Below are 56,124 nucleotides of genomic sequence, written 5' to 3' on the forward strand. Positions count from 1 at the left end.
TCGGCATGCCGCCGACCCAGCCGTCGCTGGGCACGCTGATCCGCTTCGGCCAGCAATATCTGTTCTCGGGCGAGTGGTGGATCCTGCTGTTCCCCTCGCTCGTACTGGTTCTGCTCGCCTTGTCGATCAACCTGTTCGGCGACTGGCTGCGCGACGCGCTCAACCCGAAGCTGAGATGAGCGCGATGTCGTCTGAAGAAGCCGTCCCCGTCGTCTCCGTCCGCGACCTCACCGTCGAGTTCGTCACCCGGCGTGGCACCTTGCGCGCGCTCGATCGCGTCTCCTTCGATGTCGGGCGCGGCGAGGTTCTGGGCGTCGTCGGCGAGTCGGGCGCCGGAAAATCCGTGACCGGGGCCGCCATCATCGGCCTGATCGACCCGCCCGGCCGCATCGCGGGCGGGCAGGTTCTGCTCTCGGGCGAGCGCATCGACAACCTGCCCCCTGACCAGATCCGCAAGCTGCGGGGCAAGCGCATCGGCATGATCTTCCAGGATCCGCTGACCAGCCTGAACCCGCTCTTCCGGATCAGCGAGCAGCTGATCGAGACGATCCGCGTTCACAGCGATCTCGATGCCGCCCAGGCCCGCGCCCGCGCCATCGCCCTGCTCGACGAGGTCGGCATTCCCGCGCCCGAACGGCGCATCGACAGCTATCCGCATGAATTCTCAGGCGGCATGCGCCAGCGCGTGGTGATCGCGCTCGCGCTCTGCGCGGAACCGGACTTCATCATCGCCGACGAGCCGACCACGGCGCTCGACGTCTCCGTCCAGGCGCAGATCATCGCGCTGATCAAGACGCTCTGCCGCGAGCGGGGCACCTCCTTCATGCTCGTTACCCATGACATGGGCGTCATCGCCGAGACGGTCGACCGCGTCGCGGTGATGTATGCCGGCCGCGTTGCCGAAATCGGCCCGGTGCGCGACGTCGTGAAGCAGCCGCTCCACCCCTATGCCCAGGGGCTGATGGGCGCGATTCCCTCGCTGGAGGGGCAGGCCCAGCGGCTGGTGCAGATTCCCGGGTCGATGCCGCGGCTCTCCGCCATCCCGCCGGGCTGCGCCTTCAACCCGCGCTGCGCTCAGGCTTTCGCCCGCTGCCATGTCGAGCGCCCGGAACTGATCGCTGTCGGCGATCGCAGGGTCGCCTGCCACCTCTACGACCAGCCCAGTTCCGGCAGTGCCGGCGCGGAGATCGTTTCATGAGCAAGCGCGCGGACGACGAACTGCCCTTCGTCGCGGTGCGCGACCTGCGCCGCGTCTTCGACGTCTCGAAACCCTGGCTCAACCGCGTGATCGAGGGCGCGCCGCGGGCCTATCTGAAGGCCGTCGACGGCGTCTCCTTCGAGATCCGCCGCGGCGAGACCTTCGCGCTCGTCGGCGAATCCGGCTCGGGCAAGTCGACCGTGGCGCGCATGGTGGTCGGCCTGCTGCCGCCCTCTGCCGGCACCGTCACCATCGACGGCGTCTCGATGAACGACGCCGAGGCCGCGCAGCAGCGCCAGCAGTTGCGCCGCCGCATCCAGATGATCTTCCAGGACCCTTACGCCTCGCTCAACCCGCGCTGGCGCGTCGGCAACATCATCGCCGAGCCGATCCGCGCCTTCGGGATCGTCGAGGGCGAGGCGCAGATCAAGGACCGCGTCGGCGAGTTGCTGAGGCTCGTCGGCCTGCATCCCGACGACTCACGGAAGTTCCCGCACGAGTTCTCCGGCGGCCAGCGCCAGCGCATCGCGATTGCCCGGGCGCTCGCCTCCGATGCCGAGTTCATCGTCTGCGACGAGCCGACCTCGGCGCTCGACGTCTCCGTCCAGGCGCAGATCCTCAACCTGATGCGGGACCTGCAGGAGCGGCTGGGCCTGACCTATCTCTTCATCTCGCACAACCTCGCCGTCGTCCGGCACATGGCGAGCCGCATCGGCGTGATGTATCTCGGCCGTCTCGTTGAGGTCTCGGAGGGCAAGAGCCTGTTCTCCAACCCCCGCCATCCCTATACGCGCCTGCTGCTCGACGCGGTGCCCGACGTCGCCATGGTGGGCAAGGCCCGCGAAGCGGTGAAGGGCGAGATTCCCAACCCGATTGCGCCGCCACCCGGCTGCACCTTCCATCCGCGCTGCCCGCTGGTCTTCGAGCGTTGCCGCATCGAGAATCCGGCCATCATCGACGGCGTCGCCTGCCACGCCGTCAATGCAGGCCGCGTCGTCGCGGCCTGACGCGCGACGTCAGGGCGCCGGGCCGCCTGCCTTCGGGCGCGTGGTTGCGGCAGCCGGCTTGTCGAGCAGCGGCGCGACCGGCCGGTCGGTGCGGTACTGTCCGCGCGCGATCGCCCCGAACATCAGCACGACGGCCGTCAGCGTCATCAGCCACCAGGGCTGCAGGGTGGCGAAGCCGAAAGCCGAGAGCGCGAAGGCGGTGGTGAAGGCGGCGACGCCGCCGGCGGCCAATGCGCCGGGCATGCGGCCCGCCGCCCGGACCGCGAAATACAGGCAGGTCGCCGCCGCCGCGGCACCGACCAGCCCGAGTTCGTACCAGGTCTCGAACAGCAGCGTCGTCGGCGCCGATTGCGGCAGGGCGCCGATCAGCCGGCCGCGCAGCACCGTGTCGAGGCCGTGTCCGGTGATGAGCTGGACCGGTGCGCTGCTGACGACATCGGCCCAGACCGAAAGGGATTGCGCGGCGGCGCCCGCACCGTCGGGAAAGCGCGACAGGATCGGAATCAGCAGGAAGGGCAGGATCGGCGCCAGCAGCATCAGCCCGGCCAGGATCGCGGCGACGATGGCAGCCGATTTTTCGCGGTTGGCGCTGACGGCGCCGAAGGCGACCGCGCCGCAGATCATCGCGGCGGCCTCTCCGTCCTCGAAGCGGGTCAGCGCCAGCAGGCCGACGACGAGCGCCAGCCCGAGCGCGCTCAGGCCGCGCTCCCGCGACAAGAGCCAGGCGAGCGCCGGCCAGGCCATGATCAGGATGACGCTGATTCCGCGCTCGACGCTGCCGGGCTCTGCATCGGTATGACGCAGCGCGGCGATCACGATCAGTGCCAGCGCGAAGGTCGCGGCGACGCCGGTGCCCAGAGGCGCGAGGTTGAGGTTCGAGGCCCGCATCCGCTCGGGCAGCGCCGCATGGCCGCAGAAGCCGAGCAGAACGGCGAGGACGAGATTGCCGGCCTTGTCGGCCGCCGAGGTGGTGTAGGGGCTCCAGACCAGCGAGAGAACCGACCAGGCGACGAGGCCGATCAGGATCATCCCCGGCAGGCTCAACACCGAGCGCTTGAGCATCGTGCCGAAGCCGCCCGGGTCCTCGATCAGCGCCGCGATGATCAGCAGCACGACCCCGATCGGCACCAGAACGACCGCCGCGCGGCGCGAGACCAGCGACGCGAGCGGCAGCACCAGTGCCAGCGTGCCGAAGGCGATGCGCCGCAGCAGCAGAGCCGCGTCGGCGGCGGGGTCGAGCGGGGCGTGGACGTGACGACGGGACATGGATCGAGAACCGGAAGACGGTCTTCAGCCGGAAAGCGCGCCGGAGATAGACACATCGACCGTAGCGGGCTCGTGGGGGCGCGACTGTAGGGCGCGCGCAACACTGCGCCCGCATCTCGCCCGCGGGGGCTCCGCCCCGGCTGCGACCAAAGCCCTCTGGCCGCGGCCGCGCTTTCATGGGATGACGTCGGCATGACGCTGCTGGCCGCCATTCCCTATGCTTCCGGTTTCCAGATCGACCAGTTCATGGCCGATCTCGCCCTGCGCCTGAAGGGCCGCGGCCTGCGCCTCGGTGGCGTGGTTCAGCACAATGATGGCAGCTGCGACCAGGGCTGCCTGTCGATGGCGCTGGAGGATCTCGCCAGCGGGACCCGTTTTCCGATCAGCGAGAACCGGGGCGCGGCATCGACCGGCTGCCGGCTCGATGCGCGCGGCCTCGCTGCGGCCGGTGGTGCCTTGACCGCCGCGCTCGCTGACGGGACGGACCTCGTCATCGTCAACAAGTTCGGGCGACAGGAGGTTCTGGGGCAGGGCCTGCGCCAGGAAATCGCCGCCGCGCTTCTGGCCGACGTGCCCCTGCTGATTGCCGTGCGGCAGGATTTTCTGCCCGCCTGGCGGGAGTTCGCCGGCGACGACTGGATCTCGCTCGCCGCGCAGCCCGAGATCATTGAAGCCTGGGCGCTGTCGCTGGCGTGCGTCACGGCCTGAGCGCCCCGCTGGAGCAGCCGCCATGGCGCAGGATATGAGCTTCCTTAACGACTATCTCGTCCGGCCCGATCCGCAGGCGGTCCGACTTGGTGCCACCGTCTCCGGCATCGACCAGACGGGCGCGACCGTCGAGACCCGCGTCGTCACCGAGCGCGCGCTGACGCTCTATCTCAACGCCCAGGAGATCGTCACGATGATGACGATCGGCGACCATCCCGACGCGCTGGCGCTGGGCTATCTGCTCAACCAGAACATGCTCAAGCGCGGCGATGTCGTCGACGCCATCGATTATGACGAGGAACTCGAGGTCGTGGTCGTCCGCACGCCGGAGCGCACCAATTTCGAGGAGAAGCTGAAGAAGAAGACGCTGACCTCGGGCTGTGCCCAGGGCACGGCTTTCGGGGACCTGATGGAGGCGATCGACGAGATCGAATTGCCCAAGGCGGAGCTACGCACGAGCTGGCTCTACGCGCTGACCAAGAAGATCAACACCACGCCCTCGCTCTATCTGGAGGCCGGCGCCATCCATGGCTGCGTGCTCTGCGAGGCCGACAGGCCGCTGGTCTACATGGAGGATGTCGGCCGCCACAACGCCGTCGACAAGGTCGCCGGCTGGATGTTCCGGCACGATGTCGATCCCGCGAAGATGATCTTCTACACCACCGGCCGCCTGACTTCGGAAATGGTGATCAAGACGGTGCGCATGGGCATCCCCGTGCTGGTCTCCCGCTCCGGCTTCACCGAATGGGGCGTCGAACTCGCCCGCAAGGCCGGGCTGACCCTGATCGGTCGGGCCCGCGGCAAGCGCTTCGTCGCGCTCGCCGGCGAGCAGAACATCGTCTTCGATCAGGATCCCGACACGGTCGAGGAGGAGGGCGGCAAGAGCCGGCGCAAGGGGGCTGATCGTGATGATTGAGTTGCGTTGTCATTCCGGGGCGATCCACAGGATCGAACCCGGAACCCACGACGGGGCTCGACGATCTGACGGGGTTTCACAGGGCTCGCCCGGTCGTGGATTCCGGGTTCTTCGCTGCGCTAAGCCCCGGAATGACAAGGTGGGATCACAATGAGCGCCCCTCCCACCCTCGGCCTGCTCCTCGCCGGCGGACTCGCGCGCCGCATGGGCGGCGGTGACAAGCCGCTGCGGACCATCGCGGGCCGCACCATCCTCGCCCATGTGATCGAGCGCCTGGCGCCCCAATGCGACGGGCTCGTGGTCAACGCCAATGGCGACCCCGGCCGCTTCGCCGATTACGGCCTGCCGGTGGTCGCCGACAGCGTGCCCGATTTCGCCGGGCCGCTCGCCGGCATTCTCGCCGGGCTCGACTGGATGGCGGTCAATCGGCCTCAGAACGAATGGCTCGTCAGCGTCGCCGCCGATACGCCCTTCATACCCCACGATCTCGTCGCCCGCCTGCATGCGGCGCGCGAGGCGCAGAACGTCCCGCTCGCCTGCGCAGCCTCGGGCGGCTGGACGCATCCGGTGATCGGCCTCTGGCCGGTTCGGCTGCGCGCCGATCTGCGCCACGCGCTGACAGTCGATGACGAGCGCAAGATCGACCGCTGGACCGCCCGCCATGGCTGCGCCAGCGCGCAGTGGCCGGTGGTGCCGGTCGATCCCTTCTTCAACGCCAACAAGCCCGAGGACCTCGACGAGGCCGAGCGGCTTTTCGCCACCCTGCCGCCGGCTTGAACCCCCTGCGGTCCTTCGCTATCTGTCCTGATAAGAGCCGCTTATCGCTGCCGCGCTCCGGGGGAAAATCATGAAGTCGTTTGTCGCCGCCATCGCCGTCGCCGCCATCCTCGCCTTTGGCGCCAGCCTCGTGCTGAACGACTATTTCCAGAAGCCGGTCGACGTTGCCTTCTCGACGGGCGGCGTCAGGCTCTGAGCGTCTGGTTCGGTCAGTTTCGGAACCACCTCGTCATCCTGGACTAGCCGCGCAGCGGCGCAGATCCGGGATCCATCATAGGGCGACGTCGTGCCCTATGATGGATCCCGGGACGACCTTCGGTCGCCCAGGATGACGATGGTCGCTACAGACCAGCCCCTCACTCGATGACGATGCGCGGCGCGGCCCGGGCCGTACCTCCGGCCATCGACGCCATCACCTGCCGCGCGATGCCGAGATAGGCCTTCGCATGAGCCGAATCCGGGTCGCTCGCCACGATCGGCCGGCCTGAGTCGGAGGTCTCGCGGATCGGCATGGCCAGCGGCACCTCGCCGAGGAAGGGCACGCCGAGGCGTTCCGCCTCATGCCGCGCCCCGCCATGGGCGAAGATGTCCGAGCGCGTGCCGCATTCCGGGCAGATGAAATAGCTCATGTTCTCGACGATGCCGAGGATCGGCACTTCGACCTTCTTGAACATCGCGACGCCGCGGCGCGCATCGAGCAGCGCCAGATCCTGCGGGGTCGAGACGATGACGGCGCCGGCCAGCGGCGTCTGCTGCGCCATGGTGAGCTGCGCGTCGCCGGTGCCGGGCGGCATGTCGACGACGAGCACGTCGAGTTCGCCCCAGGCGACCTCGCGCAGCATCTGGGTGATCGCCGAGATCACCATCGGCCCGCGCCAGATCATCGGCGTCTCCTCGTCGATGAGGAAGCCGATCGACATGATCTTCAGCCCATAGGCCTCCATCGGCGCCAGCGTCCGTCCGGAGACCAGCCGCGGCTTGCCGGTAATGCCGAAGATCTTGGGCACCGAGGGGCCGTAGATGTCGGCGTCGAGCACGCCGACCTTCAGCCCGAGAACGCTGAGCGCCACGGCGAGATTGGCGGTGGTGGTCGACTTGCCGACGCCGCCCTTGCCGGAGGCGACCGCGATGATCTGCTTGACGCCGGGCACGCCGGCAGCCTTCGGCGTCGGGCCGCCAGGACCCGCGCCGGGGGCCGGACGCTGCGCCTGCTGGCGCGCCTGCGCGGCGGCCGAGGAGGGCGCCTTGTCGGCGGTCAGCCCGACCAGGACCTGGCTCACGCCGGGCAGGCCAGACACAGCGCTTTCGGCCGCCTTGCGCACCGGCTCCATGGCCGCGGCTTCGGTGGCGTCGATGCCGATGGCGAAGATCACCTTGCCGCCGTCGATCAGGATGTCGGCGACGCGGCCGGACGCGGAGAGCGACTGGCCACTGGCCGGCAGCTTCACCAGTTCGAGCGCGCGCAGGATGTCGGCTTGGGTGAGGGCCAAGGGCTGAACTCCTATCGGCGCGGTTCAGGCCGACGCCTTGCGGATGTGGAAGACGAGCAGATCACCGTCGCTGCGGCTCTCCTCGATCGCATCCCCGGTTTCGCGCATCAGGTTGGGAATGTCGATGGCCGCCATCGGATCGGTGCATTCGACCAGAAACAGCGCGCCGGGCGCAGCCCCCTTCAGCGCCTTGCGGACCCGCAGCGCCGGCAGGGGGCATTTCAGGCCGCGGAGATTGAGAGGCGTGGCGGTCATGGCGGGAACCGGTTGCGATGGTCGCGCTTCATAGGCCGCGAGCTTGGGGCGGGGCAACTGGCCGCTTTGTCACGGCGCCCGCGCCGATCCATGATGGCGCCATGCGAACGATCCTTCAGCCTCTCGCCGTTCTCGCTCTCCTGAGCCTGCCCGCTTCCGCCCAGGAACTCCGCGGCCATGGCGGCCCGGTGCGGGCGATTGCGGTCTCGCCCGACGGTCTGTCTGCGATGACCGGCTCCTTCGACCAGTCGGCGATCCTCTGGAGCCTGTCGGGCGGCGCGGCGCAGGCGGTGCTGCGCTTTCACGAGGGCGCGGTGAACGCGGTCGTCGCCGTTCCCGGCCTCGGCTTCGCCACCGGCGCCGAGGACGGCCGCATCGCGCTGTGGCGCGGCGAGGCGGCCGTGCCGGTGCGGATCGTCGAGGGGCACAAGGGCCCCGTGGCCGCGCTGGCGGTCTCCGCCGATGGGCGCCGCATCGCCTCCGCCTCCTGGGACGAGACTGTGCGGGTGACGGCGCTCGGCGATGGTGGCGCGCGCCTGCTCGAAGGCCACAAGGGGCCGGTCAACGGCGTCGCCTTCCTGCCCGGCGGCGGCCTGGTCAGCGCCGGCTATGACGCGACGCTGCGGATCTGGCCGGCCGAGGGCGGCACGGAGCGCGTCGTCACGCTGCCGGCGGCGCTGAACGGCGTCGTCGTCGCGCCCGATGGCGAGATCGCGGTGGCCGCAGCCGATGGGCGCCTGCGGCTGTTTTCGCCCGAGGGCGAGGCGCGCGCCGAGATCGTCGTGGGCGAGACGCCGCTGATCGCACTCGCGCTCTCCGCCGACGGCACGACGCTGGCCGCTGGCGGCCTGCGCGGGCAGGTGGCGCTGATCGACCGGAAGGCACGTGCGGTGCGCGCCACGCTCGTCGGGCCGGGCCTGCCGGTCTGGTCGCTGGCCTTCCTGCCGGATGGCCGGCAACTGCTTTCGGGCGGGGCCGACCGGCTGGTGCGGCGCTGGAACGCGGTCACGGGCGAGCATATCGGCACGGTCGTGCCGCGCGCGGGCGCCGATGTACTGGCCGCCTTCAACGGCGAACGCGGCGCGCAGGTCTTCCGCGCCTGCGCCGCCTGCCACACTTTGACCCCGTCGGACGGCAACCGCGCCGGGCCGACGCTGCACGGGATCTTCGGCCGCCGCATCGCGAGCGCACCCGGCTACGCCTATTCCGAGGCCTTCAAAGCCATGGACATCGTCTGGACCAAGGAGACGGTGGCAAAGCTCTTCGAGGTGGGCCCCAACGCCTACACGCCCGGCACCAAGATGCCCGAGCAGACCATCGGTTCGGCTGAAGACCGGCAGGCGCTGGTCGATTGGCTGGAGAAGGTGACGCGCTGATCCATTTGTCATTCCGGGTTCGCGGCTTTGCCGCGCCCCGGAATGACAGGCTGGCCCTACTGCAGCGGGTCTTCTCCGCGCTCGGCCCGCTCGCGCAGATAATCCTCCGTCGTGCGCACCGGCGGGCGTGGCGGCGAGAGATGCGGGTCGAAGCTTTCGTTGACGACGACCTCGACGCGGCAATCCTCGCACATTTTCAAAACCGAGATGCGCTTGGCCGCGTCGCCCGAGAACATCCAGTGCTTGTTCTCGAGCTTGGCGGCGATCTTCTCGATCGTGCTGCGGACGCCGAAGGGCTTGGCGCAACTGATGCAGTGGAACGGCTCCTCCTGCTTGATCACGCGCCGTCCGCCCTTCCAGGCCTCGAAATCGATGCGCGGCTCCAGCGTGATGACCTTCTCCGGGCAGGTTGCCTCGCACAGCCCGCACTGCACGCAGAGATCCTCCTGGAAGCTCAGCGTCGGCCGCTCGGGATCATCAGACAGCGCCTGCACGGGGCAGGCCGAAACGCAGGCCAGGCACAGCGTGCAGCCATCCGTGTCTACATGCACGGTGCCGAACGGCGCCCGCGGCGGCATCGCCACAGTGGCAACGGGGCTGGGCGCGGCGGCGTGCAACTCGCCGATCGTCTGGCGCAGCAGCGGCCGGCCTTCGCCCATCGGGCGGAAGCGCGCCGGTGCTGGCGAAACCGTGCCCGGCACCAGGCGGGAGAGCGCTGCCGCCAGCTGGTCGGGGTCGTCGGTCTCGATCAGCCCGATGCGGTCGGGACCGAAGCCGAGCCCGGCCGCGAGCGTGTCGGCATAGGCGAGGTTGCGCTGCAGCCCCGCGAGATCGTGCTTGGGCCGGGCCCGGCCGAGCACGCGCACCGCGCTCGCGCCGAATGAGAGCGCCGCGGCGAAGGTCTCGAGCCCGATCTGGGTGATTTCGTTGACCCGCAGCGGCAGCACCCGGGCCGGCAGGCCGTCACCGAAGCGCGCGAGCGCGTCGATCAGCGCCTCGCCATGCTCGCCGTCATGCAGCAGCACGACCGCCTCGCGCCCGCCGGCGTCCGCATAGGTCGTCAGCAGCGTGCGCAGGCGGCGCAGCAGCGCGTCGGTCGGGGGCAGGGCGTAGGTCACCGCCCCGGTCGGGCAGACGGCGGCGCAGGCGCCGCAGCCGGCGCAGATTTCGGCCGAGATCGCGACATGGTCGCCGTTGGGCGTGATCGCCCCGGTCGGGCAGAGTTCGAGGCAGCGGGTGCAGCCGGTCTTCTTCGAGCGGGAATGGGCGCAGAGGTCCTCGTTCAGCCGCACATAATTCGGCTTGTCGAATTCGCCCACGAGATGGGCGGCTTCCGCGATCAGCTTTTCGATCGCGGCCGGGCTGCCGGGGTCGGCGCGCAGATAGCCGGCGCGCAATTCGCCCGCCGGGAACAGCGGCGTCCCGCCGGAGACGTCGATGACGATGTCGCAGTGCGAGGTCGCGCCGTTGCGCGGCTCGCCGAAGACGAGCCTGGCGCGCGACGACGGGGCGGGCGCGGCATAATCGTCGATTCGCAATTCGAAGGCGCCGAGCCAGCCGGTTGCGGTGGCGATCGTGCCTTTCAGCACCGGCGTCTCGGCGACGCGCGGCGGCGTGATCTCGCCGGGCCGGCTGAGCAGGATCGTGACGTCGAGATGCTCGGCCAGCCGCTGCCCGATCGAGAGCGCGGCCTCGTCGCGACCATAGACCAGCGCGACGCCCTTGCTGGTCAGGGTGGTGAAGGAGACCGGCGGCATCGGCTCGGCGGCGGCGGCGAGCAGGGCCGCCATTTTCGGCCCCGCCGCCTTCGCCTCGCGCGACCACCCGCCCGTCTCGCGGATGTTGGCGAAGACCAGATCCCCGGCATAGTCGAGATCGGCCGCAATCTCCTCGAACAGCGGCGCCTCCTGTGTGCAGGCGACGGTGACGGCGGCGCTCTCGCCGAGCGCGCGGGTGAACAGCTCGGTCTGGGTCCGGCAGAGATGCCGCGCGGTGCGGATCTCGGCGCCCTTGCAGCCACGGGACAGGGCGGCGCCGTCGAGCGGCATCGTGTCCTCGCACGAGCACACCATCAGCATCCGGGTGGCTTCCTGCGGGCGGGTGGCTTGCGTCATCGAAGAACAATCCTTGGGCCTGGCCGGGAGAGCGTCTTTTCGTCTCTCTTGCGGGTTGGAACGCATATATGGAATTGGAGGCGTTCAAAAGAAACGAACGATGCGCACTTCGTCGCGCCATCGGAGGATTTGCATCCATGGCGGCCAGCGCCCAGCGTCCTGATGATCTGCGCCGCGAGCCGGTTCTGCCTCCGGGCTTCTCGCTCGTGACCCTGCGCGAAGCGGGCGACGCCTTCGCCCATGCCTGCGCCATCGCCCCGGAAGCCGGCGCGGCGACGCTGGTCTGGACGCGGCGTTTCGACGTCATCGAGTTCGCGGTCGTGCTCGAGCCTGAGAACCCGCTCCGCGAGGCGCGGCTGGCGCATTACCTCGCGATGAATGCGCTCGCCGACGCACTCGCCATCTACAGCCCGCCCGAGCGCCCGATCCTGTTCCGCTGGCCCGACGCGCTGATCTACGATCTCGGCCTGATCGGCGGCGGCCGGCTCGCCTGGCCGGACGCCTGCGCCGAGGACGAGGTGCCCGAATGGATCGTGTTCGGGGCGATGCTGCGCGCGACCACGATGACGCCCTTCGCTGTTGGCCAGGTCGGTGTCGGCATGGCCGAGGAGGGCTTCGAGGAGATCGACGCGGTCGATCTGATCGAGGCCTTCGCCCGGCATCTGATGCTGGGTGTCACGCGCTGGCAGAGCGCCGGCCCCAAGGCGACGGCGCTGCGCTGGCTCGACCGGCTCGACAAGGTGATAGGCACCCGCCACGGCATCGAGCCGAACGGCGACCTCGTGGCGACGACCCAGGCGGGGACCAACCGCAAAAGCCTGGTCGAAGCGTTGGCGCGGGTCGACTGGCTCGATCGCGAGAGCGGCGGGCCGAAGCTGTGAGCGGGTTCAAACTCCCTCGCGCCATCAGGCTCGATCCGTCCGACACCTTCGTCTTTCGGCGGGCCGCCGAGCCCGGAGAATGGCTGGTGACCGGCTCCTTCCTGTTCGGCCAGGCCGACCCGTCTGCGCTCGATTCGAAAGGCAAGGCGGCCTTCCGCTCGGGCTTCCTCGGGGTCGGCAGTTTCGGCTGGAGCACGCTGGCGGTGGTGACGGAGGCGACGCAAGCCGAGCGCGAGGACGCCATCGGCCAGCTCGCCGCACATCTGATCGACAAGCTCGGCGCGCCCGATGCCGCGACTGCGCACGCCGCCGCGGCCGAAGAGATCGCCTTTGCCGCCTCGCTCTGCGATCATCCTGCGCAGACGCTTTTGGCCCTGCACCGGGCGCTGGAGGACGGCGAAATCCGCGAGCGTTTCCGCACCCTGACGCCCCGCGACGCCAGCCAGAGCGAGGGCTTCCGCGCCTTCGAGTTTCTGGAGGTGGCCGGCGAGGATGATGGCCCGCTGGAGCAGGTCGATCTTCTCAATCTCGAAAAGACCAGCTGACATGACGCATTTCTGGGCCACCTCCGGCCATCTGCTGCTGGACCGCGACGCAGGCGGCGGCCTACGGGTCACCGACGATTTCCTCAAGGCCTATCTGGCGCGGCCCGAATTGCTGCCGCCCGACGAGGCCTGCGCCGCGGAGCGCGCCTTGCATGGCAAGCTGATGGAGACCCCGCAGGCCGACATCGCGCCCGCCGAGCTCGCCGCCATCCTCGATGAGGATGCCCGCGAGAACTGGCGCTTCATGCTGGCCTGGCGCGACCGGCTGCTGGCGGCGCCGACGCTGGAGGCGGCCTATGCCGGGATCATCCGCGAGGGTGTCGTCGGGATTCCGCCGCTCTTCCTGGACCAACTCGTCCACGTCATCCTGCGCGCGGCGCTGGACGAGCTCGACGATCCCTATGTGACGCGCGCCGCCGAATGCCTGTTCCGGCCGCAGCGCGTCACCCATCACGAGAACACAATCCTGCTGGCCGATGCCGACATCATCGAGGGCCACGAGGCCGACCGACACGCCTCGCCGCTGCTGGCGATGCTGGGCGGCCCGGCGGCGACCTCGCTCGACATCCTCAAACCCGCCAATGCCGACCAGTACTGGCAGCGCTCGGACGGGTTCGACATGGTGCTGGATCTTGGCGGAGCGCCGTCGGGGCGCGCCGCGCTCGGCCAGGCGCTGCGCCATTGGGTCCGTCAGATCCATGGCTTCGACGTCACGGTCGCGCCGCTCGAGACGGTCAAGGATGCCGATTGGCGCTGGTTCGTCGGCCTCGACGCGCAAGCCACGGCCATCGGCAACGCGCTCTGGCAAGGGCAGTCGGTCGGCGACGACGAGCTGTCGCGCGTGCTGGCGCTCTACACGATGACCCTGCCCGACGATGTGCCCGTCTTGCCGGCGGCGAAGGGCAAGCCGATCTATCTGATCATGGCGATGTCGCCGGACCGGCTGCTGCGGCTGAAGCCGCAGAACCTGGTCACCGGCCTGCCGCTCGCGGTCCGCGAAATGGCCCATTGAGGATGAGCCGATGACCCAAGTCCATATCGAGGTCGGCATCGTCGTCGAGCGCCGCGCGGTCGAATCGCCCTGGATCGATCATGCCTGGGCGCCGCTCGCCGTCCTGCCGGAGCCGCCGCCGCTGGCGCCCTGGACGTCGCTGCAGGGCACGCCCGAGCGCCAGAGCTTCTATCTGGGCCCGGCGACGCTGACGCTGCACTCCGTCGATACCGCCCATTTCCGCGAGAATTTCCAGGCCGGCCGCGCCAAGCTCTGGGTCGCCATCCGCCCGACCGGGATCGAACCCGAGATCGAGTTCGTCGGGGTCACCGCCGACCCTTTCGAGGGTGAGGTCTACTCCGAGAATGTCGCCGATCTCGTCGAGGCGCTGCCGATGCCGGAAGCGATCGCCGAGCAGGTGCTGGCTTTCTTCGAGGCGCATCATGTCGAGCGCGAGTTCATCAAGCGCAAGCGCGCCGAGCATGATCCGCGCAAGGGCGGGGCGCCGCGCCCGGAAAGTGGCCTGCGCCGCCGTGAGGGCGAGGCATGAGCGCCGGCTCGCCCGAAGACGAAGGCTTCCTGAGTCGCTGGTCGCGTCGCAAACGTGAACTGGTCGAACGCGACGAGGCAGCTCCCGCACTGCCGCCCGCCGCGGAGGTGCCAGCCACCGCTCGGCCGACCGACCCCGAGGTCGCCGAGGTTGCCGAACCCGAGCCGGTCGAGCCACCTTCGCTCGACCTGATCGACAAGGATTTCGATCTCGCCTCCTGGCTGAAGCAGAATGTGCCGGAAGCTTGGAAGCTGGCGGCGATGCGGCGTGCCTGGGAAAACGACCCGGCGATCGCCGGCTTCGAGAATCCGGCGCGTGACTACGCGCTCGACTGGAACACACCGGGCATGGCACCGGGCTACGGCCCCCTGACGGAATCGGATGATGTCGGGGCGATGGTGCGCAGCATTTTCGGGGAGCCGCCGCCGGCCGAAGCGCAGACGCTGGCGGGTCACGAGGGTGCAGGCGACGGCATGTCGCATCAACTTTCGTCTAATTACGAAAATGACGCGTTGAATGCCGCAGCGCGAGATGACGCGGCCGAGGAGGGGGGGGCGGTTTCGGTTCGATTGAGCGAAGAGAGCGAAATCACGGCCGATCCGGCGCCTCTTCCCGAGATCGCCGCGCAGCCAGTCTATGCTGCAGTGCAGCAAACGGCCGATCCCGCCATCGTTTCGCCGCGCGGGCGGAAGCGCGGAGGCGGTGCAATTCCAATCTGAATAGAGATTGGAATAATTATATTTCTGAGCGATAAGCACGCGTTATCACGGCGCTGGAAAGACGGCGCTCGGCCGACGAAAAAAGAGAAACTGCTCCTGTCCCTATGCGTGACCCGGCACTGGAAAAAGCGATCGGCAGCGTGGGCGGCGTCAGGGCTCTGGCGCGCAGCCTCGGCATTTCGCAGCCGGCGATCTCGAGCTGGAAGCGCGTTCCCGCCGATCGCGTCCTGTCCGTCGAGGCGACGACCGGCATTCCGCGCAGCGACCTGCGTCCCGACCTCTACCCAGATGGGGGGGCTTCTGTGATGGCGGCTCAGTCGGAGATCGCGGTGCCCCTCATGATCGACGAGGTCGACGAGGCCCGGGCCCGCGAATGCGAGCTGATCGGCGCCCTGCTCTGGCGCGCGCCGACCGCCGAGACGCTGGCGGCGCTGCGCGGCCTGCAGGGGGATGCCTCGCCGCTGGGCATGGCGCATCTGGCTCTGGCCGAGGCCGCCGACGAGGCCACGCCCGAAAGCCTGCGCGACGAATTCTTCGAGCTCTTCATCGGCGTGGGCCGTGGCGAGCTCCTGCCCTACGGGTCCTATTATCTGACCGGCTTCCTGCACGAGCGGCCGCTCGCCCTGGTGCGCGAGGATATGGGGGCGCTCGGCCTGGCGCGCGACGCGCGCGCCGGCGAGCCGGAGGACCATATCGCCGTCCTGCTCGACATCCTAGCGAAGCTGATCCGGGGCGAGGTCGCGGCCGACACGGTCGATGCCGATCGGTTTTATGCCCGACACATCGAGGCCTGGGGCGAGCGCTTCTTCGCCGACCTCGAAGTCGCGAAAGCGGCGAAATTCTACAAGGCCGTCGGCCGGCTCGGCAGCCTGTTCCTGTCGATCGAGACACAAGCCGCGAGGCTGCCGGCATGATGGCCGTGACGATGACCGCAAAACACGATGCGTGGGAGACGACGATGTCGAAACCGAAAGAAGCCGGCAGCCCGGCCGTCGATCGCCGTAGCTTTTTCAAGGCGCTCGGCGCCGGTGCCACCCTGGCGGCGACGCCGGCCATGGTGACGCCGGCCGCCGCCGTCGATCCCGGCAAGGAAGAAACCAAGGCGCGCTACCGCGAGTCGGAGCACGTCAAGGACTTCTACCGCGTCAACCGTTACTGAGAGGCGCCAAAACCATGCTGATCAAGCGCAAAACCGCCGACGTCCAGCGCGGCCGGCTCCAGGCGGCGATCGCCGGCCTGTCCTCCGGCGTGATGGATCGCCGTGCCTTCCTTCGCCGGTCCGGCCTCGTCGCGGGCGGCGTCGCCGCTGCCGGCGCCCTGCAGATCGGTTCGGTCCGCAAGGCCGAGGCCGCCGGCCTGGGTCCGGCGACGGGCACCAAGATCGTCAAGAACATCTGCACCCATTGCTCGGTCGGTTGCACGGTCAAGGCCGAGGTCGTCAATGGCGTCTGGGTCGGCCAGGAGCCGGCCTGGGAAAGCCCGATCAACCGGGGCTCGCATTGCGCCAAGGGCGCTGCGGTTCGCGAACTCGTCCATGGCGACCGCCGCATCAAGTATCCGATGAAGCTGGTCGATGGCCAGTGGCAGCGCATCTCCTGGGACGTCGCGATCAATGAGATCGGCGACAAGATGATGGAGATCCGGGCCAAGTCGGGCGCGGACTCGGTCTATCTGCTCGGCTCGGCCAAGTTCTCCAACGAGGGCGCCTACCTGTTCCGCAAGTTCGCGGCCTTCTGGGGCACCAACAACGTCGATCACCAGGCGCGCATCTGTCACTCCACCACGGTCGCGGGTGTTGCCAACACCTGGGGCTACGGCGCGATGACGAACTCCTACAACGACATCCGCAATTCCAAGACGATCCTGTTCATGGGCTCGAATGCGGCCGAGGCCCATCCGGTCTCGATGCAGCACATCCTGGTCGGCAAGGAACAGAACCGCGCCAACGTCATCGTCTTCGATCCGCGCCTGACCCGCACCGCGGCTCATGCGACCGATTACATCCGCATCCGCTCCGGCACCGACATCGCGGTGATCTGGGGCATGATGTGGCACATCTTCAAGAATGGCTGGGAGGACAAGGCCTTCCTCGCCGCCCGTGTCCACGGCATGGACGACGTCCGCAAGGAGGTCGAGAAATACGACCCCAAGACCGTCGAGGACATCACCGGCGTGCCCGAGGCGCAGCTCAAGCGCGCCGCCGAGACCTTCGCCAAGGTCAAGCCCGCCACCTTCATCTGGTGCATGGGCGTGACCCAGCACTCGGTCGGCACCGCCAACGTCCGCGCCATCTGCAACCTGTTGCTCGCGACGGGCAATGTCGGCGGCATGGGCAACGGCGCCAACATCTTCCGCGGCCACTGCAACGTGCAGGGCGCGACCGACTTCGGCCTCGATATCTCGAACCTGCCTTGCTACTACGGGCTGGTCGAGGGCGCCTGGCGCCACTGGGCCCGCGTCTGGGACGTGCCTTACGACTACTTCGTCACCCGCTTCGACGAGGTGCCGGCCAAGGGCGGTCGTCCGGCGCGGACCCGCAAGGCCAATATGGAGACCTCGGGCCACACCTCGACCCGCTGGTTCGACGCCGCCAATCTGCCGGCCGAGCAGGTCGACCAGGTGGACAACCTCAAGGCCATGTTCGTCATGGGCCATGGCGGCAACACGATTCCCCGCATGCCCGATGCCGTGAAGGGTCTTGAGAAGCTCGAGCTTCTCGTCGTCGCCGACCCGCATCCGACCAACTTCGTTTCGCTCGGCGGCCGCAAGAACGGCACCTATATCCTGCCGATCGGGACGCAGTTCGAATGCGCCGGCTCGCGCACCTGCTCGAACCGCTCGGTGCAGTGGGGCGAGAAGGTCGTCGAGCCGATCTTCGAGGCCGCCAGCGACTATTTCGTCATCCACAAGTTGGCGCAGAAGCTCGGTTTCGCCGAGCCGATGCACAAGAACTTCGAGATGATCCAGGGCAAGTACGGCCCCGAGCCGTCCGCCGAGTCGATCCTGCGCGAGATCAACAAGGGCGGCTGGTCGACAGGCTATACCGGCCAGTCGCCCGAGCGCCTCAAGCTGCACATGGAGCACCAGGACAAGTTCGACCTGGTGTCCCTGCGCGGCGCCGTCGGCTCCCCGGTCGAGAACGACTTCTACGGCCTGCCATGGCCGTGCTGGGGCACGCCGGAGCTCAAGCATCCCGGCACCCACATCCTCTACAACACCTCGCTCGAGGCCAAGAACGGCGGCGGCACCTTCCGTCCGCGCTTCGGCCTGACCCGCGAGCGCACGCTCGCCGATGGCAGCAAGGTCAATGACACGCTGCTGGCGGAGAACGGCTCCTACTCGCTGAACTCGGACATCAAGGACGGCTACCCCGAGTTCACGATGGCCGTGCTGAAGAAGCTTGGCTGGGACGCGGAGCTGACGCCGAAGGAACTCGAGACGATCACCTGGGTCGGCGGCGCCAACATCGATGCCGTGAACTGGGCCACCGATCTCTCCGGTGGCATCCAGCGCGTCGCACTGGCCCATGGCTGCGTGCCCTATGGCAACGGCAAGGCCCGCGCGAACGCCTGGAACCTGCCCGATCCGGTGCCGACCCATCGCGAGCCGATCTACTCGCCGCGCGTCGATCTCGTCGCCAAATGGCCGGCGCGTCCCGACGAGCGCACGCTGCGCATCCCCAACCTGCACACCTCGGTTCAGAAGGCCGCGGTCGAGAAGGGCATCGCCAAGTCCTTCCCGATCGTCCTGACCTCGGGTCGCCTCGTCGAATACGAGGGCGGCGGCGAGGAGACGCGGTCGAACCGCTGGCTGGCTGAATTGCAGCAGGACATGTTCGTCGAGATCAACCCGGCGGACGCCACGGCGCGTGGCATTCGCGATGGGTCCTTCGTCTGGGTTTCCGGTCCGGAGAACAACTCGAAGGCCCGCGTCAAGGCGCTGGTGACCGAGCGGGTCGGCAAGGGCGTGGCCTTCATGCCCTTCCACTTCGGCGGCTTCTACCAGGGGCAGGACCAGCGCGGGAACTATCCCAAGGGCACCGATCCGATCGTGCTGGGTGAGTCGGTCAACGTCGTCACGACCTATGGCTACGATCCTGTGACGGCGATGCACGAAGGCAAGGTCACGCTCTGCCAGATCGCAGCGGCGTAAGGGGGAACTGAAATCATGGCACGGATGAAATTCCTCTGCGACGCCGACCGCTGCATCGAATGCAACGCCTGCGTCACCGCCTGCAAGAACGAGAACGAGGTGCCCTGGGGCATCAACCGCCGGCGCGTCGTCACGATCAATGACGGCAAGCCCAGCGAACGTTCGATCTCGATGGCCTGCATGCACTGCACCGACGCGCCCTGCGCGGCGGTCTGCCCGGTCGACTGCTTCTACACCACGGCCGACGCCGTGGTGCTGCACAGCAAGGACCTCTGCATCGGCTGCGGCTACTGCTTCTACGCCTGCCCCTTCGGCGCGCCGCAGTATCCCAAGGTCGGCAACTTCGGTTCGCGCGGCAAGATGGACAAGTGCACCTTCTGCGCCGGTGGTCCCGAGGTCGATCTATCGCCGGTCGAGTTCCAGAAATACGGCTCGAACCGTCTCGCCGAAGGCAAGCTGCCGCTCTGCGCCGAGATGTGCTCGACCAAGTCCCTGCTCGCCGGCGACGGCGCGATCATCGCCCAGATCTACAAGGAGCGGGTGGTGAAGCGTGGCTACGGCTCGGGCGCCTGGGGCTGGCAAACGGCCTACAAGGAAACCGTCGCGATCTGACGGGTCTGCGACGTCGCGCTTCGACACACCGCCGAGTTCCGGGGCGACCGCAGGTCGTCCCGGGTGCCATGGTCGGGTGGTCCGGAGCACCAGGATGAACCCCGGACCTTCGCGGCATCGCCGTTTGTCCGGGATGATGGCGGGGGGACCGGGTCGATGACCGCACACCACGCTTCAGCTCATGGTACCGCGCTTTTGCGAGAGGACTACTTCATGCGTTTCAGCGCCAAAATCCGCCTTCTGGTAACAGGCCTGCTGCTGACCTTTGCGGTGGCGCTCGCCGTTCCCGCTTCGGCCCAGCAGGTCAATCCGACGGCCGACGCCATGCGCGAGCAGCAGTTCCTCGACGCGCTGAAGGGCAACTCTTCGGCGGAATTGCAGGGCCGCATCACCATCCCCGACCAGAAGGCCGCGACCTTGCAGCGGCCAGCCGGCCGCGAATGGCGTGAGTTCCATCAGGGAACGATGCTGCGCGTGGCCGTGATTTCGGTACTCGGCACGCTGCTGGTGCTGGCCGCCTTCTACCTCATCCGGGGCCGCATCCCGATGGAGACCGGGCCGGCCGGACGGACGCTGACGCGCTTCAACGCCTTCGAGCGCTTCATGCACTGGCTGACAGCGGGTTGCTTCATCGTGCTGGCGCTGTCGGGACTCAATGTCACTTTCGGCAAGATGGCGCTGCTGCCGCTGGTCGGCCCCCAGGCCTTCACCAACATCTCGGTGGTGGCGAAATGGGCGCATAACTTCCTCGCCTGGCCGTTCATGCTCGGCGTCGCGATGATGTTCGTCGTCTGGGTCAAGGACAACATCCCCGATGCGCTCGACCTGCGCTGGTTTGCGGCCGGCGGCGGCATCATCGGCAAGGGGCATCCTCCGGCCAAGCGCTTCAACGGCGGCCAGAAGGTGGTGTTCTGGAGCGTCGTGCTGGGTGGCGCCGCCCTGTCGGTGTCGGGCTTCTACCTGCTGTTCCCGTTCTATGCGGGCGGCGTCCTGAACCTGCAGTTCTGGAACGTCGTCCACGGTCTCGTGTCGGTCGTGATGGTCGCCCTGATGCTGGGCCACATCTACATCGGCTCGGTCGGTATGGAGGGCGCGTTCGATGCCATGGGTTCGGGCGAGGTCGACCTGAACTGGGCCAAGGCGCATCATTCGCTCTGGGCCGAGGACGAGTTGCAGAAGGGCCAGGTCAATGGCGGGCCGCGGCTCCAGCCGGCCGAGTGACGGCGGCAAGACCAGCAAGACAAGGTGATCAGCAAGATAAGGTGACCGGCGAGACGACTTGACCGGCAACACAGGCTGATCGAAGACAACCGGGCGCAGCAGCGCCCGGTTTTTGTTTATGGACGAAGGTTTGCGATGCGTGTGATCGGTCTGGCGGGGTGGAGCGGTGCGGGCAAGACCACGCTGCTGACCCGGCTCATCCCGGAGCTGGCCGGCCGCGGCATCTCGGTCTCGACCGTCAAGCACGCCCATCACGCGTTCGACCTCGATACGCCCGGCAAGGATTCCCATGCGCATCGGGAGGCGGGTGCGCGCGAGGTTCTGATCTCTTCCGAGCGGCGCTGGGCCCTGATGCGCGAATTGCGCGCTGAGCCCGAGGCCCGGCTTCACGATCTCCTCGGCCGCCTGTCTCCGGTCGATCTCGTCATCGTCGAGGGTTTCAAGCGCGAGCCCCATCTCAAGATCGAGATTCATCGTTCCGCCAACGGCAAGCCGCCGCTCCATCCCGGCGATGCGACGATCGTCGCCATCGCCAGCGACACCGGGTTTCCCGAGGCGGGCCGTCCGGTGATCGACATCGACGACGTCGCGGGCGTCGCTGACATCATTTTGCAGCACGCCCAGCCGCTCGCAGCCGTCCTGGCGCGCGGCCCCCGGCAGGAATGAGCACGCCATGGCCCAGCTGAGCCGCGACAGCGAGGCCTTCGGGCCCCTGATGACGCTGGAGCAGGCCGGCGAGCGCGTCGCCGCGCTGGTCGCGCCCGTCGCCAGGGAGGAGACCGTGGCGCTGGCCGAGGCCGATGGCCGTGTCCTGGCCCGGGACGTGGTGGCCCCGCTCGATCTGCCGCCCTTCGCCAATTCCGCCGTCGATGGCTACGCCGTGCGCTTCGACGATCTCGCCGTCGCGGGGCCGACGCGCCTGACCGTGGCAGGGCGTGTCGCAGCGGGGGCCGATGCCGGTGGCGTGACGACGCAAGGCGTGGCGGTCCGGGTCTTCACGGGCGCGCCGCTGCCGCCCGCTGCCGACACCGTCTTCATGCAGGAGGATGTCGGGCTGGAGGACGGCTTCGCGCTCCTGCCGCCCGGCCTGGCGCGCAGTGCCAATGCCCGCCCGGCCGGGGAGGACATCGCGCAGGGCGCGATCGCCGTGACGGCGGGCCGGCGCCTGCGCCCGCAGGACCTCGCCCTGTTGTCCGCGCTCGGCTTCACACAGCTTGCGGTGCGGCGGCGGCCGCGGGTCGCGGTGTTCTCGACCGGCGATGAACTGACCGAGCCGGGCTTGCCGCTGGCGCCGGCCGCGATCTACGACGCCAACCGCGCCCTGCTGCGGTCCATGGTGGCGCGGGCCGGGGCTGAGGTCGTCGATCTCGGCATCCTGCGCGACGAGCGCGGCAGCCTCGCTATGCGCCTCGCCGAAGCCGCGCGCGGCTGCGATCTGGTGCTGACCTCGGGCGGCGTTTCGACCGGCGAGGAAGACCATGTCAAGGCGGCGGTCGAGCAGGTCGGTGAGCTCGACTTCTGGCGCATCGGCATCAAGCCGGGTCGCCCCGTGGCGTTGGGGCGTATCGGCACCACGCCTTTCATTGGCCTTCCCGGCAATCCGGTCGCGGTCTTCGTCACCTTCGCCTTCGTGGCGCGGGCGCTGATCGCGCGACTGGCCGGCACGCCCTATGCCAGACCCATGGCCCTGCCGGTGCGGCTCGGCTTCGCCTACCGCAAGAAGGAGGGGCGGCGCGAATATGTCCGCGTCTCGCTGGATGCCGGCGCCGACGGCGTGATGGTCGCCCGCAAGCACCCCCAGGATGGCGCGGGCGTCCTGACCTCGCTCACCCGTACGGACGGGCTGGTCGAGCTCGCCGAGGATCTGACGGTGATCGGGGAGGGCGCGGTCGTGCCCTTCCTTGCCTATGAGCTGCTGGTCGGCTGAGCCCGGCAGGCCGGCCTCGCCGCGCCCGAAGGCGCGGCCTTGTCAGTCGCGCCGGAACACGACGCTGGCGAGCCAGCCCAGCAGCAGCGCCATCAGCACCGTGACGAGCCCGTAGACCAGCGGCAGATCATGCGCACCGGCCGCGAGCCGCTGTTCCATGCCGCTCTTCACGACCTCGAAATGGGTGGTCTGGCGGGCGAGCGGCACGCCGCCGGCATAGAGCACGATGTCGATCTCATAGGGACCGGTCGGCGCCGTCGCCGGCACGTTGATGGGGGCGCTGAAGACCGTGCTCGACAGGAAGGTGACGCCGCGGTCTTCCTCCGTATAGAGCCCCTTGTCGGCCAGGATGCGGATCAGGCCCTCCTGGAACCGGGCCGTCGTCACATCGAGATCGAGCGCCGCATCCCGCGGCCGTTGGGCGTGCTCCAGGCCGATGCGCTCGCGCTGCGCCGTCTCCGGGCTGATGATCTCGCTCAAGGGGCGGTTGCTCGCCACCGTCAGGAACAGCGAGCTGTCGGGAAAACGCCGCTGCGTCCGGTTGATCCAGATCGGCCCCAGCCTCTCCTTCTCGCGCACCAGCAGCATGCGGCGCGGCCCGCGGACGGTGACGACGATGTCGTAAGGGTCGCCGCGGGCGACGGTTCGCCCATCCCGCTCGACCACCCCGAAGACGGTGAGCTGGCTGCCGGTGTAATTGGAGGTGATCTGGATCTGGTGGCTCGACATCGCCGCGATCAGCGTCTCGGCCCGCAGCGGGGCGGCCGCGCAGAGCGTCACCACCAGCATCGCGACGAGGGCCAGGGCCCGGCTCATCGCCCGCCCTCCGTGGACACGACCGAGAACGGCTCGCTCGGGGGAATGAACAGCTCGATGGCAAAGCGCAGCCCCACCGAGAGGATCAGCAGCGCCAGCAGCAGCCGGAAGGATTCGACATTGAGATTGCGCGCCGCCCGTCCGCCGAACTGCGCCCCGATGACGCCGCCCAGCAGCAGCAGGATCGCCAGGACGATGTCGACCGACTGGTTGGTCAACGCATGCAGCAGCGTCGCGCCCGTCATCGTCATCAGGATCTGGAACAGCGAAGTCCCGACCACGATCGCAGTGGGGATCCGGAAGAAATAGATCAAGGCGGGGACGAGGATGAAGCCGCCGCCGACGCCCAGAACCGCGCCGATGAAGCCGATCACGATGGCCAGCGAAGCGATCGGGATTACGCTGCAATAAAGCTGCGAATGGGGAAACCGCATCCGCCAGGGCAGGCCCATCCACCAGGGGTGAGTGCCCGCCCGGCGCCGCAGGCGCGCCGGCTTGCCGGCCCGCACCCGCATCATCGCCCGCAGCGCGTCATACAGCATCAGCCCGCCGATGATCGTGAACAGCGTGACATAGGACAGGGTGATGACGAGTTCGAGCTGGCCGAGCCGTCGCATCGAATTGAAGAACAGCACGCCGAGCAATGTGCCCAGGATGCCGCCCATCACCAGGATCGTGCCGAGTTTGAAATCGAGCGCGCGCCTGCGCCAGTAGGTCAGCACGCCCGTGGTCGAGGAACCGGCGACCTGGGCGGCGACGGTGGCGACCGCAACCGCCGGCGGAATGTCGAGGAAGATCAGCAGGGGCGTCAGCAGGAATCCGCCGCCGACACCAAACAGGCCCGAGATGAAACCGACCGCGCCGCTCAGGCCGAGCACCGTGAGGATGCTGATCGGCAATTCGGCGATCGGAAGATAGATCTGCACCTCTGGTCCTCAAGCCACGACGCACCGGGCGACGGGCGCCCACCCATCGTCGCGACTATGCATCGATCCGGTTAAGGCAAGATGCTCATGCGGGCATGGCGTCGCGGCGGGGCGGGAAAGCACGTCGCACCGCCCTGATGACCCGCCAACGCGTCGAAACCATGACGACCCGGCCTGGCGCCGGGTTTGTCGTACGCCAGGGCCGGTCCTTCAGGTCCGGGCCGGCTTGGCGGGCTTCTTCGCGGCTGCGGTGGGGCTTTCGTCCCAGCCCTTGGCGGGCGGGGTCACCTCGTTGGCGGCGGCGTCGCTCGGCTTGGGTCGCCAGCCCGCCGCCTCGGCCTTGACCGTGGCGAGGTCGCTGGGGGTCAGCCGCTGGCCAACCTCGTCGCGCTTGCGGCCGGCATCGTCGTCGCCCTGGCTCGCGGCCACCGCAAACCAGAGATAGGACTGGGCGAGGTCGGTCGGGGCGCCGAGCCCGCGCCCGAGCAGCACGGCGAGATTGTACTGGCTGTCGCGGATGCCGTGCTCGGCGGCGCGGCGGAACCACTCGGTCGCGGCCGCATAGTCCGGCTTGCCGGAGACGCCTTCGGCATGCAGCACCGCGAGGTTGTGCATCGCCTTGGCGTTGCCGCGCTCGGCGGCGCGCGTGTACCAGACGCGGGCGAGCGACAGATCGCGCGCGGTGCCGATGCCCTTCTCGAACATGTTGCCGAGGCGGAACTGGGCGGGGGCGAGCCCGGCCACGGCCGCCCGCTCGAACAGCCGGAGCGCCACCTTGGGATCGCGCGAGGCGGCCGGACCGTCGGCGGCGCGGCTCGCCAGTTCAAAGACTGCCGCCGCATTGCCGTCGAGCGCGGCCTTGCGCAGCCCCGGGCTGCCGAGGCCGGGGGGGAGTTCGCCGAGACCGGTGACGGACTGGACGGGCTCGGACACCAGGGGCGCGGCCGTCTGAGGCGTGGCCTGCGACGCCTGCGAGGTCGAGCCGGTGATGTCGGCTGCCGGCGGCGCGACGGCGGCGAGCGCGGTGGCCTGCGGCGCGGCCGGCTGCAGCGCCGAGGACTGGTCCTTGGCGGGAGGCTGAGCGGACGGCTGGGCTGGCGTGTCATCCTTCGGCGCAATCGGGCTCTGTACCGCTTCGCCCGTGGCGGCGACCTGCGGGCCCTTCAGCGCGTTCGAGACGAGATGGGCCGTGCCGAGCGCCAGGACCAGCGCGGCGAGGCCCAGCAGCAGCGGACGTTTGCGCTTCTCGATGATTTCCTTGATCCGACCGCCGGTTTTGCCCGCTTCGGGCGCCGCGGCGGGCGTGGTCGCAGCCGCATCGGTGGCCGCCTTGGCGGAGCGCCTGGCGGCGGCGATCAGATTCTGGCGGATCGACTGCTGGTCATGCCCGCCATGGGCCGCGGCGTCGGCGCGCGGGCGGCCGGAGCCAGGCTCCAGCGGCACGTCGAGCGAACTGGCCATGACCGGCGCGACGGGAGTTGCCGCAGGGTGGACGGCGGGTGCCGTCACCGGCTCGGCCTTGGCCGCGGACGAGCGCTCGGGCGCCGCGATCCGGTCTTCCATCGCCAGGCTCATGCCGGCGGGCAGGGCCGGCGGCTTGACGGCGGCGCGCTCGGCGGCGGCCACGCGGGGCGGCATCGGCGTGCGGGCGGGGGCTGCGGCGGCGGCCTGCCGGTCGGCGACGAGCTCGGCTTCGAGGCTGGACAGCCGCGAGATGATCGTCTCCAGCGTCTGGTGGACGGCGCCGATGGCGTCCTGCGTCTCGCGTCCGGTCGAGGCCTGGCTGTCATGCAGACCCGAGACGAGCGTGCTCAGCTCGGCAATGCCGCTTTGCGGCGGCTGCGCCTGGCCGGCATGGTCCGCCATCGCGGCGCGTGCCGCGCGCTCGGCCACCTCGGTGGTGTCCTCGCGCAGCGTCCGCAGATGCGTCACAAGGTCCTGCAGCGTGCGCTCCATGCCGCTATCGGCGGAGCGGGTCGCGGCGGCGGCGTCGAGGCGCTCCGCCAGGCCGGAAATCTGCCGCTCGAGCGCGTCGAACGATCCGGTTTCGGCGCCGGGCCGGCCGGCCTCGTCGATCTTGTCGGCGAGGTTGCGCAGCATCTCCTCGACCGGCCGGAGATCGACCTGGGCGACGGGAAGCGTCTGCCCGTCGCTGACGAGATGGGCGAGGCTGCTCGACGCGGCGAGATTCTCGATGCGGCCTGCGAGCGCCTCGATCTGGCGCGTCACCGCTGTCGGGCCCTTTTCCGCCAGCGCCTCGATGCGCGCCTGCAGCGCGTCGATGCGATCCTCGATCTGGCTGCCGGAGCGCGCATCGATCTTGCCGGCGAGATGTTCGATCTGGCGCGACAGCGCCGAAAGCGGTTCGAGATCCCGCTGCCGCGCCGGTCCGCGATCGGCCAGGATCGCTTCGCGAATGTCGTCGATGGCGGCCGTCAGGCCATGCAGCTCGCGGCCGTCGGGCTGATGGTCCCGCAGCCGGCTGATCTCGAAGGACAGGCCCGAAACCTGCTGCGACAGCTCGCCGAGGCGGGCCTCGTTGCCGCTCGTCGCCAGGATGTCGCGCAGTTCGGCGATGTCGCGCTGCAGCGGCGCCAGCATCGTGCGGTCGCCGCCCCGTGCGGTGAGGGCATCCACCTTGGCGGCGAGATGCCCGATCTCGAGCTCGAAGCGCTGGAAGCTCTCGCCTGAGCGATCCTGGGCGAGCCGAGCAACCTCGGATTCGATCCGGGCCAGCGGCTTGAGGATCGGCTCGAGCCGATCGCGGGGGTCGAGACGGTCGAGGCGGGAGCCGAGCTGGGCGATCATCGCCTCGATCTGGCCGAATTGCGGCTCGCGCTCGACGGGAGCGGCGCGCACGGGCGCCACCGGGCGTTCGGAGCGGGCAGCCACGGGAGCGATGCGGGCGCTGAGCTGGCGCAGATCGTCGCGCAGCGCCGAAATCCGGCTTTCGGCCATGGCGGGCGCGGGGACCGCGGCCGCATCGTCCTGATCGAGCAGGCGCTGGCGGGTGCGGATATCGGTGACGGCGGCGGCCAGCCCATCGCGGCTGAAGGCGAGGCGGGGTGCCGGTTCGGCGCGCATGGCGGCGCGCGGGGGCTCGCTGGCACGGCGCTCGAACTCGGCGAGCCGCTCGCTCATGGTCTTGATCGCGTCGGCGATGACGCTGGTGGCGCGATCCTGGCGTTCGGCCGCGGCCCGCTCGCCCGAGCTCATCCGCTTTTCGGCGGTTTCGATCCAGCGCGCGATCGAATCGAGCGCACCGGCGGTCTGAGCGCTCGATTCGCGCGTGAGCTTCTCGATGCTGGCCGCCTGGGCGAGCACGGCGTCGATCTCGCGGCGTGCGGGCACGGGGGCCGTCGGCGAAACCCTGGGGCGGGTGCTGCGGCGCCGTATCCATCTGCCCCTGGGATATCCTGGCGAGCCGCTCCGAGAGGGCCGCGATGTCGAGCTGCTCGGGTGGAGCTGCCTCGGACGGCGCCTCGTCGCGCAATTTGTGGTCGAGCCATTCGCCCAGCGTCATGCCGGCGCGCCGTGCGGCGGCCTTTGCGGCATCGCGGGTGCGGGGATCGACGCCCTTGACGCTCCAGGGCAAGCTAGTGGCCATGTGACGCTCGCCTTCGGGGCTTTGGTCCTCATTGAAGGAAGGCGCAGGCCCCTGAACGCCGCGGTCTTCCTGCGGATGGCGACATCTGAAGGTTACGTTGCCGCAAGCCAGACGCCGATCCGCAAGGCCGACCTTTTCGCCGTCGTGGTAAACAGCCGGTTAAAATTCGCCCGGCGGCGGTTAATTTTCTGGAAACGAAACGAGCCTCTGGAACAGGAGACGGCCCGCTGATAACGGTAACTTACCTGAGGTAAGCGGCACATTACCTAACGCGAGGGTGTCGCCTGCCGTACCAAGGGATCAAGCAATGCGCCGTCGCCTCTTCTGCGGTGCGTGCGTTATCCCCTAATCAAGGATTGATGCCGAATGCCACGCCATAGCTCTGCTCTGGCGGCCGCTCCGACACATGACGGCCGTATGAACACCTCGAGCCAGACCGAGACGGACTCGGTGGGCGGTTTCACCATCAGCGATCTCGCCCGCGATTTCGGCGTGACCCTGCGCACCCTGCGCTTCTATGAGTCGCGCGGCCTGATCGCGCCGGCGCGCTCCGGCTTGACGCGAATCTATTCCGGCCGCGACCGCGCCCGGCTCGCGCTGATCCTCAAGGGCAAGCAGCTCGGCTTCACGCTGGTCGAGATCCGCGCCATGCTCGCCAATGAGGAGAAGAAGGGCGGCGAGGCCGGTGCGGCGTCCGTCGGCGGTCTCCAACTCAGCCGCGAGCAGGTCATCGAACAGCTCGACATGCTGCGCGCCCAGCGCATCGAGATCGAAAGCGCGATCGCCGAACTCGAAGCCTCGGCGGCTCGCTTCGACAAGGGCTGAGGCCGGCGCGTCCTGCGTCCGTTTCGAGCGTGTCTGCAAACGCCCCGGCTTTCAGCCGGGGCGTTTTGCGTTACCGTGCCGGCAGCGCCGTCTCGCTCCGTCTCTCTGCGGGATCGGTCGGAAAATCCGGCGGCACCCTTTGCCAAAGGCGCAAGGATAGTTTATATGTGAACTATCGGGTTGCCTCCATGTGGCCAACCCGCGACGCTAGGGAGGAACGCCATGCCGGTTTACAAGGCACCCGTCGAAGACACGCTGTTTCTGCTGAACGACGTTTTCGCCATCGAGCGCTACAACAACCTTCCGGGTTTCGCCGATGCCACGCCCGACGTGGTCGAGGCCGTGCTGGGCGAGGGAGCCAAGCTCTGCGAGGAGGTTCTCCAGCCGCTGAACCTTTCGGGCGACCAGGAGGGCTGCACCCGCCACGCGGATGGCCGCGTCGCCACGCCCAAGGGCTTCAAGGCGGCTCACGAGGCCTATGCTCAGGGCGGCTGGATCGGGCTGGCGATGGAGCCGGAGTATGGCGGCCAGGGCCTGCCCTACACGCTGGGCGCCGTCATGAACGAGTTCGCCTCCTCGGCGAACATGGCCTTCGCCATGTATCCCGGCCTGACCATGGGCGCGATCGCCGCGCTCAACGTCCACGGCTCGGACGAGCAGAAGCGCACCTATCTGCCCAAGATGATCGAGGGCGTGTGGTCGGGCACGATGAACCTGACCGAGCCGCATTGCGGCACCGATCTCGGGCTGATCAAGACCAAGGCCGTTCCCAATGGCGATGGCTCCTATTCTATCACCGGCACCAAGATCTTCATCTCGGCCGGCGAGCAGGACATCACCGAGAACATCATCCACCTCGTGCTGGCCCGCATCGAAGGCGCGCCGGCTGGCGTCAAGGGCATCTCGCTCTTCGTCGTGCCGCGCAATGCGATCGGCGCGGACGGCGCGGTGGGAGAGAACAACCACGTCTCCTGCGGCTCGATCGAGCACAAGATGGGCATTCACGCCAACGCCACCTGCGTCATGAACTATGACGGGGCGAAGGGCTGGCTCATCGGCACGGAGAACAAGGGCCTCAACGCCATGTTTGTGATGATGAACGAGGCGAGGCTCGGCGTCGCGATCCAGGGTCTGGCCCAGTCCGAGGTCGCCTATCAGAACGCTGTCGCCTACGCCAAGGACCGCATCCAGGGCCGCTCGCTGACCGGCGCGAAGAGCCCGGACAAGGCCGCCGATCCGATCATCGTCCACCCCGACGTGCGCCGCACGCTGATGTCGATCAAGGCCTTCAACGAGGCGGCCCGCGCCTTCGTGCTCTGGAACGCGCTGAAGTCGGACATCGCCCACCGCTCGGGCGACGAAGCCGAGCGCCAGGCCGCCGACGATCAGCTCGGCCTGATGACCCCGGTGCTGAAGGGCGTGCTGACCGATGTCGGCTTCGACAATGCGGTGAAGGCGCAGCAGATGTTCGGCGGCCATGGCTACATCGCCGAATGGGGCATGGAGCAGTTCGTGCGCGATGCCCGCATCGCCATGATCTACGAGGGGGCCAACGGCGTGCAGGCGATGGACCTCGTCGGCCGCAAGCTCGGCCGCGACGGCGGCCGCGCCATCATGGCCTTCTTCAACGAGGTCGGCGGCTTCATCAAGGAGAACGGCGAGGACGAGGTGCTGAAGCCTCTGCTGGCGCCGCTGGCCGCCTCGCTCGGCCATCTCCAGCAGGCGACGATGTGGTTCATGAACAACGCGCTCGCCAAGCCCGACAATGCCGGTGCCGGCGCGACCGACTACATGCACCTGCTCGGCCTCGTCTCGCTCGGTTACATGTGGGCCAAGATGGCCAGGGTCGCGCAAGACAAGCTCAAGGCCGGTGCCAATGGCGCGACCGAGCGCATGAACACCAAGTTGGTCACGGCCCGATTCTTCATGGAGCGCAGCCTGCCCGAGACGGCGGCGCATCTGGCGCGGATCACCAGCGGCGCGGATTCGACGATGGCGCTGAGCGCGGAGCAGTTCTGAGTCCTGCACGTCATTGCGAGCGCAGCGAAGCAATCCAGGGGACGTGGAGCACGCGGCTCTGGATTGCTTCGCTCCGCTCGCAATGACGGCTAGAGATCACGCTAAGAAAACGAGCCCGGGAGGCCCTGATGGCAGACGCATTCATCTACGACCATGTCCGCACGCCGCGCGGCAAGGGCAAGGCCGACGGCTCGCTGCACGAGGTCACCGCGATCGAGCTCGGCACGACGACGCTGCGCGCGCTCCGCGACCGCAACGACCTCGACACCAAGCTCGTCGAGGACGTCGTCTTCGGCTGCGTCGATCCGGTCGGCGAGGCTGGCGCCGACATCGCCCGCACGGTCGCCCTCAAGGCCGGCTACGGCAAGGAGGTCCCGGGCATCCAGATCAACCGCTTCTGCGCCTCGGGGCTGGATGCGGTGAACCTCGCTGCGGCGCAGGTGATGTCGGGCCAGAAGGAGATGGCGATCGGCGGCGGCGTCGAGAGCATGAGCCGCGTCGGCATGGGCGCGTCTGGCTTCGGCATCGCGGTCGACCCCTCCGTCGCCATCGACACGTACTTCATGCCCCAGGGCATCTCGGCCGACCTGATCGCGACGAAATACGGCTTCTCGCGCGATGATGTCGACGCCTATGCCGTGCGCTCGCACAAGCGCGCCCACGCCGCCTGGGAGGCCGGGCGCTTCAAGAACTCGGTGATCCCGGTCACCGACGTCAACGGCCTGACGATCCTTGCCCGCGACGAGACCATCCGGCCGGGCACCGACATGCAGGCACTCGCCGCGCTGAAGGCCTCCTTCGTCCAGATGGGCGAGATGGGCGGGTTCGACGCGGTCGCGACCGCGGCCCACCCGGATGTCGAGTTCGTCAACCACGTCCACCATGCCGGCAATTCCTCGGGCATCGTCGATGGTGCAGCCGCCGTTCTGGTCGGCTCGAAGAAGGCTGGCCGGGCGACTGGCCTGAAGCCGCGCGCCCGCATCCGCGCCTTCGCCACCGTCGGCTCCGATCTCGCGCTGATGCTGACCGGCCCGGTCGACGTCACCGAGCTCGTGCTGCGCAAGGCCGGCATGACCACCAGGGACATCGACCTGTTCGAGCTGAACGAGGCCTTCTCCTCGGTCGTGCTGCGCTTCCAGCAGGCCTTCGACATCGATGACGACATCCTGAACGTCAACGGCGGCGCCATCGCCAAGGGCCATCCGCTTGGCGCCACCGGCGCGATGATCTTGGGCACCGTGCTCGACGAGCTGGAGCGCACGGACAAGAACACCGCCCTGGTGACGCTCTGCGTCGCCGCCGGCATGGGCGTCGCCACCATCATCGAGCGGGTGTGAACCTCCCTCCCTTCCCCCTTGTGGGGAAGGGCCGGGGATGGGGGTGGTGCCGCCTGGTGAGCGATCGCCGAGCGGCGCGACCCCCACCCCTCTCCCCTCCCCCCAAGGGGGAGGGGAAGCGCCTCATTCAGAACGCTTCCCGCCAAGGACCCCGGAGGGACCACCCATGAACCTCACCAATTTCCGCTTCGAGACCGATTCCGACGGCATCGCCACCGCGACCTGGGACATGCCGGGCCGCTCGATGAACGTCATCACGCCCGAGCTGATGGCCGAGATCGACCAGATCATCGACACGGTCGCTTCGACCGAGGCGATCAAGGGCTGCGTCATCACCTCCGGCAAGGAGGCCTTCTCCGGAGGCGCCGACCTGACCATGCTGCAGGGCCTGCGCGACCTCTACATTCGCCTGACGAAGGAGAAGGGCGAGCCCGTCGCGATGCAGTCCTTCTTCGACGAGAGCCGCAAGCTTTCGCTGCTCTACCGCAAGCTCGAGACCTGCGGGAAACCCTTCGCCGCCGCCATCCACGGTGTCTGCCTCGGCGGCGCCTTCGAACTCGCGCTCGCCTGCCAGTACCGCGTCGTCTCGGACGATGCCGCGACCCGCGTCGGCCTGCCCGAGATCAAGGTCGGGCTGTTCCCCGGCGCCGGCGGCACCCAGCGTGTCGCCCGGCTGATGCAGACCGGCGACGCCCTGCAGATGATGTTCAAGGGCGAGCAGGTGAAGGCGCTGCCCGCGCGCAACACCGGCCTCGTCCATGCCGTCGTCCCGCGCGATCAGCTCGTGGCCAACGCCAAGGAGTGGCTCAGGGCCAACCCGACCGCGACCGCGCCCTGGGACCAGAAGGGCTTCAAGCTGCCCTCCAACAAGGTCCATTCGCCGGCCGGCATGCAGATCTGGCCGCCCGCCAATGCGATCTACCGCCGCGAGACCAACGACAACTACCCGGCCGCCCGCGCCATCCTCTCGGCGGTCTATGAGGGCCTGCAACTCCCGATCGATCTCGGGCTGAAGGTCGAGAGCCGCTACTTCGCCAAGATACTCAGGACGAAGGAGGCGGCCTCGATGATCCGCTCGCTCTTCGTCTCGATGCAGGAGCTGAACAAGGGCGCGCGCCGCCCGGCCGATGTGCCGCCCTCGAAGCTCAAGAAGGTCGGCGTCGTCGGCGCCGGCTTCATGGGCGCCGGCATTGCCTATGTCACCGCGCAGGCCGGCCTCGAGGTCGTGCTGGTCGACCGCGACCAGGAGGCCGCCGACAAGGGCAAGGCCTATTCGCACAAGCTGGTCTCCGACCAGATCATGAAGGGCCGCGCCAAGACCGCCGACCGCGACGCGCTGCTCGGGCGCATCACCGCCACCGCCGACTATGCGGCGCTGAAGGGTTGCGACCTCGTCGTCGAGGCCGTGTTCGAGGATCCCAAGGTCAAGGCCGAGGTGATCGCGAAGGTCGAGGCGGCGGTCGGCCCCAAGACCATCTTCGGTTCCAACACCTCAACGCTCCCGATCACCGGCCTCGCCACCACGAGCCAGCGGCCGCAGAACTTCATCGGCATCCATTTCTTCTCGCCGGTCGAGAAGATGCTGCTGGTCGAGGTCATCATGGCCAAGAAGACCGGCAAGAAGGCGCTCGCCATGGCGCTCGACTTCGTCCGCGCCATCAAGAAAACGCCGATCGTCGTCAACGACACGCGCGGCTTCTATGCCAACCGCTGCGTCGGCAACTATCTGCGCGAAGGCCATCTCATGCTGATGGAGGGCGTGCCGCCGGCCATGATCGAGCAGGCCGGCAAGCAGGCCGGCATGCCGGTCGGCCCGCTCTCGCTCAATGACGAGGTCGCTGTCGATCTCGCCTTCAAGGTGTTGAAGGCGACCAAGGCCCAGCTCGGCGAGGGCGCCGTCGATCCTGCGCAGGAGAAGCTGCTCTCCGACATGGTCGAGAAGCACGGCCGCCTCGGCCGCAAGAACAAGAAGGGCTTCTACGACTATCCGGAAGCCGGGCCCAAGCGCCTCTGGCCGGGGCTGGCCGATCTGGTCGGCAAGCGTCTGGCGCCGGAACAGGTCGACATGCAGGAGTTGCAGCACCGCCTGCTGGTGACGCAGGCGCTGGAGGCCGCGCGCACCTATGAGGAGGGCGTCGTCACCGACCCGCGCGAGGCCGATGTCGGCTCGATCATCGGCTTCGGCTTTGCTCCCTATTCGGGCGGCACGCTGTCCTTCATCGACAATATGGGCGCGGCCGCCTTCGTGAAGCTCTGCGAGGGTCTCGCCAAGAAGCATGGCGAGCGCTTCAAGCCCAACCGCCAGCTCAAGCGCATGGCCAAGACCGGCGAGAGCTATTACGGCGCAGCGGCGGCCAAAGCCGCCGCCTGAGGCGGCGGTCGTGATCCTGCCGATCCTCCGGTTCCCCGATCCGCGCCTGCGCGCGGTCGCGGAGCCGGTCGAGCGCTTCGACGCCGATCTGCGGCAGCTCGCCGCCGATCTGCTGGAGACGATGCGCGCCGCGCCCGGCGTCGGCATCACCGCGGCCCATGTCGGCGTGCCCCTGCGCCTCGTCGTGCTGGAGTTGACGCCCGGCGACGTCCGCACTTACGTCAATCCGCAGATCCTCTGGGCCTCGCCGGACACCGCCCGCGCCACCGAAGGCAGCGTCTCGATGCCCGGCGTCACAGAGGAGATCGAGCGGCCGGCGAAAGTCCGCGTGAGCTGGCGCGATCTCGACGGCGTTGCCCATGAAGAAGAGGCCGAAGGCTTCCTCGCGACCTGCCACCAGCACGAAATCGACCAGCTCGACGGCATGTTCTGGCTGCAACGCCTCTCGCGGCTCAAGCGCGAGCGGGTGGTGGCGCGGTACGGGAAGCGGGGGCGGGGCTGACCGATCTCCTAGCCAGGTTGTGCCATATCTGGTACAAGCCGCCTATGAAGGTCGTGACCTACTCCCATCTGCGCGCCAACCTCGCCAAGATCATGGATCAGGCGGCGGATGATCATGACCCGGTCATCGTCACCCGCGCCAACGGCAAGACGGCGGTGCTGCTCTCGCTCGAGGATTTCGGCTCCTATGAGGAGACGCGCTATCTGAATGCGAGCCCTGCGAACGCCAAACGCCTCGACAAGGCTATTGCAGAGGCGGAGCGCGGCGAGGGGCTCGTCGCCGTGGAGTTCGATGAGCAGGCCGGCGTTTTCCGACCCATCGCAGCCACCAGCCAGGCAGCCGAATAGCTGCCGATGGCCTTGACCGTTCATTTTCTCAAGGACGGCTGGGCCGACTATCAGGACTGGCAAGCCACCGATCGAAAGCTGCTGTCCAAACTGAATCGCCTGATCAACGAGACGGCGAGGACTCCGTTCACAGGAAGCGGCAAGCCCGAGCCGCTCAGGCATGACCGGTCAGGCTGGTGGTCTCGTCGCATCACCGACGAGCACCGTCTGGTTTATCGCGTCATCGAGGACCGGCTCGAAATCGCGCAGTGCCGCTATCACTATTGACCGCAAGGGCCTCGCCACCGGAAAGGGACGAGGCCGATTGGTTCAGTTGGCGACCGCCCTTATCACCCGGCGCGTCTTCTCGACGATCTCGCCGATCTGGTCTTCGGTCACGATCAGCGGCGGGGTGAGCGCGATCGTGTCGCCGGTGATGCGGATCATCAGGCCCTCCTCGTGGAAGGCGTGCTCCATCGCCGCATAGCCGCGCTTGCCGACGCCCTCGGGGCGCGAGGCCAGGTCGATGCCGGCGACGAGCCCGAGCGTGCGGATGTCGAGCACGTTGGGCTCTTCCTTGAGCTCCATCACCGCATCGGCCCAGAGCGGCTCCAGCGACTTCGCCCGCTCGAACAGCCCTTCGTCGCGATAGACATCGAGCGTCGCCAGCGCGGCGGCGGCCGCCAGCGGGTGGCCCGAATAGGTGTAGCCGTGGAACAGCTCGATCGCATTGTCGGGGCCGTTCATGAAGGCGTCGAAGATCGGCTTGCGCACGATCACGCCGCCCATCGGCACGGTGCCCGAGGTCACGCCCTTGGCGAAGGTGATCATGTCGGGGATGACGCCGTAGCGCTCGGCCGCAAAGGCGAAGCCGAGCCGCCCGAAACCGGAGATGACCTCGTCGAAGATCAGCAGGATGCCGTGCTTCGTGCAGATCTCGCGCAGGCGCTGGAGATAGCCCTTGGGCGGCGGCAGCACGCCGGTCGAGCCCGCCATCGGTTCCACCATCACCGCCGCGATGGTCGAGGCGTCGTGCAGGGTGACGATCCGCTCCAGCTCGTCGGCGAAATGCGCGCCATAGTCCGGCTCGCCCTTGGTGAAGCGCTGCTTCTCGCGGTCATAGGTCGCGGGCATGTGATCGGAGCCCGCCAGCAGCGAGCCGAAGAACTTGCGGTTGGAGACGATGCCGCCGACCGAGATGCCGCCGAAGCCGACGCCGTGATAGCCGCGCTCGCGCCCGATCAGCCGGGTCTTCGAACCCTTGCCGGTCACGTTCCAGTAGGCGATCGCGATCTTGAGCGCCGTATCGGCGGCTTCCGAGCCAGAGCCGGCGAAGAAGACATGGTCGAGATCGCCCGGCGCCAGCGCCGCGATGCGGGCTGCGGCCGCGAAGACCTTCGGATGGCCGAACTGGAAATTCGGGGCGAAATCGAGCTCCTCGGCCTGGGCCTGGATCGCCTCGATAATCGGCCGGCGCTTGTGCCCGGCGTTGCAGCACCACAGGCCCGCCGTGCCGTCCATCACCGGCTTGCCCTCGGGAGTGTAGTAGTACATCCCCTCGGCCCGCGCGATCATCCGCGGGTTCTTCTTGAAAGCGCGGTTGGCCGTGAACGGCATCCAGAACGCATCGAGATCGTTGGGGGTCGCGATCGGGGAGGTGGCTGCGGTCATCGGGCGATCCTGTGATTCATTATCCCTCAACCTAACAGCACGATCCGGGCTGTAAATTGCGGTCAGGACACGGCATCCCTGCGCCGCCGGGAGAGCGGCGGCGTATCGCGCGGCGTGAGGTGACGTGTCGTCGCTTTTGCATTAAGCGGAAAAAAGGGGTGTAAACTGAACCGGACCCCGATGAGCGATTTCGATATTGGAGCAGAACGGCTGAACGGCGAGCCTGCCGCGGTGATCCGAGCGGCGCTCGCGCGCGTTCTCGCGTCCGATGCCTTTCGCGCCGCACCGCAACTTTCGGCATTTCTGGCGTTCATCGTGGAGCGGGCCGTCGCCGGGCGGGCTGCGGAACTGAAGGGCTATACGATCGCCGTCGAGGCGTTCGGCCGCTCCGCCGACTTCGATCCGCAGTCCGATCCGATCGTGCGCGTCGAGGCCGGCCGCCTGCGAAGGGCGCTGGCTCAATACTATGCGGGCGAGGGCATCGCCGATCCGGTGCGCATGACGATTCCGGTCGGGGCCTATGTTCCGGCTTTCGAGCAACTCGATATGCGCGCGGCCGACGCATCCGGCTGGCACAGCAAGGCTTCGGAGGTTCCCGCGGAGCCGCCCCACGAGGCGGCGGACGGGCATTCGTCTTCCGCCGTCATCGCCGAACCGGTCGTCGAGCGACGGATCTCTCGGCGCTGGCCGATCCTGGCCGGCCTCGCCCTCTGCATCGCATTGCTCCCGCTGGCGGCCTGGTATGGCGGGTTGTTCCAGCGCCAGACGGGCATGGGGATGGGCGTTGGCGTGGGCGTGGCGGCCCTGCCGGCATCGGGGTCTGCGGCGGCCGGCGACGCCACCGTGCCGGATGCCCGGCCGCTCGAGCCGACGGTCGTCGCCCTCGCGATTCCAGAATATCCGGACGATCCGAAGCTCGCATTTCTGGCGCGCCGGTTTTCCAATTTTCTCGTCGATGCGCTCTCCCGCTTCGACGACCTTGTGACCGTCAAGATGCCGTCAGCCGGCCAGGCGCTGCCCACCGAGGCGGACTATGTCTTCGAGATGAGCGGGCAGGTGATCGAAGGGACGATGGAAAGCTTCGGCCGGCTGCGGTCCGTCCGCGACGGCCGCATCGTCTGGTCGGCGTCGTCGACGCGACCCCTGCGGTCGGAAGACCCCGAACTGGCGATAGTCGCGCGCCGGCTGGCGACCCGGCTGGCCGAGCCGTTCGGCATCATTCACGCCGACATTCGCCAAAATCCCGGTCCGGGGCCGATGCCGTGCATCTACAGGGCCATCGATTTCCGGCGCATGATGGCGCAGGCGGACCATCTCGCGGCCCGCACCTGTCTCCTGGCCCTGATCCGGCGCGATCCGACATTCTATCCGGCATGGGCGCAGCTCAGCTTCCTGAGCCTGTTCGAATACAATTTCGGCTTCAACGCCCTGCCGGAACCGCCACTCGAGCGCGCCTTGTCGGAGGCGCTGACCGCCGTCCGGCTGGCGCCGTCGAGCGCGCGCGCCCAGCAGGTGCTGATGATCGCACTTTTTGCACGCGGCGCCACCGAGGAGGCGCTCAAGGCCGGGCGGCAGGCCATGGCGCGCAACCCCAACGACTCGGACGTCATCGCCACGCTTGGCGCGCGCTACATCCAGCTCAACCGGCCCGCCGAAGGGCTGCCGCTGGTGGAAAAGGCGATCGAGGTCAGCATCGGGCGTCCGCCTTCCTATGACTTCTTCGCGATGCTGGGTGCCCATCTGCTCGGAGCGCGCAAGCTGGCGCGCGGTTACGGCGAGTTTCTGGGCGTCAGTTCGCATCCCTATGCGCTGCTGGGGCGCGCTTTGATGGCGGCCGACAAGGGCGCGGCCGACGACAAGGCTGAGGCTCTGGCCGGGCTGCGCGTGCATCACCCGGCTTTCGCAGCCGATCCACGCCTCTGGCTGCAGCGCCGCGGCTTCGGCAATGCGGTCATTGATCGGATGCTCTCCGATCTCGCCCTGGCCGGTCACTGAGCGAAACCGGTACGGGCCGGGGCGCCGGGGCGCCCGCCGCTCGCTTGTGCCGACGTCTGCGGGTAATCTTGCGCGAGTGGTGTGATTCGCTGCCCCCCTCCCGACCAACCCCTCGCGCGATCGCTGCCTTGGCCCCACTTCCACGCAATGCCCTGCACCCTCTCGCCAGCGCCGTGACCGGGCTGTCGGCGGGCGCGGTTATGACGCTTCTGCTGCCGATGCCCCTGGGTGCGGCGCTGGGTCTGCTTGTGGCGGGTGGCGGGTGGCTCGGTTCGGCGTGGCTGTCGGAACGGCGCGCCTTGGCCCAGCGTGAGCAGGTCCTGGCCGCCGTGGGCGAGGTCAAGGTCCGCCTGGCGACGAACGCGATCCGGCTCGACGCTCTCTCCAAGCGGGTCGAGCAGCTGCCGATGCGCGATGCCGACGCCGCGCCGGCGCGGGCCGCGATCAATGAATTGACCGCCGAGGTGGGCCTGTTGGGCGACCTGATCCATCAGGTGGCGACCACGCTGGCCGACCATGACGCCGCGCTGTCGGCGGTCCAGGCGCGCCCCGTTGCCGCCGTCGAGGCTGAGCCCAAGCCCGCGCCCGTCGTGGTCATCGATCCCGAGGCCGCGCGACAGGAGCGCCTGCGCGTTCTGGCTGCCGAGCGCGCCGAGGCGGCGCGCGAGGCCGAGGAGCGGGCGGCCTCCGAGCGGGCGAGCGTGATCAGCGCTGCGCTCTCGGAGGGCAAGGTCGAGGTTCATCTGCAGCCCATCGTGCAGTTGCCGCAGCGTCGCACCCGCGGCTATGAGGCGCTGGTTCGGCTGCGGCTGGACGAAAACACGCTGCTGCTGCCGCATGAATTCGTCTCGGTCATCGAGGAGCGCGGCTTCGGCCCGACGCTCGATGCGCTCGTGCTGACGCGGGCGCTCGCCATCGCCCGCCATCTCGGCTCGAAGCCGGGCACGCTGTTCGTCTCCTGCAATTTCAGCACGGCGACCTGGAGTTCCTCCAAGGCGCTGGCGACATTGTCGCGCATCCTCGACAAATACCGCGAGCACACCGGGCATCTGGTCGTCGAGATGCCGCAGAGCGTCTTCCGGGGGCTCGATCCGACGAGTCTTGGCCTGCTCGGGGCGATGTCGGCCAATGGCGTGCGCTTCGCGCTCGACCAGCTCGTCGATCTCCGGCTCGATCCCGTCTCGCTGTTCGATCGGGGCGTCCGCTTCGTCAAGGCGCCGGCGGCGTTGTTGATGGCGCATGCCGACGGCGACAGCGCCGACATTGCGGCCGGTGATCTGTCGGCACTGCTGGCGCGCGCCTCGGTGGTGCTGATCGCCGACGAGGTCGGGGATGATCCGACGGTTGCGGATATGATCGAGCTTGGCGTCTCGATGGGGCAAGGGTTGGTCTTCTCGCCGCCACGTCCGGTCAAGCCCGACGTCTTTGCCGAGCCGGCCGAGCCGGCCCCCGCTGCGGCTCCGGCCGAACCGCCCGCGCCGCCCGTGCCTGCGACGCGGAGCGCCGAAGTCGTCGATTATCCCGCTCCCGCGCTGGCTCCGGCGCAGGAGGCTCCTCCCGAGCGGCAGTCTTTCCGCTCCGTCCTGCGCCGCGCCAGCGCCTGACCGGCATCAGCCAAGACCCGTTTTCGGTGCCCGACCCGCACCCGCGGTCTTGGCAAGGGGAGTTGCGCGTCGCTGCAGGTGCGGGAAGGCCGGCGATGCTGTAAGGCGACGGCACTCAGCCAGAGGGAGCCAGCCACCGTGTCGCCATCCGAGATCACCGTCACCGCGCCCCTGCCAGGCTTTTCCGACATCGCGGACCGTTTCGATCTGTGCCTGTGCGATGTCTGGGGCGTCGTTCATAATGGCGTCGCCGCGTTTGGCGAGGCCGTCGCGGCGCTGGTGGCCATGCGCGAGCGCGGCATCACCGTCATTCTCGTCACCAATGCGCCGCGCCCGGCCGCGTTGATCGCGCAGCAACTCGATGGGTTTTCCGTGCCGCGCGCCGCCTGGGACGCGATCGTCACCTCGGGCGATGTCTGCCGCGCCCTGATCCAGGCCCGGGCGGGCCGGCCGATGTTCCGGCTGGGGCCCGACCGCGATCTCCCGCTGGTGGCGGGGCTCGATGCGCCTGAGGTCGAGCCCGGCCAGGCGGAGTATGTCCTCTGCACCGGCCTCCTCGACGATGAGACCGAGACGGCCGCGAGCTACGCGGCGCTGCTCGCCGGCTTTGCCGAGCGCGGGCTCGAGATGATCTGCGCCAATCCCGATCTGGTCGTCGAACGCGGCGGGCGCATCGTGCCCTGCGCCGGGTCGGTGGCGCTCGCCTATGAGGAGATCGGCGGCAAGGTGATCTATGCCGGCAAGCCGCATGCGCCGATCTATGAGGCGGCGCTCGCCCTCGCGCAGACGCAGCGCGGCGCCGCCATCGCGCGGCATCGGATCTGCGCCATCGGTGACGCGATCCGCACCGACATCGCCGGCGCGGACGCATTCGGCGCCACCGGCGTCATGGTGCTGGCGGGCATCCATGCCCAGGATTTGATGGAAGCGTCATGGGACGAGCGCCATGGCTGGCTCGGGCGGCAGAGCCATCGTCCCGCCTATGCCATGCCCCATCTGGTCTGGTGAGCGGCCTCGCACACGCGCGCCGACGCCATCAACCGGTGCAGACGGATTCGATCTTCGAGCGCAGCGTCTGCGCGTTGAACGGCTTGACGATATAATTGTTCACGCCCGCCTTTTTGGCGGCGATGACGTTCTCGGTGCGGGATTCGGCCGTCACCATGATGAAGGGGGTCGCCGACAGCGACTCCTCCTCGCGTACTCGCTGCAGCAGTTCGAAGCCCGTCATCGGCTCCATGTTCCAGTCGGAGATCACCAGGCCGTAGCGCTTGTCACGCATCTTGGCGATCGCGGCCTGACCGTCCGACGCATCGTCGACATTCTCGAAGCCCAACTGCTTCAACAGGTTGCGGATGATCCGAACCATTGTCTGGTAGTCATCGACCACCAGAATCGGCATGGACGGGTCGAGAGCCATTGGCGTGCTCCAATCAAGCGGTGAAGACGCGGGCCATGCCGTGTCGTGCCGCTTCAAAGGGCGGCCGCAGTCGTTGGTTCCAAGGGTTAGCGCGCCGGCGTTTCAAAGCCGTTAATTCATTGCCGTACTAACGGAAGGGAAGTTGCGCTTTGTATCAGGCACCAAAGTCCAATGGCCGGCCTGACGCTGCTGTGGCAGGTTCCCGACATGCCCGTTCCGCGATCGGCATGCGGCCCCGTTTCGTCTCCCGAGCCCGAAGCAACCAGCCCCGATGAGCAGCGCCCTCTACACCGTCCATGCCTTCGAGGATCTGGCCGTCGGCCAGAGCGCGAGCCTCATGCGCACGGTGATGGAGCGTGACGTCTCCCTCTTCGCCGATCTGTCGGGCGACGCCAATCCGATCCACCTTTGCGATCGCTACGCCGCCAACACCAAGTTCGGCCAGCGCATTGCCCATGGCATGCTGACCGCGAGCCTGGTGTCGGCGCTGCTGGGCACGCGGCTGCCGGGGCCCGGCGCGGTCTATCTGTCGCAGACGCTGACCTTCCTCGCCCCGGTGAAGATCGGCGATGTCGTCATGGCGCGCGTCGAGGTCGTCGAACTCGTGGCCGAACGCCGCCGCGCCCGCCTGTTCTGCGAATGTCTGATCGATGGCAAGGCGGTCCTGGAAGGCGAGGCCTGGGTGGCCCTGCCGCCGCCGCGTCCCGGCGATCGCAAGGCGGATTGACGCCGTCGGCTTGACGGGCCGCCGCCTCTGGCCAATGACGGGCCGGCCCGGCGAGCCCTGGGCGCCCGGATGCCCCGACCGATGACCTCTGCCGCCGATCTCGCCACCAGCTTCGTGCTCGATCTCGACAAGCCCGCGCCCGCCGCCCTGCGCGGTGCGGTCATCGCGCTCGGCAATTTCGACGGCGTCCATCGCGGCCATGCCGAACTCGCCCGCGAGGCCATCGAGCTCGGCGAGCAGCTGGGGCGCCGGCCCGCCGCGCTGACCTTCGAGCCGCACCCGCGCAGTGTCTTCCGGCCCGAGGAGCCGGTCTTCCGCCTGACGCCGCCGGCGGTGAAAACCGAACTGCTCGGACAACTCGGCCTGCCGCTGACCTTCGTGCTCCCCTTCAACCGCGACGTCGCCGCGATCCGGGCCGAGGCCTTCGTCGACGATCTCCTGCTCGGCCGGCTCGGCGCGGCGGGGCTCGTCTGCGGTTACGATTTCCATTTCGGCCAGGGCCGGACCGGCTCGCCCGAGATGCTGCAGGCGCGCTGCGCGGGCCAAGGCGTGCCCGTCGTCATCGTGCCTCCTTTCGCCTGGGACGGCGAGGCGGTGTCCTCGTCGCTGATCCGCAACGCGCTCGAGCAGGGCGACGTCGCCCGCGCCGCGGATTATCTCGGCCGGCCCTGGTTCGTGCGCGGCGTCGTGGCGCATGGCGACAAGCGCGGCCGCGAACTCGGCTACCCCACCGCCAACATGCATCTCGCGCGCGACTGCAAGCTGAAACACGGCATCTACGCCGTCCGCATGAAGATCGACGGTATCTGGCATGACGGCGTCGCGAGCTTCGGCCGCCGCCCGACCTTCGACGACGGCGCGCCGCGTCTGGAAACCTTCGTCTTCGATTTCGCTGGGGATCTCTATGGCAGCCAGGTCGATGTCGCCTTCGTCTCCTGGCTGCGCGGCGAGGCGAAGTTCGACTCGCTGGAGGCCCTGATCACCCAGATGGACGCCGACAGCCTGCGCGCCCGCGAGATCCTGGGCAAGACGCCGCCCTTCCTTCCGTAAGGGGGCTTTGCCGGAGCGCAACGACCATCCAACACGCCGCCATCCTGGGCGCCCGCAGGGCGGCCCGGGATCCATCGCAGGGCATTGTCGCGCCCGAGATGGATCCCGGCGCTCCGCTTCGATTCGGCCAGGATGACGAAGAGGTTCCTGCGCCAACCATTTTGATCTAGAAGCCGGTCATGAGCATATTCCGCGATAGGCCCCTCATTCCGCTCCGGCGAATTACGGGCCCGGCTGCCGCCCCGCGCTAGGCGCGGGCGCTCGCGCAAGCCGGGTGACCGTCGCTTTTCTATTCAGTTTCACCGCGGACAGCGCCACGCCAAACGATGATGGCAGGCCAGCCCGCCTTGCCCGAGCCGGACCATGACCGACAAGACCGACGCGACCGACTATTCCCAGACTTTGTTCCTGCCCCAGACCGAGTTCCCGATGCGGGCCGGCCTGCCGCAGCGCGAGCCGGAATTGCTCGCCCGCTGGGCCAGGATGGACCTCTACCGCAAGCTGCGCGAGGCCGGCAAAGGCCGCGACCGCTTCGTGCTGCATGACGGCCCGCCCTACGCCAACGGCAACATCCATATCGGCCATGCGCTCAACAAGGTCCTGAAGGACCTCGTCACGCGCTCGCAGCAGATGCTGGGCTTCGATTCCAACTACGTCCCGGGCTGGGACTGCCACGGCCTGCCGATCGAGTGGAAGATCGAGGAGCAGTACCGCGCCAAGGGGCTGAACAAGGACGACGTCGACGTCGTCGAGTTCCGCAAGGAATGCCGTACCTTCGCCGAGCACTGGGTCTCGGTCCAGCGCGAGGAGTTCAAGCGGCTCGGCGTCGAGGGCGACTGGGACGATCCCTACCTGACCATGGCCTACCCGGCCGAGGCGCAGATTGCCCGCGAGATCATGAAATTCGCCGAGACCGGCCAGCTCTATCGCGGCTCCAAGCCGGTGATGTGGTCGGTCGTCGAGAAGACCGCCTTAGCCGAGGCCGAGGTCGAGTATGAGGAGCACACCAGCGACACGGTGTTCGTGGCGTTTCCGTTGGTTGAACGACTTGTCGAAGGGAAGAAGCTCCCGCTGAGCGATCGCACGCTTGGCACCAAAATCGTTATCTGGACGACGACTCCTTGGACGATCCCGGGGAACCGTGCGATCTCGTTTTCATCGAAATTGCTATATGTCCAGATCGAGGTGACAGACGCCCCAGAGGGAAATTGGGCGAAGGTTGGCGATCGCTACATCGTAGCGTCCAGTCTCGTCGAATCATTCGCAAAAGCGGCCAAGATCGCTGCTTGGAAAAACGTTGGTGGCGACGCCAGTACCGGCCTTGATGGACTCGTTGCCGCCCACCCCCTGCGCGGCCACGGCTACGACTTCGACGTGCCCCTGCTCGATGGCGACCATGTCACCGACGATGCCGGCACCGGCTTCGTCCACACCGCGCCCGGCCATGGCCGCGAGGACTTCGACGTCTGGATGAGCAATGGCCGCCAACTGGCCGAGCGCGGCATCGAGACCCGCATCCCCTACACCGTCGACGCCGATGGCCGCTTCACCAAGGACGCGCCGGGCTTCGAGGGCGCGCAGGTCATCACGGACAAGGGCGAGAAGGGCAACGCCAACGAGGTCGTCATCAAGGCGCTCGCGGCGTCGGGCAATCTCGTCGCGCGCGGCCGGCTCAAGCACCAGTATCCGCATAGCTGGCGCTCGAAGAAGCCGGTGATCTTCCGCAACACGCCGCAATGGTTCATCGCCATGGACAAGGCGGTCGATACGCTCGGCAACCGCACCCTGCGCGAGGTCGCGCTCGGCGCGATCAAGGACACCCAATGGGTCCCTGCCGCCGGCGAGAACCGCATCAACGGCATGATCGCCAACCGCCCCGACTGGGTGGTTTCGCGCCAGCGCGCCTGGGGCGTGCCGATCACCGTCTTCGTCGAGAAGGAGAGCAAGGAGATCCTGGTCGATGCGAAGGTGAACGCCGCCATCGCCGAGGCCTTCGAGCTCGAGGGCGCCGATGCCTGGTTCACCGACACCGACGGCGCTCGCTTCCTGAAGCCCTTCGGCTACGACCCGGCGCATTACGAGCGCGTCACCGACGTGCTCGACGTCTGGTTCGATTCAGGCTCGACCCATGCCTTCACCCTGGAGAAGCGCGCCGATCTGCGCGCGCGTCGTCGCGGTGACGGCGGCAATGACCGGGTGATGTATCTCGAAGGCTCGGACCAGCATCGCGGCTGGTTCCACTCTTCGCTGCTCGAAAGCTGCGGCACGCGCGGGCGCGCTCCTTACGACATCGTGCTGACGCACGGCTTCTGCCTCGACGAGAAGGGCGAGAAGATGTCGAAGTCCAAGGGCAACGTCACCGCCCCGCAGGACATCATCAAGGATTCAGGCGCCGACATCCTGCGCCTCTGGGTCGCTGCGGCGGACTATTCCGACGATCTGCGCATCGGCAAGGAGATCCTCAAGACCTTCGTCGAGACCTATCGCAAGCTGCGCAACACGATGCGCTGGATGCTCGGCACGCTCGCCCATTTCAGCGAGGACACCCGCGTCTCCGAAATCCAGACCATGCCCGAGCTGGAGCGGCTGATGCTGCATCGGCTCGCCGAGATCGGCCCGCAGGTCGAGGAGGCCTATCGCACCTACGACTACAAGAAGGTCGTGACGCTGCTCTCGCAGTTCATGAACACCGAACTCTCGGCCTTCTATTTCGACGTCCGCAAGGACGCGCTCTATTGCGACCCGCTGTCGAGCCATGTCCGCAAGAGCGCGCTCACCGTCGTCGACCATCTCTTCCGCTGCCTGACGACCTGGCTCGCGCCGATCCTGGTGTTCACCGCCGAGGAAGCCTGGCTGGAGCGTTATCCGGAGCAGAAGACGTTGGACGGCTCGGTCCATCTCGAACTCTTCGCGCAGGCCCCGGCCGCCTGGCTCGATTCCGAGCTGGCCGAGCGCTGGAGCAAGATCCGTAGGGTTCGCCGCGTCGTCACCGGCGCGCTCGAGCTGGAGCGCGCGGCCAAGCGGCTGGGTTCCTCGCTGGAAGCCGCCCCGCAGGTCTTCGTCTCCGATCCGGACCTTCTCGCCGCGCTGTCGGGGGCCGATCTCGCCGAGATCAGCATCACCTCCGCCATCCGCGTCGAGAACGGGGAAGGGCCGGCCGAGGCCGTCCGCCTGCCCGACGTTCCCGGCGTCGCGGTCGTCCCGCACCGTGCCGACGGCGTCAAATGCGCCCGCTCCTGGAAGTATTTCGACCCCGCGACGGCCGATGCCGCCTATCCGACGGTGACGCCGCGCGATGCCAAGGCGCTGCGCGAACTCGGCCGGGGGGCGGCATGACCTCCGCCCGCCGCCTCGGTCTCGCGGTCGTCCTGGTCGTCTTCCTCGCCGATCAGGCGCTCAAGCTCTGGCTGCTCTTCGGCCTGCGTCTGGCCGAGACCGGGCCGTTTGCCGTGACGCCGTTCATGAACATCGTGCTCGCCTGGAACCGCGGCATTTCCTACGGCCTGTTCCAGCAGCACAGCGACATCGGCCGCTGGGGCCTCGTGGTCATCTCGATCGTCGCCGCGATCTGGCTGGGGCGCTGGATGTGGCGCGAGGAGCGGCCCTTGACCGTGATCGGCCTGGCCCTGATCGTCGGTGGTGCGCTCGGCAATGGGCTGGATCGCGCCGTCTATGGCGCCGTCGTCGACTTCGTCCATCTGCATTGGGGCAGCTTCAGCTGGTACATCTTTAACATTGCCGATGCGGCCATCGTTGTCGGGGTGGTCGCGCTGCTGTATGAGTCCTTCCGCCCGGGCGCGGAAACGCCGGCATAAGGTCGGCTTTGCCATCGTTTTGCCGTTCGTCTGAGGTTATACGGGGAAGCGATATCCCCGAGGGAGATTTGACATGGCTCACCGCATCCGCGTGACGCATCTGCTGCTGGCCGGAGGCCTCGTGCTTGCGGCCCAGCCCGCGCTGGCTCAGGAGGGCATGCTCTTCAAGAACCTCATGGAAGGCGTCATCGGCGGCCGCCCGGGCGACGACATCGAATACCGTCAGCGCCCGCCGCTGGTCGTGCCGCCGAACTCGACCCTGCCGCGTCCGCAGGCGCCGGCGAGCAGCCGCAACGCCGCCTGGCCCAACGATCCCGACGTGGCCGCCCGCCGTGCGGAAGCCGCGGGCGCGCGCGTTCCGGTGTCGAACCCCAACTGGCGCAACAATCCGATTCTCAGCCAGCAAGAGCTGCGCCGCGGCCGCACGACCCGCGATGCGGGCCGGCCCGAGGTCGCCGAGGATCACAACAACTACAACAACCAGATCGCGCCGATCCGCGTCGGCCGCGAACTCGCCAGCCGCCAGAACCAGACCGCGCTCGACCAGTTGACCTATGGCTCCGAGCCGCCACGTCGGACGCTGGCGGAGCCGCCGGTCGGTTATCGCCTGCCCGCCGGCACGGCGCCGGTCGGCCCCGGTCAGGGCGGCCCTGTCGAGGATCGGCAGGCGGTCGGCCAGCGCGAATTCCTGACCGGTCAGATCCCGATGCAGTGACGGTCGATGCCGGAGTCGTGACCGCCTGGCGGTCCGGCTCCGTCCATCCTGTGAGGGGCGGCTCTGGCGTTTGGCGCCCGGCCGCCTTATTTCGTTCGAGGGACATCGGGCGAGCGTCCTTCGCTTGCGCCGCCCTTCCCGGAAAGCATCCGACCGGCGCGTCGCCGCGACCCTGCACATCATTGGAGACGGCCTCAGGTGAACATGCATTCGCAGCCGAGCCACGCCGCGCAGCCCCCGGCCTCTCAACCGGTCGAGTCCTTCCGCCTCGCCAACGGCATGGACGTGGTGGTGATCGCCGACCGGCGCGCCCCGGTCGTCACGCATATGGTCTGGTATCGCAACGGCTCGGCCGATGATCCGGCGGGCAAGTCCGGCATCGCGCATTTCCTCGAGCATCTGATGTTCAAGGGCACGGCCAAATGGCCGGCCGGCGAGTTCTCCAAGATCGTCGCCGGCTTCGGCGGGCAGGAAAACGCCTTCACCTCCTTCGACTACACCGCCTATTTCCAGCGCGTGCCGAAGGAGCATCTGCGCGCGATGATGGATTACGAGGCCGACCGGATGACGGGCCTCGCCTTCGACGAGAGCGTCGTGGGCCCCGAGCGCGACGTCGTGCTCGAAGAGCGCAAGATGCGCGTCGATTCCGACCCCGCCGCCCAGCTCGGCGAGGAGTTCTCCTCCGCGCTCTTCGTGCATCACCCCTATGGCACGCCGATCATCGGCTGGGAGCACGAGATCGAGGAGCTCAACCGCGACGACGCCTTCGCCTATTACCAGCGCTTCTACACGCCGGAGAACGCCATCCTCGTCGTCGCCGGCGACACCGATGCGCAGACCGTGCGCAGCCTCGCCGAGGCGACTTATGGCGCCATTCCCGCGCGCGGGGAGACGCCGCTGCGCAAGCGCCCCGCCGAGCCCGATCCGCGTGCCGCGCGCCGGGTGTCGCTGAGCGATCCGCGCGTGCGCCAGCCCTCGCTGCGCCGCGGCTGGCTGACGCCGACCTATCTGTCGGGCGAGGCCGGCGAGGTCTTCGCGCTTGAGATCGCAGCCGAGATCCTCGGCGGCGGCACCACCTCGCGGCTCTACCGCAAGCTCTGCGTCGAGCAGGAACTGGCCGCGGGCGCCAGCGCCTATTTCATGGGCTCGATGGTCGATCGCGCCGCCTTCCAGGTCTCCGTCAGCCCGCGCCCCGGCGTCGAGATGGCGGCGCTCGAAGCGGGGCTCGATGCGGCGCTCGCCGCCTTCCTGGCCGACGGTCCCAGCGAACTCGAACTCGCCCGCGCCCGCACCCGCCTCGTCGCCGAGACGATCTTCGCCCGCGACAGCCAGTCCTCGCTGGCGCGCATCTTCGGGGCGTCGCTGGCCGTCGGCGAAACCGTCGAGGACGTGCTGGCCTGGCCGGCGCGGATCGAGGCGGTGCCGCGTGAGGCCGTCGTCGAGGCCGCCCGCCGCTATCTGCGCCCCGATCGCTGCGTCACCGGCCTGCTCCTGCCCGTGGCCTGAGCCGGCCGCATCCTTTTCTCGACAGGGCAGGGCGCCCTTCCGCCAACGGATTGCCGCCCGCCGTCAGGACATGACATGAACGCTCCCGTCCCCGTCGCCGCCACCAGCCTGGCCGGTCCCTCGGTCGCCATCCAGAAGGTGCGCTCGGCGCTGGGCGTCGAAGCCTGGCTGGTCGAGGAGCACAGCCTGCCGCTGATCGCGGTCGATTTCGCCTTCGACGGCGGCGCGACGCGCGACCCCGACAACGCCGCCGGCAGCGCCTATCTGATCTCCGGCCTGCTCGACGAGGGCGCAGGCGATCTCGACGCCGAGGCCTTCCACGGCAAGCTCGCCGACCATGCGATCAGCCTGGGCTTCGACGCCCGCCGCGACGATTTCCACGGCCATCTCCAGACGCTCTCGAGCCATCGCGACACGGCCTTCGATCTGCTGTCGCTCGCCGTCAACGCGCCGCGTTTCGATGCCGACGCCGTCGAGCGGGTGAAGGGGCAGGTCATTTCTGGGCTGCAGCGCCAGGCGCAGAACCCCGAGACGCTCTGCCGCAACGCGCTCTATGCGGCAGCCTTCGCCGGCCACCCCTATGCCCGCCCGGAAAAGGGCGATGTCGACAGCGTCTCGCGGCTGGAGGCCGACGCGCTGAAGGGGCTCTCCCGCAACCTGCTCGCCCGCGCCGGGCTGAAGATCGTCGTCGTCGGCGACATCACGGCGCAGGAACTCTCCCGCCGGCTCGACCAGATCTTCGGTGCGCTGCCGGAAGGGCTTCCGCGCGCCCTGCCGCGCGAGCCTCTGCCGATCCAGGGGCTGGGCCAGACCCACACCATCGATCTCGATGTGCCGCAGACCGTGCTGCGCTTCGTCGGCCCCGGCCTGATGCGGCACGATCCCGATTTCATCGCCGGCAGCGTGCTGAACCACATCCTCGGCGGTTCGGCCTTCACCTCGCGGCTGTTCATGGAGGTCCGCGAGAAGCGCGGCCTCGCCTATGGCGTCTCGTCGAGCCTGATGCCGCTGCGCGAGAGCGCCATGCTGGTCGGCGGCACTGCCACCAAGAACGAGCGCGCCGCCGAATCGATGAGCGTCATCCGCGAGGAGATGGCCAAGCTGGCCGATGAGGGGCCGAGCGAGCACGAGGTCGCCGAGGCCAAGCGCTACATCATCGGCTCCTACCCGCTGCGCTTCGACACCTCGCCCAAGATCGCCTCGGAACTGCTGGGTCTGGCGACCAACGGCTTCGAGCCGGAGTTCCTCGCCGAGCGCAACCGGCTCTTCGACGCCGTGACGCTGGCCGACGTCAAGCGCGTGGCGGAACGCCTCTTCGGCGACCCGCGCCTGCTCGTTCAGGCGGTGGGCCGGCCGGTCGGGCTGGTGTGATCTCACGGTCGATCACATCTGCCACGATCCCGGCAAGCAGCCGGTTTCTCGTTGTCCGCTTGCGTCTCGCGCCGGCTTTCGGGCCGGCCATGCCTGCGGTTCAGCTCATGAAGTTCTCCCAGATGAAGTCGCCGATCTTGTCGCCGGCATAGGCATCCAGCATGTCGCTCCACTCGACGAAAACGTTTAGCGGCGTTTTCCGCATGCGACCGACAAGTGCATTCAGCTTGCTCGCATCCAGTTCCCTCTTCTGGAACGAAATGAAGATTGTCTCGCCGATGGTCACGAGGGAATCGATGCCAGTCTTGCCGGCCCCAATCGGGTTCACCGCGTTGAGATAGCGGAACAGGTTGACCATGATCGGGTTCGCCCTCAGGCTCGGTGCGTAGTCAAAAGCGAGGCCCTGTATGCCATCGATGACGGCGGCCCAAGGCTGGCTCATGCCCATTGCCGTTCCATAGACTTCAGCCAGAGCCGGGCCATAACGGCCATTCCGCGCATGATTGATGACTTCCATCGCGCAGACTGCAACGCCTAGAACGTTCAGGACCTTGCCGATTCTGCCCAGCCTCTTGATTGCGGTTGCAAATGCCGGGAGATCCTTGGCATCCTTCAAAAGTTGTTGAAGAAACTTGAGCTTGCAGAGCCGCGAATTTGCATAGTCCTTGAACACGTTGAAGATCATCTGAGCATCGGAATCTATTGCACCCATGCTTTTGATCGCATAACCGAACTCAGCGGCCCACTGCACGGAACCGATACCGTTCATGATGTTCTTGAAGTGCGGGAACCATTGGTCCTGAACGATCATGTCGATGACCGCGAGCGCGACAGGCGAGCCGGCGCCCGCGGCGGACTGGCGCATGGCGTCGATCACCAGTTTCTCGTTGTTAGATGCTCCTGCGGGATACTGTCCGCCCCCGGCGACCGGTGTCCCTGGCGCGGGTGTGGCCCCCGGTTTTTTGGCAGCACCCGACCACTTGACCATGGAAGCAACGTCGTTCAGCGCCTTGAGAGTGGCTCCACCCGCATCGACCTTCGCATCCGGCTGGGCAACGCCCATCGCATTCTGCTGGAAATCGAGGATCATCTTCTCGGTTTTTGGGCCGCTGCGACCATCGACCACCAGCGGAACGCGCGGCGGCATCATGAGCACGTTCAGGCGCGACTGGATCGCGCGGACGTCGTTCGCGTCGTTTCTGGCCTTCCAGCCAACACTGCCGCGAAGCGTGATGATGTGAAGCCCGGCCATGTGGGTTCTCCTCGGTTGGCATCTGCCATGGCCAGACGATAGGCTCCGCGTCGGAGGTGGGCAGTTCCGCAGGGAACAGGCTGGGGTCGTCTTAAGCCTTTCCGCTTGCTCCTCGCGATGAGGGCTGAGAGAGAGGCGCATACGCCGCACCCACCCGTTATCCTGCGCCTCGCGGCAGCACCCGATTCGCCGCCTCCGCATCTCGCCCCGGAACCCGAATGCCCGTCCGCCGTCTCGATCCCGTCCTGGTCGACCGCATCGCCGCCGGCGAGGTGATCGAGCGGCCGGCTGCGGCGGTGAAGGAGCTGGTCGAGAACGCCATCGACGCGGGCGCGCGCGCCATCGCGGTGACCATCGCGGCGGGTGGGCGCGAACTCATCCGCGTCGTCGATGACGGCGCTGGCATGACGCCCGACGATCTCGCCCTCGCCGTCGAGCGCCACGCCACGTCGAAACTCCCCGATAGCGATCTCTTCGCGATCCGCTCGCTCGGCTTCCGCGGCGAGGCACTGCCCTCGATCGGCTCGGTCGCACGGCTCTCCATCGCCACCCGCCGCCATGACGCAGCCCAGGGCTCGGGCCTCGTCGTCGAGGCAGGCGAGAAGGGCGTCGTCCGCCCCGTCGCGGCAGCGCCCGGCACCCGCATCGAGGTCAGCGATCTCTTTGCCTTTACCCCCGCCCGCCTCAAATTCCTGAAGAGCGACCGCGCCGAGGCACAGGCCGTCTCGGAGATGCTGCGGCGCCTCGGCATCGCCCATCCGGCGATCCGGTTTTCGCTGGAGGGCGAACATGTCTCGCCCTTCGACTGGCCGGCCGAGGCGGTCGGCGATGATGGCCGCTTGCGCCGGCTCGGTCGCGCCCTCGGGCGCGACTTCCCCGAGAATGCGCTGCGGCTCGATGCGGCGCGCGAGGGCTTTCATGTCACCGGCTTCGCCGGGCTGCCGACCTTCCATCGCGGCACCTCGGCTGGCGTCCATCTCGCCGTCAACGGCCGCCCGGTGCGCGACAAGCTGCTGCTCTCGGCGGTGCGCGGCGCCTATGCCGATGTCGTGCCGTCAGACCGCCACCCGGTGCTGTTCCTCGACGTCGGCTGCGATCCACGCCTCGTCGACGTCAACGTCCACCCGGCCAAGAGCGAAGTCCGCTTCCGCGATCCCGCCCTGGTCCGTGGCCTGGTCGTCTCCGGGCTGAAGGCGGCGCTGGCCGAGGCAGGCCATCGCGCCACCACGACAGGCGGCGCGCGCACGCTCGAGGCCTTCCGCGCGGTGTTTGCCGGCGCCGGCCAGGGATCGTCGCTGCGGCGCCCCGATCTGCCCGCCGCGCCCGCCTGGTCCGCCGCCGCGCGCGGCTTCGAATCGCCGCCGCAGGCGGGTTTCGCCGAATTTTCGGCCTCCTCGGCCGATGCGCGCGCGCATCTGAGCGAGGCCACGGCAGACGCGCTCGACCGGCCGCTCGGCGCGGCCCGGGCCCAGCTCCACGAGACCTATATCGTCGCCCAGACGCGCGAGGGCATCGTCATCGTCGACCAGCACGCCGCCCATGAGCGGCTCGTCTATGAGCGCCTCAAGGCCGAGCGCGCCCGCAGCGGCATCGCCACGCAGCCTCTGCTCCTGCCCGAGGTGGTCGAACTCGACCCCGTCGACGCCGACCGGCTGAACGCGGCGAGCGAGGATCTGGCGACGCTCGGCTTGAGGCTGGAGCCCTTCGGGCCGGGCGCGGTGCTGGTCCGCGAGGCGCCCCAGCAGCTCGCCGGCGGCAACCTCCAGAAGCTCGTCCGCGACGTCGCCGACGCGCTGGCCGAGCATGGAACCGCCGGTTCGCTGGAACGCCGGCTCGACCATGTCCTGGCGACGATGGCCTGCCACAACTCCGTCCGCGCCGGCCGTCGGCTCCGCCCCGAGGAGATGGACGCGCTGCTGCGCGAAATGGAGATCACGCCCAATTCCGGCCAGTGCAACCACGGTCGGCCGACCTATGTCGAACTCAAACTCGCCGATATCGAGCGGCTGTTCGGGCGACGGTGAGGGGGCGGCTCAGCTCGGGCGGAAAAACCCGGTGTCGATGTTTTCCAGCGAAATTCCCGCGTCGCCAGCCTGAGGATACCATTTTGAATCGACAATGGCCTGCATCTCGCGGCGTGCTGCGGGATAATCGACAGCGAGGTTGGCGCGAGCCGCGGACAGCCGGACCTGCATGTTGGGGTGACCGAATAGCGTCATAAGAAGGCGCCGTTGATCGCCTGGGCGGGACTTCAGCTCCATTTCGAGAGCGTGAACCCGCCAGACGATCCGGTTGACGCGGACAAGTTCATCCCGCTCCATCGCATCATACTGTTCGATGCAGAGTTGCTCGAAACGACGGACGATCTCGCCGTTCGACAGAGTTTTCAAGTCTTCTGGGCGCTTCATTCGAGGACTCCGAATCGGCGCATGGCCATCTGCCCGACGCGAACGTGCTCGGACCACTCGCGGCCACGAAGATAAACGCGCGGCGATTGCATGCCAAAGTCGGGATTTGGCTTGTTGTACCATCCTGTGATCTGATGGTGCTTGTAAGTCGGCACGCTGACGACATTATCGACACTGTCGAGCATCGAGCGCGGAAAGCCTTCACGCCCTCCCGCACCTTGCTCGACGATGTGATGGTCGTCATAACCCGGCCGCCGTTGCCCCGCCTGCTGCTGGAGTTCGGTGAGCGATTTTGGCGGATCCTGATAGGATCGGATCGATGGCCATTCGGAGTACAGCCAGTGGCCCGCCTCGAGGACTGTGATGACCGCGCCGATCGGGCCCGCTCGGCGGGCCGCCACGAGGGCGATCTGCCTGGCCAGGGCCTTGGCGGCCTGTGTCTTCGAGACCTTGTCCCTGGGCGGTTCTTTCGGAGGGTCGGGCGGGTCGAGCGAAGGCCCGCCATTGTCGCCGATGCCCGGCTGCCGGCCCTGCGCATAGCCCTCGACATATCGCCACCGTCCGCTTTCGCGGCCGTTGCCGCCGGGGATGCGCGGCTGATCCTCGCGGAAGCCGGCCTTCTCGACGAGCGCCTGCAGTCGCGCCAGCGCCCGCATCATCCGGTCGCCGGCGATCTGGCTCGCAAGCCGCCTGCGCTGCAGCGCGGCGCTTCGGGAACGCCAGTGATCTGGATAGGGAAGGGGCATCCGTGCGTCTGACCTCCGCGACGGATGCGAAGATCAGGCACGCGGAGCCTACCGGGGACAAGACGCCCCGCTTATCCCCGCGGCAGCCGGCGGCGCCGGGGTTCAGCCGGCTTCGGAGACGCCCCCCGCCTTCGCCCGCCCCGGGATCAGGATCGAGCCGGACGCCGCGATCACCAGCGCGAGGCCGAGCCAGTCGCTCGGCGTCGGGCGCTCGCCCAGCAGCAGCACCGAGCCGAGCACGCCGACTGCCGGCACCATCAGCGTGCCCAGGCTCGCGATGCCGGCCGGCAGCCTGGCGATCACCGTGAACCAGAGCACATAGGCCAGCGCCTGTGCGCCGAGGATGTGGAAGGCGAGCGCCGCAACCGTCCGCGCCTCCAACATCTTGGGCACCGGCACACCCTCGAAGA

Annotated in this window: 52 protein-coding genes (2 of these 52 only partly in view); 39 read left to right on the forward strand and 13 right to left on the reverse strand. The window is 68.2% G+C overall.

Features of this window, described 5'->3' with window-relative positions:
- The 3 genes in view from Q8S38_RS02060 to Q8S38_RS02070 are tightly spaced (at most 5 nt apart) and all read left to right on the forward strand, a layout consistent with a single transcriptional unit that may run on beyond the window.
- Positions 1-179, forward strand: the 3' end of a protein-coding gene (locus tag Q8S38_RS02060) for an ABC transporter permease (RefSeq protein ID WP_305678748.1). 769 nt of this gene lie to the left of the window's left edge; only the last 179 of its 948 coding nucleotides appear in the window; the start codon falls outside the window, past its left edge; the stop codon is at positions 177-179.
- A gap of 5 nt (positions 180-184) precedes the next feature.
- Positions 185-1,198 (forward strand): ABC transporter ATP-binding protein, encoded by a 1,014-nt coding sequence (locus Q8S38_RS02065; RefSeq protein ID WP_305678749.1) that lies wholly within the window; start codon positions 185-187, stop codon positions 1,196-1,198.
- Positions 1,195-2,205 (forward strand): ABC transporter ATP-binding protein, encoded by a 1,011-nt coding sequence (locus tag Q8S38_RS02070; protein WP_305678750.1) that lies wholly within the window; start codon positions 1,195-1,197, stop codon positions 2,203-2,205. The genes Q8S38_RS02065 and Q8S38_RS02070 overlap by 4 nt, the downstream gene beginning before the upstream one ends.
- Positions 2,206-2,214: 9 nt before the next feature.
- Here Q8S38_RS02070 and Q8S38_RS02075 read toward each other — a convergent pair whose 3' ends face one another.
- Positions 2,215-3,471, reverse strand: a complete 1,257-nt coding sequence (locus tag Q8S38_RS02075) for a peptide ABC transporter permease (RefSeq protein ID WP_305678751.1) — start codon at positions 3,469-3,471, stop codon at positions 2,215-2,217.
- A gap of 192 nt (positions 3,472-3,663) precedes the next feature.
- On the opposite strand from Q8S38_RS02075, the gene Q8S38_RS02080 reads away from it, so the two are divergent.
- The 4 genes from Q8S38_RS02080 (at position 3,664) to Q8S38_RS02095 (ending at position 6,068) form a co-directional block, all read left to right on the forward strand.
- The gene (locus Q8S38_RS02080; RefSeq protein WP_305678752.1) at positions 3,664-4,179 is read left to right on the forward strand and encodes a DUF2478 domain-containing protein; all 516 of its coding nucleotides are present in this window, start codon (positions 3,664-3,666) and stop codon (positions 4,177-4,179) included.
- A 22-nt stretch (positions 4,180-4,201) separates the two neighbouring features.
- Positions 4,202-5,095, forward strand: coding sequence for a formate dehydrogenase accessory sulfurtransferase FdhD (locus Q8S38_RS02085; protein WP_305678753.1), 894 nt, complete (start codon positions 4,202-4,204; stop codon positions 5,093-5,095).
- Between the two features lie 150 nt (positions 5,096-5,245).
- Positions 5,246-5,872, forward strand: coding sequence for a molybdenum cofactor guanylyltransferase MobA (gene mobA / locus Q8S38_RS02090; protein WP_305678754.1), 627 nt, complete (start codon positions 5,246-5,248; stop codon positions 5,870-5,872).
- Positions 5,873-5,942: 70 nt separating this feature from the next.
- Entirely contained in the window at positions 5,943-6,068 is a 126-nt protein-coding gene (locus Q8S38_RS02095; RefSeq protein ID WP_305678755.1) for a hypothetical protein, read from the forward strand.
- A 160-nt stretch (positions 6,069-6,228) separates the two neighbouring features.
- On the opposite strand, the gene Q8S38_RS02100 is transcribed toward Q8S38_RS02095, so the two are convergent.
- A complete protein-coding gene (locus Q8S38_RS02100; RefSeq protein WP_305678756.1) occupies positions 6,229-7,362 on the reverse strand; it encodes an Mrp/NBP35 family ATP-binding protein in 1,134 nt (377 codons plus the stop codon).
- Positions 7,363-7,386: 24 nt separating this feature from the next.
- Complete coding sequence (locus Q8S38_RS02105) at positions 7,387-7,617, reverse strand: sulfurtransferase TusA family protein (RefSeq protein WP_305678757.1); 231 nt, start codon at positions 7,615-7,617, stop codon at positions 7,387-7,389.
- 101 nt (positions 7,618-7,718) lie between these two features.
- Between Q8S38_RS02105 and Q8S38_RS02110 the strand changes: the two genes are divergently transcribed.
- Positions 7,719-8,993 (forward strand): c-type cytochrome, encoded by a 1,275-nt coding sequence (locus Q8S38_RS02110; RefSeq protein WP_305678758.1) that lies wholly within the window; start codon positions 7,719-7,721, stop codon positions 8,991-8,993.
- Between the two features lie 56 nt (positions 8,994-9,049).
- Here the strand turns inward: Q8S38_RS02110 and Q8S38_RS02115 are convergent, their stop codons facing one another.
- The gene (locus Q8S38_RS02115) at positions 9,050-11,107 is read right to left on the reverse strand and encodes a 4Fe-4S binding protein (protein WP_305678759.1); all 2,058 of its coding nucleotides are present in this window, start codon (positions 11,105-11,107) and stop codon (positions 9,050-9,052) included.
- Between the two features lie 137 nt (positions 11,108-11,244).
- Between Q8S38_RS02115 and Q8S38_RS02120 the strand changes: the two genes are divergently transcribed.
- The 12 genes from Q8S38_RS02120 (at position 11,245) to Q8S38_RS02175 (ending at position 22,705) form a co-directional block, all read left to right on the forward strand.
- Entirely contained in the window at positions 11,245-11,988 is a 744-nt protein-coding gene (locus Q8S38_RS02120; RefSeq protein WP_305678760.1) for a biotin/lipoate--protein ligase family protein, read from the forward strand.
- The gene (locus Q8S38_RS02125) at positions 11,985-12,533 is read left to right on the forward strand and encodes a DUF6505 family protein (protein ID WP_305678761.1); all 549 of its coding nucleotides are present in this window, start codon (positions 11,985-11,987) and stop codon (positions 12,531-12,533) included. Before Q8S38_RS02120 ends, Q8S38_RS02125 begins: the two co-directional genes overlap by 4 nt.
- A 1-nt stretch (position 12,534) precedes the next feature.
- Positions 12,535-13,545: a DUF6352 family protein gene (locus Q8S38_RS02130; protein WP_305678762.1), complete on the forward strand. Its 1,011-nt coding sequence runs from the start codon at positions 12,535-12,537 to the stop codon at positions 13,543-13,545.
- Between the two features lie 10 nt (positions 13,546-13,555).
- Complete coding sequence (locus Q8S38_RS02135) at positions 13,556-14,074, forward strand: DUF3305 domain-containing protein (RefSeq protein WP_305678763.1); 519 nt, start codon at positions 13,556-13,558, stop codon at positions 14,072-14,074.
- A complete protein-coding gene (locus tag Q8S38_RS02140; RefSeq protein WP_305678764.1) occupies positions 14,071-14,793 on the forward strand; it encodes a DUF3306 domain-containing protein in 723 nt (240 codons plus the stop codon). The genes Q8S38_RS02135 and Q8S38_RS02140 overlap by 4 nt, the downstream gene beginning before the upstream one ends.
- Before the next feature lie 104 nt (positions 14,794-14,897).
- Positions 14,898-15,707 (forward strand): Cro/CI family transcriptional regulator, encoded by an 810-nt coding sequence (locus tag Q8S38_RS02145; RefSeq protein WP_305678765.1) that lies wholly within the window; start codon positions 14,898-14,900, stop codon positions 15,705-15,707.
- Entirely contained in the window at positions 15,704-15,952 is a 249-nt protein-coding gene (locus tag Q8S38_RS02150) for a formate dehydrogenase (protein WP_371125814.1), read from the forward strand. The genes Q8S38_RS02145 and Q8S38_RS02150 overlap by 4 nt, the downstream gene beginning before the upstream one ends.
- A gap of 14 nt (positions 15,953-15,966) precedes the next feature.
- The gene (locus Q8S38_RS02155; RefSeq protein WP_305678766.1) at positions 15,967-18,945 is read left to right on the forward strand and encodes a formate dehydrogenase subunit alpha; all 2,979 of its coding nucleotides are present in this window, start codon (positions 15,967-15,969) and stop codon (positions 18,943-18,945) included.
- Positions 18,946-18,960: 15 nt separating this feature from the next.
- Positions 18,961-19,557: a formate dehydrogenase FDH3 subunit beta gene (gene fdh3B, locus Q8S38_RS02160; RefSeq protein WP_305678767.1), complete on the forward strand. Its 597-nt coding sequence runs from the start codon at positions 18,961-18,963 to the stop codon at positions 19,555-19,557.
- A gap of 213 nt (positions 19,558-19,770) precedes the next feature.
- Positions 19,771-20,778, forward strand: coding sequence for a formate dehydrogenase subunit gamma (locus tag Q8S38_RS02165; RefSeq protein ID WP_305678768.1), 1,008 nt, complete (start codon positions 19,771-19,773; stop codon positions 20,776-20,778).
- Between the two features lie 135 nt (positions 20,779-20,913).
- Positions 20,914-21,444 (forward strand): molybdopterin-guanine dinucleotide biosynthesis protein B, encoded by a 531-nt coding sequence (gene mobB / locus Q8S38_RS02170; RefSeq protein ID WP_305678769.1) that lies wholly within the window; start codon positions 20,914-20,916, stop codon positions 21,442-21,444.
- Between the two features lie 7 nt (positions 21,445-21,451).
- Positions 21,452-22,705, forward strand: coding sequence for a molybdopterin molybdotransferase MoeA (locus tag Q8S38_RS02175; RefSeq protein ID WP_305678770.1), 1,254 nt, complete (start codon positions 21,452-21,454; stop codon positions 22,703-22,705).
- Positions 22,706-22,747: 42 nt separating this feature from the next.
- On the opposite strand, the gene Q8S38_RS02180 is transcribed toward Q8S38_RS02175, so the two are convergent.
- From Q8S38_RS02180 to Q8S38_RS02190, 3 genes are all read right to left on the reverse strand, one after another.
- A complete protein-coding gene (locus tag Q8S38_RS02180) occupies positions 22,748-23,521 on the reverse strand; it encodes a TIGR02186 family protein (protein WP_305678771.1) in 774 nt (257 codons plus the stop codon).
- A complete protein-coding gene (locus tag Q8S38_RS02185; protein WP_305678772.1) occupies positions 23,518-24,447 on the reverse strand; it encodes a sulfite exporter TauE/SafE family protein in 930 nt (309 codons plus the stop codon). The genes Q8S38_RS02180 and Q8S38_RS02185 overlap by 4 nt, the downstream gene beginning before the upstream one ends.
- Before the next feature lie 210 nt (positions 24,448-24,657).
- Complete coding sequence (locus tag Q8S38_RS02190) at positions 24,658-27,798, reverse strand: SEL1-like repeat protein (protein WP_305678773.1); 3,141 nt, start codon at positions 27,796-27,798, stop codon at positions 24,658-24,660.
- Between Q8S38_RS02190 and Q8S38_RS02195 the strand changes: the two genes are divergently transcribed.
- The 8 genes from Q8S38_RS02195 to Q8S38_RS02230 all read left to right on the forward strand — a co-directional run bounded on the left by Q8S38_RS02195 (position 27,749) and on the right by Q8S38_RS02230 (position 35,722).
- Positions 27,749-28,285: a hypothetical protein gene (locus Q8S38_RS02195; RefSeq protein ID WP_305678774.1), complete on the forward strand. Its 537-nt coding sequence runs from the start codon at positions 27,749-27,751 to the stop codon at positions 28,283-28,285. The two genes, Q8S38_RS02190 and Q8S38_RS02195, sit on opposite strands and share 50 nt — an antisense overlap.
- Before the next feature lie 186 nt (positions 28,286-28,471).
- On the forward strand, positions 28,472-28,879 hold the full coding sequence (locus Q8S38_RS02200) for a MerR family transcriptional regulator (protein WP_305678775.1): 408 nt from the start codon (positions 28,472-28,474) through the stop codon (positions 28,877-28,879).
- A 222-nt stretch (positions 28,880-29,101) separates the two neighbouring features.
- Entirely contained in the window at positions 29,102-30,898 is a 1,797-nt protein-coding gene (locus Q8S38_RS02205; protein WP_305678776.1) for an acyl-CoA dehydrogenase C-terminal domain-containing protein, read from the forward strand.
- A gap of 128 nt (positions 30,899-31,026) precedes the next feature.
- On the forward strand, positions 31,027-32,235 hold the full coding sequence (locus Q8S38_RS02210; protein WP_305678777.1) for an acetyl-CoA C-acetyltransferase: 1,209 nt from the start codon (positions 31,027-31,029) through the stop codon (positions 32,233-32,235).
- 166 nt (positions 32,236-32,401) lie between these two features.
- The gene (locus Q8S38_RS02215) at positions 32,402-34,606 is read left to right on the forward strand and encodes an FAD-dependent oxidoreductase (RefSeq protein WP_305678778.1); all 2,205 of its coding nucleotides are present in this window, start codon (positions 32,402-32,404) and stop codon (positions 34,604-34,606) included.
- A 10-nt stretch (positions 34,607-34,616) separates the two neighbouring features.
- Positions 34,617-35,108 (forward strand): peptide deformylase, encoded by a 492-nt coding sequence (locus tag Q8S38_RS02220; RefSeq protein ID WP_305678779.1) that lies wholly within the window; start codon positions 34,617-34,619, stop codon positions 35,106-35,108.
- A gap of 44 nt (positions 35,109-35,152) precedes the next feature.
- Positions 35,153-35,455, forward strand: a complete 303-nt coding sequence (locus Q8S38_RS02225) for a type II toxin-antitoxin system Phd/YefM family antitoxin (RefSeq protein ID WP_305678780.1) — start codon at positions 35,153-35,155, stop codon at positions 35,453-35,455.
- A 6-nt stretch (positions 35,456-35,461) separates the two neighbouring features.
- The gene (locus Q8S38_RS02230; protein ID WP_305678781.1) at positions 35,462-35,722 is read left to right on the forward strand and encodes a Txe/YoeB family addiction module toxin; all 261 of its coding nucleotides are present in this window, start codon (positions 35,462-35,464) and stop codon (positions 35,720-35,722) included.
- A gap of 42 nt (positions 35,723-35,764) precedes the next feature.
- On the opposite strand, the gene aptA is transcribed toward Q8S38_RS02230, so the two are convergent.
- Positions 35,765-37,105 carry an omega-aminotransferase AptA gene (gene aptA / locus Q8S38_RS02235; protein ID WP_305678782.1) on the reverse strand — a complete coding sequence of 447 codons (1,341 nt, stop codon included), beginning with the start codon at positions 37,103-37,105 and terminating at the stop codon, positions 35,765-35,767.
- Positions 37,106-37,285: 180 nt separating this feature from the next.
- On the opposite strand from aptA, the gene Q8S38_RS02240 reads away from it, so the two are divergent.
- From Q8S38_RS02240 to Q8S38_RS02250, 3 genes are all read left to right on the forward strand, one after another.
- On the forward strand, positions 37,286-39,100 hold the full coding sequence (locus Q8S38_RS02240) for a tetratricopeptide repeat protein (RefSeq protein ID WP_305678783.1): 1,815 nt from the start codon (positions 37,286-37,288) through the stop codon (positions 39,098-39,100).
- A 128-nt stretch (positions 39,101-39,228) separates the two neighbouring features.
- On the forward strand, positions 39,229-40,704 hold the full coding sequence (locus Q8S38_RS02245; protein ID WP_305678784.1) for an EAL domain-containing protein: 1,476 nt from the start codon (positions 39,229-39,231) through the stop codon (positions 40,702-40,704).
- A gap of 138 nt (positions 40,705-40,842) precedes the next feature.
- Positions 40,843-41,712 carry a TIGR01459 family HAD-type hydrolase gene (locus Q8S38_RS02250; RefSeq protein WP_305678785.1) on the forward strand — a complete coding sequence of 290 codons (870 nt, stop codon included), beginning with the start codon at positions 40,843-40,845 and terminating at the stop codon, positions 41,710-41,712.
- Positions 41,713-41,740: 28 nt separating this feature from the next.
- Here Q8S38_RS02250 and Q8S38_RS02255 read toward each other — a convergent pair whose 3' ends face one another.
- Positions 41,741-42,124, reverse strand: coding sequence for a response regulator (locus Q8S38_RS02255; RefSeq protein ID WP_305678786.1), 384 nt, complete (start codon positions 42,122-42,124; stop codon positions 41,741-41,743).
- A gap of 271 nt (positions 42,125-42,395) precedes the next feature.
- Between Q8S38_RS02255 and Q8S38_RS02260 the strand changes: the two genes are divergently transcribed.
- The 7 genes from Q8S38_RS02260 to Q8S38_RS02290 all read left to right on the forward strand — a co-directional run bounded on the left by Q8S38_RS02260 (position 42,396) and on the right by Q8S38_RS02290 (position 51,308).
- Complete coding sequence (locus Q8S38_RS02260) at positions 42,396-42,851, forward strand: MaoC family dehydratase (protein WP_305678787.1); 456 nt, start codon at positions 42,396-42,398, stop codon at positions 42,849-42,851.
- Between the two features lie 81 nt (positions 42,852-42,932).
- Positions 42,933-43,901, forward strand: a complete 969-nt coding sequence (locus tag Q8S38_RS02265) for a bifunctional riboflavin kinase/FAD synthetase (protein ID WP_305678788.1) — start codon at positions 42,933-42,935, stop codon at positions 43,899-43,901.
- Between the two features lie 363 nt (positions 43,902-44,264).
- Positions 44,265-47,237 carry an isoleucine--tRNA ligase gene (gene ileS, locus Q8S38_RS02270; protein ID WP_305678789.1) on the forward strand — a complete coding sequence of 991 codons (2,973 nt, stop codon included), beginning with the start codon at positions 44,265-44,267 and terminating at the stop codon, positions 47,235-47,237.
- On the forward strand, positions 47,234-47,716 hold the full coding sequence (gene lspA / locus Q8S38_RS02275) for a signal peptidase II (protein WP_305678790.1): 483 nt from the start codon (positions 47,234-47,236) through the stop codon (positions 47,714-47,716). Before ileS ends, lspA begins: the two co-directional genes overlap by 4 nt.
- A gap of 73 nt (positions 47,717-47,789) precedes the next feature.
- Positions 47,790-48,431, forward strand: a complete 642-nt coding sequence (locus Q8S38_RS02280; RefSeq protein WP_305678791.1) for a hypothetical protein — start codon at positions 47,790-47,792, stop codon at positions 48,429-48,431.
- A gap of 204 nt (positions 48,432-48,635) precedes the next feature.
- Positions 48,636-49,937 carry a M16 family metallopeptidase gene (locus tag Q8S38_RS02285; RefSeq protein ID WP_305678911.1) on the forward strand — a complete coding sequence of 434 codons (1,302 nt, stop codon included), beginning with the start codon at positions 48,636-48,638 and terminating at the stop codon, positions 49,935-49,937.
- 75 nt (positions 49,938-50,012) lie between these two features.
- Complete coding sequence (locus Q8S38_RS02290; protein ID WP_305678792.1) at positions 50,013-51,308, forward strand: M16 family metallopeptidase; 1,296 nt, start codon at positions 50,013-50,015, stop codon at positions 51,306-51,308.
- A 100-nt stretch (positions 51,309-51,408) separates the two neighbouring features.
- Here the strand turns inward: Q8S38_RS02290 and Q8S38_RS02295 are convergent, their stop codons facing one another.
- Complete coding sequence (locus tag Q8S38_RS02295) at positions 51,409-52,560, reverse strand: peptidoglycan-binding domain-containing protein (RefSeq protein WP_305678793.1); 1,152 nt, start codon at positions 52,558-52,560, stop codon at positions 51,409-51,411.
- Positions 52,561-52,778: 218 nt separating this feature from the next.
- Between Q8S38_RS02295 and mutL the strand changes: the two genes are divergently transcribed.
- Positions 52,779-54,584 carry a DNA mismatch repair endonuclease MutL gene (gene mutL / locus Q8S38_RS02300; RefSeq protein ID WP_305678794.1) on the forward strand — a complete coding sequence of 602 codons (1,806 nt, stop codon included), beginning with the start codon at positions 52,779-52,781 and terminating at the stop codon, positions 54,582-54,584.
- A gap of 9 nt (positions 54,585-54,593) precedes the next feature.
- On the opposite strand, the gene Q8S38_RS02305 is transcribed toward mutL, so the two are convergent.
- The 3 genes from Q8S38_RS02305 to Q8S38_RS02315 all read right to left on the reverse strand — a co-directional run.
- Positions 54,594-54,968 carry a DUF2019 domain-containing protein gene (locus Q8S38_RS02305; protein ID WP_067993736.1) on the reverse strand — a complete coding sequence of 125 codons (375 nt, stop codon included), beginning with the start codon at positions 54,966-54,968 and terminating at the stop codon, positions 54,594-54,596.
- Positions 54,965-55,714 carry a hypothetical protein gene (locus tag Q8S38_RS02310; RefSeq protein WP_305678795.1) on the reverse strand — a complete coding sequence of 250 codons (750 nt, stop codon included), beginning with the start codon at positions 55,712-55,714 and terminating at the stop codon, positions 54,965-54,967. Before Q8S38_RS02310 ends, Q8S38_RS02305 begins: the two co-directional genes overlap by 4 nt.
- Positions 55,715-55,816: 102 nt before the next feature.
- Positions 55,817-56,124, reverse strand: partial view of a DMT family transporter gene (locus Q8S38_RS02315; protein WP_305678796.1) — the final stretch only. The gene runs 598 nt beyond the window's last position; only the last 308 of its 906 coding nucleotides appear in the window; the start codon falls outside the window, past its right edge — the gene reads right to left on this strand; the stop codon is at positions 55,817-55,819.

The sequence above is a fragment of the Allobosea sp. genome, from assembly GCF_030695125.1.
Lineage (GTDB): Bacteria > Pseudomonadota > Alphaproteobacteria > Rhizobiales > Beijerinckiaceae > Allobosea.

Coding starts and splice junctions, on each gene's coding strand:
- Q8S38_RS02080 (WP_305678752.1), top strand. CDS start 3,664: ATGACGCTGCTGGCCGCCATTCCCTATGCTTCCGGTTTCCAGATCGAC.
- Q8S38_RS02105 (WP_305678757.1), bottom strand. CDS start 7,617: ATGACCGCCACGCCTCTCAATCTCCGCGGCCTGAAATGCCCCCTGCCG.
- Q8S38_RS02145 (WP_305678765.1), top strand. CDS start 14,898: ATGCGTGACCCGGCACTGGAAAAAGCGATCGGCAGCGTGGGCGGCGTC.
- Q8S38_RS02065 (WP_305678749.1), top strand. CDS start 185: ATGTCGTCTGAAGAAGCCGTCCCCGTCGTCTCCGTCCGCGACCTCACC.
- Q8S38_RS02165 (WP_305678768.1), top strand. CDS start 19,771: ATGCGTTTCAGCGCCAAAATCCGCCTTCTGGTAACAGGCCTGCTGCTG.
- Q8S38_RS02095 (WP_305678755.1), top strand. CDS start 5,943: ATGAAGTCGTTTGTCGCCGCCATCGCCGTCGCCGCCATCCTCGCCTTT.
- Q8S38_RS02210 (WP_305678777.1), top strand. CDS start 31,027: ATGGCAGACGCATTCATCTACGACCATGTCCGCACGCCGCGCGGCAAG.
- Q8S38_RS02175 (WP_305678770.1), top strand. CDS start 21,452: ATGGCCCAGCTGAGCCGCGACAGCGAGGCCTTCGGGCCCCTGATGACG.
- Q8S38_RS02180 (WP_305678771.1), bottom strand. CDS start 23,521: ATGAGCCGGGCCCTGGCCCTCGTCGCGATGCTGGTGGTGACGCTCTGC.
- Q8S38_RS02255 (WP_305678786.1), bottom strand. CDS start 42,124: ATGGCTCTCGACCCGTCCATGCCGATTCTGGTGGTCGATGACTACCAG.
- fdh3B (WP_305678767.1), top strand. CDS start 18,961: ATGGCACGGATGAAATTCCTCTGCGACGCCGACCGCTGCATCGAATGC.
- Q8S38_RS02215 (WP_305678778.1), top strand. CDS start 32,402: ATGAACCTCACCAATTTCCGCTTCGAGACCGATTCCGACGGCATCGCC.
- Q8S38_RS02205 (WP_305678776.1), top strand. CDS start 29,102: ATGCCGGTTTACAAGGCACCCGTCGAAGACACGCTGTTTCTGCTGAAC.
- mobA (WP_305678754.1), top strand. CDS start 5,246: ATGAGCGCCCCTCCCACCCTCGGCCTGCTCCTCGCCGGCGGACTCGCG.
- Q8S38_RS02295 (WP_305678793.1), bottom strand. CDS start 52,560: ATGGCCGGGCTTCACATCATCACGCTTCGCGGCAGTGTTGGCTGGAAG.
- Q8S38_RS02225 (WP_305678780.1), top strand. CDS start 35,153: ATGAAGGTCGTGACCTACTCCCATCTGCGCGCCAACCTCGCCAAGATC.
- Q8S38_RS02135 (WP_305678763.1), top strand. CDS start 13,556: ATGACCCAAGTCCATATCGAGGTCGGCATCGTCGTCGAGCGCCGCGCG.
- Q8S38_RS02310 (WP_305678795.1), bottom strand. CDS start 55,714: ATGCCCCTTCCCTATCCAGATCACTGGCGTTCCCGAAGCGCCGCGCTG.
- ileS (WP_305678789.1), top strand. CDS start 44,265: ATGACCGACAAGACCGACGCGACCGACTATTCCCAGACTTTGTTCCTG.
- Q8S38_RS02200 (WP_305678775.1), top strand. CDS start 28,472: ATGAACACCTCGAGCCAGACCGAGACGGACTCGGTGGGCGGTTTCACC.
- Q8S38_RS02150 (WP_371125814.1), top strand. CDS start 15,704: ATGATGGCCGTGACGATGACCGCAAAACACGATGCGTGGGAGACGACG.
- Q8S38_RS02260 (WP_305678787.1), top strand. CDS start 42,396: ATGAGCAGCGCCCTCTACACCGTCCATGCCTTCGAGGATCTGGCCGTC.
- mobB (WP_305678769.1), top strand. CDS start 20,914: ATGCGTGTGATCGGTCTGGCGGGGTGGAGCGGTGCGGGCAAGACCACG.
- Q8S38_RS02305 (WP_067993736.1), bottom strand. CDS start 54,968: ATGAAGCGCCCAGAAGACTTGAAAACTCTGTCGAACGGCGAGATCGTC.
- Q8S38_RS02155 (WP_305678766.1), top strand. CDS start 15,967: ATGCTGATCAAGCGCAAAACCGCCGACGTCCAGCGCGGCCGGCTCCAG.
- Q8S38_RS02110 (WP_305678758.1), top strand. CDS start 7,719: ATGCGAACGATCCTTCAGCCTCTCGCCGTTCTCGCTCTCCTGAGCCTG.
- Q8S38_RS02240 (WP_305678783.1), top strand. CDS start 37,286: ATGAGCGATTTCGATATTGGAGCAGAACGGCTGAACGGCGAGCCTGCC.
- Q8S38_RS02120 (WP_305678760.1), top strand. CDS start 11,245: ATGGCGGCCAGCGCCCAGCGTCCTGATGATCTGCGCCGCGAGCCGGTT.
- Q8S38_RS02290 (WP_305678792.1), top strand. CDS start 50,013: ATGAACGCTCCCGTCCCCGTCGCCGCCACCAGCCTGGCCGGTCCCTCG.
- Q8S38_RS02085 (WP_305678753.1), top strand. CDS start 4,202: ATGGCGCAGGATATGAGCTTCCTTAACGACTATCTCGTCCGGCCCGAT.
- Q8S38_RS02230 (WP_305678781.1), top strand. CDS start 35,462: ATGGCCTTGACCGTTCATTTTCTCAAGGACGGCTGGGCCGACTATCAG.
- Q8S38_RS02195 (WP_305678774.1), top strand. CDS start 27,749: ATGCTGGCCGCCTGGGCGAGCACGGCGTCGATCTCGCGGCGTGCGGGC.
- Q8S38_RS02280 (WP_305678791.1), top strand. CDS start 47,790: ATGGCTCACCGCATCCGCGTGACGCATCTGCTGCTGGCCGGAGGCCTC.
- Q8S38_RS02075 (WP_305678751.1), bottom strand. CDS start 3,471: ATGTCCCGTCGTCACGTCCACGCCCCGCTCGACCCCGCCGCCGACGCG.
- aptA (WP_305678782.1), bottom strand. CDS start 37,105: ATGACCGCAGCCACCTCCCCGATCGCGACCCCCAACGATCTCGATGCG.
- Q8S38_RS02130 (WP_305678762.1), top strand. CDS start 12,535: ATGACGCATTTCTGGGCCACCTCCGGCCATCTGCTGCTGGACCGCGAC.
- Q8S38_RS02140 (WP_305678764.1), top strand. CDS start 14,071: ATGAGCGCCGGCTCGCCCGAAGACGAAGGCTTCCTGAGTCGCTGGTCG.
- Q8S38_RS02285 (WP_305678911.1), top strand. CDS start 48,636: ATGCATTCGCAGCCGAGCCACGCCGCGCAGCCCCCGGCCTCTCAACCG.
- mutL (WP_305678794.1), top strand. CDS start 52,779: ATGCCCGTCCGCCGTCTCGATCCCGTCCTGGTCGACCGCATCGCCGCC.
- Q8S38_RS02070 (WP_305678750.1), top strand. CDS start 1,195: ATGAGCAAGCGCGCGGACGACGAACTGCCCTTCGTCGCGGTGCGCGAC.
- Q8S38_RS02265 (WP_305678788.1), top strand. CDS start 42,933: ATGACCTCTGCCGCCGATCTCGCCACCAGCTTCGTGCTCGATCTCGAC.
- Q8S38_RS02115 (WP_305678759.1), bottom strand. CDS start 11,107: ATGACGCAAGCCACCCGCCCGCAGGAAGCCACCCGGATGCTGATGGTG.
- lspA (WP_305678790.1), top strand. CDS start 47,234: ATGACCTCCGCCCGCCGCCTCGGTCTCGCGGTCGTCCTGGTCGTCTTC.